Consider the following 40951-nt stretch of genomic DNA (forward strand, 5'->3'; position numbering starts at 1 on the left):
CTCGGCGCCGCGCAGTGCGGCGAAGGCCGCGTACGGCTGGGCGCAGTGCTGTTCCAGGTGGGCGAGCGTGTCGGCGTGGCGCAGTGCGGTGTGGGCGTCGGGCACCGGGCCGCCGGCCAGATCGGGGTCGAACAGCACGTCCTCGGCGAGCAGGGCCGCCAGCGTCCGGCGGAGCAGTGCGGCGGCGGGGGCCCCGGCGGAGTCGGCCAGGGTGTCGGTGTCGACGCCGTCGGTGAGTTCGCCGAGCCGGTCGTCCAGCAGCCGGGCCACCGCGGGCGGCACGGCGAGGACGAACGCGCGCTCGCCCCGGGCGCAGTGCAGGCCGCGCGCGGTGGGCACGAAGTGGGTGCCCGGCCGCAGCTTCACCCTCATGCGGCGCCTCCGAGGTCGGTGCCTCCGAGGTCGGTGCCTCCGGGTTCCGTGCGTCCGGGTTCCGTGCGTCCGGGCTCCGTGCCTCCGAGGCGGAAGCCGCCGTCCGGGGTTCGGCCGTACTCGACCAGCCAGTGCAGGTCGCGGACGCCGTCCTGGACACCGGTCGGCAGCTCCTCCAGGTGGCCGCCGTCGGGCAGGGCCCGGACGGTGTCGGCGAGCAGCGCACTGGAGAGGTCGGCGTAGCGGGGGCGGAAGTCGGCGGTGGCCGGTCCGTAGACGCCGTCCGGGTCGTCACCGGGCAGCGCGGGGCCGGCCAGCAGCACCTGCTCCGGGACGCCGTGGACGGACCGCCAGCGGGTGAGCGCCCCGATCAGTTCGGCGCCGTGGCCGGCGGGCAGCCCGGCGCCGGGGTACCAGCGGCGGCCCTGGAGGAGCACCCGCCCGGCCCGCAGCCGGGGCAGCGCAATGGTGTCGCGGGCGAGGGCGGCGGCGTCGCCCAGCGGGTCGGGCCGCAGGCGGCCGGTGCCGCCGAGCCACCAGGCGATCCGCAGCGGCGCGGCGAGCAGGCCGGGCCGGGCGGGCGCGGGCCGGTGGGCGGCGACCGCGGCGCCGTCCTCGTCGAGCAGAGCCAGTTCGTCGCGGTCGGGGTCGTGGGCGAGGACCAGCCGCAGCCACCCGGACGGGTCGATCAGGCCGGTCGGGCCGGGCTGGTCGGGGGCCGACGGGCGGGGGAGCCGGTCGGCGAGCACCCCGCCGCCCGGGTGGAAGCCGCGGACCGCCAGCCCGTCGCCGAGCGGTTCGACGGCGACCGCGTAGCGGCCCGGGCGGCTGCGGAACCGCTCGGGGAGGCCGTCGACGAGGGCGGCCAGCCAGGCCGGGTCCACCTGTACCTCCTCCACCTCCTCGCGGCGCCCGGCTGCGCGCCCGGCTGCGCGCCCGGCGCCGATCCGTTCCGCGAGGCGGTGGCGGGCGGCGCTGCGCAGGCGCAGCAAGCCGGTCAGCGAGCCGTCGGCCGGGCCGAAGTCGGCGGCGGTGGCCCCGGTCAGCAGCTGGGCTCGGCGGGCGACCATGGTGACCAGGTCCTCGGCGTGGACGTGCAGCCGCACCCGTGCGCCGCGGCCGAACCGCTCGGTGAAGGCCGCGGTGAGCAGGGCCCGGGCCTCGTGGGTCGGGTCGAAGGCGGCGGCGTACTCCAGGACCGGGCCGAGGTCGTCGAGCGCCGACCGGTGGCGGCCCGCGGCGACGGCGACCGGCGCCGACACGCTCTCCTCGGCGACGGGCAGCGGGACGGGGTAGGGCAGCAGGCGGTTGAGCGCGGCCCGGTCCTCGGCGAGGCCCGTGAGCGCCCGGGTGCGCTCCTGCGGGCCCGCACCGGTGGCGGCGTCGAGCCGGTCCTGGACGGCGGCCAGCACCTTGGCCGCCTCGGGGCGCGGACCGGCCAGCAGCGCCGCGGCGGCGCCGGCCGTCTCGGGTGCGCCGAACGCGGCGGCCGGCAGCAGGAGTTGGAGTCGGACGGCCTCCTCGGTGAACGCCTCGGCGGCCGACTCCTCGACCTCCAGGGCCGTCGCCAGTTCACGGACGAGGGCGGCCCGCGGCAGCGGACCGAGCTCCAGCAGTCGCAGCAGAGTGCGCACCCGGCGGGTCAACGGGGTGCCGATCAGGCGCAGTTGGTCGCCGTCCCGGCGGTGGAAGCGGGCCTGGGCGGGGGTGCTCCGCAGGGTCGGGTTGACCCGCAGAGCCGCCGGACCAGCCGCCGGGCCGACGGCCGGGCCGGCCGGTGCCGGGGCCTCGGCGAGCAGCAGGTCGACGACGGTGGCCAGCATCGCCCGGTCCACCGCCAGGGTGGTCCGGGCGGCGGGCGGGTCGAGCCGGGTCCGGTCCATCGCCGCGCCCTCCTCGGCCCAGTGGACGGCGGCCACGGTGGTGTGGGCACCGGGCGGGCCGCTGGGGACCGTCGCCCGGAGCAGCTGGTCGAGTGCGGCGGCCTCGTCCTCGCCGGTGGACAGGAAGCGCTCCACGGCGCGGTCCGCCCGCCCCGCCGCCGCGATCAGCGGGGCGCGGAGGGCCGGGTCCGCCAGCGCCGCCCGCAGCGCGGCGCGCTCCTCCCGCAGGGCCTGCGGGTGGGCGGCGGCCACCGCCCGCCCGGCCGTGGCGGCCGCTGCGCCGTCCCCGGCCGCCGCGAGCGCGGCCAGCGCGGCGTGCAGCGCGGGTGAGGTGAGGCGCCGGCCGGGGACCAGGCCGAGCAGGGCGAGGGGCGGGGCGGCCACGGCGGACCCGGAGGCGGCGGCTTCGGTGGGCCGAGGGGCGGGGGCGGTCATGCCGCACCTTCCCCGGTGGTGGTGAAGCGCGGCCGTACCTGCTCGGCGAACAGCTCGACCGAGCGCACGGCGTCGGCGCCGCCGAAGCCGCCGAAGTCGACCTGCCAGAGGATGCCGTCCGCGCCGACCCGCTCCTGGAACCGGCCGATCTGGTCGGTGACGTGCTCCGGCGAACCGACGAACGCGGTGCCGGTGGCGCGCAGGTCCCGGGCGGTCATCGTCCGGACGACCCGGCCCAGGCCGGTGTACTGCGCGTAGTCGGTGGAGACGGTCTCGTCCCAGCCGTCCAGGGCCGAGGCCCAGACCCGCAGGTACGCGTCGAGGTGGGGGTCGGCCAGCTCGCGCGCCTTCTGGTCGGTGTCGGCCACCAGCAGCGGCAGGCTCGCCATCACCCGGGGTGTGCCGTCCGGGTGGTGGGCGGCGAAGGACTCGCGGTAGCGGGTGGTCAGCGCGGTGTCGAACTCCCGGCCGGTGGGCGTGATCAGCAGGCCGTGGCCGAACCGGCCGATCCGCTCAAAGCTGTCCGGGGTCTGCACGGCGGCGACCCAGAACGGCGGTCGGGGCGACTGGGTGGGGCGCGGCAGCACGGTGGCGTCGCGGAAGGAGAAGTACGGGGTGTCCTCGTCGACCCGCTCCTCGGTCAGCAGCCGGTGGACGGCCGCGATCGTCGCCTCGAAGCGCCCGCGGCTGCCGTCCATCGGCACCTGGAAGGTCTGGAACTCGTGCGGCAGGTAGGCGCGGGCGAAGCCGACCTCCAGCCGGCCCGCGCTGATCGCGTCGACCATGGCGATGTAGGACGCGAGCTTCACCGGGTGGTGGAACACCGGCAGGGTGCACCCGGTGATCAGCCGGATCGAGCGGGTCCGGGCGGCGACGGCGGCCAGGAAGGTCAGCGGGCTGGGACAGTAGCCGCCGTAGGGGTGCAGGTAGTGCTCGGTCATCTTGACGTAGTCCAGCCCGGACTCGTCCGCGAGCCGGCACAGGTCGAGCACCTCGCGGTAGTAGTCGACGGGTGACTTGGTCTCCGGGGAGGCGTCGGGGAGGAACGAAACGCCGAAACGCATGGTGGCTCCTGGGAAAGTCGGGTGGGTCTGTGGGTCTGTGGGTCTGGCGGTCGGCAGGCCTGTCGGCCTGTCGGCCTGTCGGCCGGTGGGCCTTGGAGCAGGTCAGCCGGCGCCCGGCTCCGGCGGGCCGAGCAGGACGGCCGTGTACGACTCGGGCCGCAGGTGGCGGGCGGCGGCCTCGCGCACCTCCTCGTCGGGGACGGCCCGCAGCCGGGCGGCCAGTTGGTCCGGCCAGTCGGCGGGCAGCCCGGCCGCCACCGGCCCGTACAGCGCGTCGGCCAGGCCCTTCTGGGTGGAGCGGGCGAGCGCGTGGTGGCCCAGGGCGTGGCCGCGGGCCGCGGCGATCTCCCCGGCGGTGGGCGGGTGCGCGCCGGAGACCGCGGCCAGCTCGGCGAGGGCGCCGTCGAGGGCGGCCCGGGCGTGCCGGGGCGCGGCGGCGAACTCCACGGTGGCGAGGGCCGCGCCGGTGCGCTGCTCGACGCCGGAGCGGCCGGTGTAGATCCAGCCGCGGCGTTCGCGCAGTTCCTGGACCAGCCGGGCGGAGAAGAAGCCGCCGAGGACCTGGTCGGCCAGGTACAGGGCCGGGTGGTCCGGATCGGAGCGCACCGGGGCGGGGGCGGCGAGCCGGATCTCGCACTGGCGGGCACCGGGCGAGGGGACTTCCGCCGCGGGCTCGCCGCGGTGGGCGGGGGCCGGCAGCGGGGCCATCCGCACGGCGGGCCGGGGGTCGGACCAGCCGCCGAGCAGGGCCGCCGCATGGTCGGCCGAGCGCGCCGGGTCCAGGTCGCCGACGAGTACCAGGGCGGAGCCGCGGGGCAGCAGCCGGTCGCGGTGCAGCGCCGTCACCTCGGCGGGGCCGACGCCGGCCACCTCGGCCGCGTCCGGGGTCTCCCGGGTGGCCGGGTGGTCGCCGAAGCACCGGTGCAGCAGGGCCGCCCTGGCGGCCCGGGCGGGCAGCGACCGGGTCAGGCCGATCCGGTGCAGCAGCCGCTCCCGCTCGCTCTCCACCACGGGCGCGGGGTAGGCGGCGCCGGTCAGGCAGTCGGCGAGCACGGTGAGCAGCCGGGGCAGCCCTTCGGCCAGGACCGCGCCGGTGACCAGCAGGTTCTCAGGGCCGACGACGGCCTTCAGGGTGCCGCCGGCGGCCGCCAGTTCGTCCTCCAGGACGGTACGCGGCCGGGTGGCGGTGCCGCCGAGCAGGGTGCAGGCGAGCAGTTCGGCGACCGCCGCGTGCCGGGGGTCGGTGCCGCCGAACGGCACGCCCAGGCGCAGCTGGACCACCGGGGCGGTGGCCCGCCGGGCGGCGACCACCCGCAGGCCGGTGTCCAGGAGGGTGTCGACGCTCTCCGGGGGGGCGGTCGGACGCGGCGGGGCGAGTGGCGGCGTCGTCCGGGTGGCGCTCATCGGGGCTCCTTCCGACCCGGTACCACGTGCAGCAGCGCCGGGTGCTGGGCGGCCAGGACGGACGCGGCCGAGCGGACCTCGGCGGCGGTGACGGTGGCGAACCTGCTCGCCGCGTCCAGAGCCAACCCGCCGTCGTCCAGCAGCAGTTCGTAGCCGGCCAGCCGTCGGGCGCGGACCCCGACCGGGTCGGTGGCGGCGTACCAGGAGGTCTGCAACCGGCGGACGGTGCGGTGGAGTTCGGCCTCTTCGGGGCCGTAGCCGGCGAGCGAGCCGAGCTCGGCGGTGATCGCGTCGACGGTGTCCTGGGCAGCGGCGCCGGGCGGCAGGACGGCGCTCACCACGAAGGCGTCGGGGTCGCGCGCGTCGAACGGCCCGCCCAGGCCGGCCGTCGCGGTCGCCTGCGTGGCGAGGCCCAGCCCGCGGACCAGCGAGCGGCGCAGCCGACCGGTCTCGCCGTCGCCGAGCAGCGCGGCGGCGACCACGGCGGCCAGGTGGGGGCGGGAGCCCGCCGGCGGCATCCGCAGACCCAGCGCCAGGGCGGGCAGCGGCGCCAGCGGGTCGGGGTGCTCGACGGCGCGGGGCGCGGCGAGCGGCGGCTCGTCGAGGTCGGGGCCCGCGACGGTCGGCCGGGCCGGGATCGGTCCGAAGTACCGTTCGGCGAGGCCTACGGCCTGCTCGGGCCGGACGCCGCCGCAGAGGGCGAGCACCGCGTTGCCCGGGGTGTAGTGGCGGTCGAAGAAGGCGGTGCACTCCTCGACGGTGGCTTCACCGAGGGCGGCGTGGTCGCCGTACCCGTTGTGGGTGTTGGCCCAGCCCTGGAAGAGCACCGGCGGCAGCAGGAAGGTCGGGAACCCGCCGTACGGGCGGTTGAGCACGCTGCGGTGGATCTCCTCGGCGACCACCGAGGCCTGGGTGGCGATCGCCTGCGCGGTGATCCGGGGTGCCCGCATCCGGTCGGCCTCCAGGAACAGGCCGAGCTCCAGGGCCTCGGCGGGCAGCGCCTGGAAGTAGTCGGTGTGGTCGCGGTGGGTGGTGCCGTTGAAGGCGCCGCCGTTGGCCTGGACGAGGCGGGCGTGCTCCTGGGCGGCGAGGGTGGCGCCGCCCTGGAACATCAGGTGCTCGAAGAGGTGGGCGAAACCGGAGCGGGACTCGGAGCGGTAGCCCACGCCGTAGGCCACCGCGATGCCCACCGCCGGGCAGTCCAGGTCGGGGGCGACCAGCACGCGGAGCCCGTTGCCGAGCCGGTGCCGGTGCAGCCGGGAGGCGGCGTGCTCCGGTGCGGTCGCGGGGGGCGCGGTCACGAGCCGCTGCGGATCGCTCGGGCGGCGAACCAGGTGGTGAACGCCGCGAGGCCGGCCGCCACCGCCACCCCGACCAGGGTGTGGGTGCTGGTGAACTCGCCTGCGAACAGCGACCGTTCGGCGTCGACGATGTGCGACAGTGGATTTGCCTTGGCCAGCCCGGCCAGCCAGCCCGGGGCGAGCGCGAGCGGCAGCAGGACGCCGGAGAGCAGCAGGGTGGGCAGCATCAGCGCGTTCAGCAGCTGGCCGTACACCTCCTCGTTGCCGACCAGCAAGGCCAGTCCGTAGGCGAATCCGGCCATGGCCAGGCCGACCACGGTGACCAGGGCGAACGCCGCCAGTACCCCGCCGGCCGGCGCGCGCAGGCCGGCCACGAAGGCGCCACCGGTCAGCAGGACGGCCTGGGCGGTGAGCACCACGGCGTCCCGGAGCATCCGGCCGAGCAGCAGGCCGACCTCGCCGGCGGCCGAGACCTTCATCCGGTCGAGCACCCCGGAGCGGCGCTCGGAGATGATGCCGAAGCCGACGAAGACGGCTGAGAACACGCCCTGTTGGACGAGCAGGCCGGGGACGAAGACCTGCCAGGTGTTGCCGCCGTCGAAGCCCGGGGCCTCGCCGATCCGGTTCAGCAGCGGTCCGAACAGGACCAGGTAGAGCAGTGGTTGGACGAGTCCGAAGACGACCCAGGCGGGGTTGCGCAGGGTGTAGCGCATCGAGCGCTGGAAGATGACCCAGCTGGTCGCGGCGGTGGTCACTTGGTCACCTCGGTGGGCAGGTTCGCGGCGGGCAGGCCTTGAGCGGGATCCGGTGCCGTCGGGTCGGCGGTGGCGGGGGGCCGGGCGGGCAGCCCGTCCTCGCGCAGCGAGCGGCCGGTCAGCCGGAGGAACACGTCGTCCAGCGTGGGCCGTTTGACCGCCACCGACGACAGGTCGACGCCGGCCTGGTCGAGCGCCCGCAGCAGCTCCGGGAGCAGCCGCTGGGCGTGGGCGACGTGGAAGCGCACGCAGTCCGGCGCGGTGTCCAGGTCGCAGCCGGGCACGACCCGCGCGACCACGGTGGCCGCGTCGCTGATCCGGCTGGTCTCCAGCGTCACCACGTCGCCGCCGATCCGGTTCTTCAGTGCCTCCGCGGTGTCGGAGGCGATCACCCGGCCGCCGTCGATCACGATGATCCGGTCGCTGAGCAGGTCGGCCTCGTCGAGGTAGTGGGTGGTGAGGAACACCGTGGTGCCGTGCCGGGCGCGCAGGCTCCGCAGGTGGTCCCAGAGGTTGGCGCGGCTCTGCGGGTCGAGCCCGGCGCTCGGCTCGTCCAGGAAGAGCACGGCGGGGTCGTTCACCAGCCCCAACGCGAGGTCCACCCGGCGGCGCTGGCCGCCCGAGAGCCGGGCCACCGGACGATCGGCGAAGCCGCCCAGGTCGAAGCGGTCCACCAACTCCGATGCTCTGACGGCGGACTGACTGGCGGACAGGCCGTGCAGCCGGGCCTGGGTGCGCAGTTCGTCCAGCACCCGGTGCTCGGAGCCGCCGGATGACTGGCTGACGTAGCCGATGGCCCGCCGTACCGCCGCCCGTTCGCGGACCACGTCGTGGCCCGCCACGGTGGCGGTCCCGCCGGTGGGCCGCTGCAGCGTGGTGAGCATCCGCACCGTGGTGGTCTTGCCGGCGCCGTTCGGGCCGAGGAAGGCCACCGTCTCTCCCGCGGCCACCTCCAGGTCGATGCCCTGGACGGCGTGCACGGTGCCGTTGCGGACGGCTTCGGCCGTCCCCACGCGGGTCCGGTAGGTGTAGGTGAGGTCTTGCGCGCTGATCACGGGTGTTCCTCCGCTTCTGAGCCGGGCAGGCTGCGGCGCACCGGTGTGGACGGGGGGTCGCAGAGCTGCGGGGCGCCCCGCCGGCTGCGGGCCGCGGCGGCGTTCGGGTGCTGCCGGGCCACTGTGACCACGGCGGAGGCGGCCAGTCCAGCTCCGGCGGCCGGTGGGCGGGAGCGTTGACACCTATGTGCCAGCACACCCGAGCGGTAGGGGTGCGAATGTCCGATCTTGTCTGCGGGCGCACCCGTCGGCTCTTTCATGGGCACATCAACTCCCTTGCAACAGCGGCACGTTGGTGCCGCCGCAAGCCCTTGCCCGGCCCGCCCGGCAGCGGGTTAGCTCGTTGCCAAGCCGCCGGCAGCCCGCCGGCCGAAACCCGAAAGGGGTCAACTCATGAGCACCGCTGTGGACTTCGCCGCGTTCGACGTCAACGAGCTCGGCGTGCTGGACGCCAACGACGCCGTCGCGCTGCCCGACATGGGCGCGTCCATCATCATCCTCATCCCGTTCACCGAGGACGGCGAGGAGATCCTCACCGAGGACGCGCTGAACGGCAGCGGCTCCGCCAGCACCTCCTCCTCCTGCTGCTGACCTCCCGCAGCTGACCACCCCCGGCTTCTCCTAGCCGGGCACCGGCACAGCCGGTAACACCCGCCAACGGCCGTCAGCGATCACGACGCCGGTCTCGCGCCGGCCGACCGATTCGTGCACCACCTGGAGTCGTCATGAGAACCATCGATCCGGGCCTGGCCATCAGGGTCTTCGACTACTCGGACAACCCGCGGGAGCTGCTGCGGGAGATCGCGGTGCCACTGGCGCACCTCAAGAACTCGCAGCAGCTTCCCGTGGTCCACCTGCGCAGGGGCTGGCTGCACGGCTCCCACGTCCTGATCACCCTCCGCCCCTACGGCGAACGGCCCGTCGACGCGGCCGAGTTCGCCGCCACCGCGGAACGGCTCGCCACCGCCCGACCGGCCACCGCGCCGGACCGGGACCGCTACCTCGCCCGCGCCGCCGAACTGGCCCGCTGGGAGAACGTCCAGGACGAACTCCTGCCCTGCCACCCGCAGGGCCGGGTCCTCGTCGAACCGCACCACCCGCGCACCGGCTCGCCCGCCCTCGCCCAGGCCGTCGACCAGATCACCGGCCGCTTCCTCGAACCGGTCCTCGCCTCCCTCGCCGTACCCGAGGACCGGCTCCTGCCGCACCTCGCAGGCGTCCTGGCCGTCCTCGCCCGCTCCCACCCGCGCGGCATCAGCGCCGGAGCCCTGCCCTACCGCTCCCACGCCGAGGGCGCCGCCTCCGCGACCGGCCGGCACACCGACATCCGCTCCGCCTTCGCCGCCCGGTACGCCAAGGACCGCGAGACCTTCCTCGACGCGCTGCGCGCCCCGCTGCCGGACGACGCCCTGCGCAGCTGGGAACGCGCCGTGCAGTACTCCTGGGGCGTCGCCGAGGCGCTCACCGCCTCCGCGACCGTCGACGAACGGGTCCTCCAGGCCGCCGTCGGCGCGCACTGGCAGCACCCCCTCGGCGAACCCGTCCGCAGCGACTTCATCGGCGAGGTCCTCGACGGCGGCATGCTGCGCAACCCCTCCTACCGCCACATCGCACACCGGATCGTCCTCAACGCCCTCTACACCGCCCTCACCTGCTTCGGCATCACCCCGATGCAGCGGTACTACCTCTGCTACGGACTCGGCGAGGGCACCGACGAACTGACCGGGCAGTCCTCCATCGACCGGGTGCGCGCCTTCAGCAGGGAGCTGGCCTGACCATGACGCCGACCCACCGCACCGGCCGCCACCCCATCGCACCGCCGCGGACCTGGACCCCCGCCGACACCCCCGTCCTGCGCGTCAACCCGACCGCGGGCCTGCGCCTCGGCGGCGACCGCCTGCACACCGCCGTCCGCGCCCTGTTCGCCGCCCAACGGCAGTGCGACGCACTCGCCGACGAGGCCTGCGACCGGCTCTACTCGCTGGCCGGCCGCGCAACCGGCCGGGAACGCCACCGACTGCTCCGGCTCAAACGGGACGTCTTCAACCACCGGGACCCACTGCCCGCCGACCTCGACGACGGCTGGCACACCCCGCTGCCACCCGCCGTCACCGACTGGCTGGCCGCCCACGAACGCGGCCGACTCGCCCGGACCGCCCTGGAGACCGGCCACGCCGCCCTCCTCGCCGAGGAGCGCGAGCGATTCGCCCACGCCCTCGGCTCCGAACCCTTCCAGCTCTCGCTGGCCCTCAACTCGCCCCAGGTCCTCGACGCCGTCCAGCGCTACCGCGCCGCCGCAGGCCGACCGACCGCCCGGCTGCGCAAGTCCGAGCGCGGACTCGTCCAGCACCTGGCCCGCGCCGTCCTCCGGGTCAGCCCGCTCACCCGCCTCACCGCCGTCGGCTTCGCCACCTGGGCGCCGACCGGCCCGCGCCTGGACCAGACCGGCTTCGACCGGCGCCGCGCCCACCACCGGCTCACGCCCGACCGCGCACTGCTCTCCGGCCTGGTCAACGGCATCCTCGCCGCACCACACGCCGGCGAACTGCCGGACACCCTGCAGCGCAACCCGATGCTCCGCCGCGAGGGCGACCGGATCCGCTTCCAGCACGCCGCCGACGGCCGCCGCCGCACCCTCGCCGCCGAACTCAACGAACAGCTGACCGCCCTGCTGCGGCTCACCGCCCTGGGCCCGCTGCCCGCCGAACGACTCGCCGGCGAACTCGCCCGCCGCTTCGCCGTGCCGCCGGCCGACGCCGACCGCCTGGTCGCCGCCGCCGCCGACGCCCAGATCCTGGTCGCCGGCCCGCTCCTCGACGAACAGGCCGCCGACCCGCTGCCCGCCGCCGAGAAGCTCCTCGCGGACGACCACCCCGAGGCGGCCGCCCTCGTCGCCGCGATCCGCGCCGACCTCGACCTGATGGCCCGCGACTCGGTCGGCGGCCGCCGCGCCGCCCTCACCCGCATCCGCACCGCCGAGACGGCGCTCAACGCACTGAGCACCTGCCCCGCGAGGTTCCAGGTCAACGAGGACTGCCTGCTCGAACCCGCCACCGTCTCACCCGAGGGCTACCGGCGGGCCCTCGCCGACCTCGGCCGGGTCGCCGCCTTCCAGAGCCTCTTCGACCGCCACCACGAGATCCGCGCCCTGCTCACCCGCGCGTTCACCGGCCGCTTCGGGCCCGGCGCCCAGGTCGACCTGGTCGACCACGCCGAGGACCTGGTCGACCTCGTCCGCACCCGCGAGCCCGCGCTCACCCCGGACCGCGCCACCGGGTGGGGCCCCGCCGACGGCTCCCTCGCGGAGCTCCTCCGGCACCGGGCGGCCGCCACCGCCGCGCTCGCCGCCGCCCTGCGCGAAGCCGGCGACGGCGCCGAGGCCCACGTCGACCCCGCCCTGCTCGCCGAGGCCGCCGACCGGCTCCCCGAGCGCTTCCGGCTCCCCGCAGCCTCGTACGGCCTGCTGGTGCAGCCGCTCGCCGGCCGCCTGGTGCTCAACGCCTGCTACACCGGCCACGGCCAGCTCGTCACCCGCTTCCTCGGAGCCCAGGCCGCACTCGGCGGCGACGCCGCCGAGCGGATCGCCCGACGCATCGCCCGCCGCCACGCGGCCGACGGCGTGCGCCTGCGCGAGGACCACGGGCTCCACCGGGCCAACATCAACCACCGCCTCCGGCTCCTCGACGAGGAGATCACCCCCGGGCAGTGGCTCGGCGTCCGCCTCGCACACGACCCCGACACCGACCGGCTCGGCCTGCTCGACGCCGACGGACGGCCGCTGCGGGTGATGGCCCTCGGCATGAAGTGGATCGAACTCCAGCCGGCCCCGCTCACCATCGCCGTCTGGCTGCACGACACCGGACGGGTCGCCTTCGACCCGATCGGCGCCCTGCACGCGCGGCGCCCCCGCCCGGCCACGGCCGCCACCGTCCGCTACCCGCGGCTGGTCGCCGGAGACGTCGTGCTGCAACGCCGCCGCTGGTACCCGGGCGAGGACCTCCCGCACGGCACCGAGCCGGAGGACGAGGCCGCCCACCTGATCGCCCTGACCCGCTGGCGCGCCGCCCACGACGTCCCCGAGGAGATCGTGCTGAAGACCCCGCTGGCGATGCCGACCGGCGCCGGACCGGACGGCGAGAGCGCCGCCGACCGGCTCACCCGCTACCTCCGGGCCCGCAGCCGGGAGAAGCCCCAGTACCTCGACCTCGGCAGCGCCCTGATGGCCCGGGTCCTGCCGAAGTTCCTGGAACGCCGTGGCGCCGGGTACTTCGAGGAGGCCCTGCCGGGAGTGCGCAACGGCGTCCACGCCGCCGAGTGGCTGCTGGAGTACGACCAGGAGCCGGAGGCCGCCGAATGAGGGTCAAACTGCGCCCCGGGACCCACCTCGCCTCCGTCCGGCAGGGCGTGTACGTCTCCCGCGCGGGCCGGTCCTTCGTCCTCGCCGGACCGCCCGCGCTCTACGGCGTCCTCGACAGCCGACTGGCGGAGCTGACCGACGGCACCGACCTGGAGGCCCTGGTGGCCGCCTTCGGCGACGAGGCGGCGCGGCCGGTCCTCGACCGGGTGGTCCGCGCCCTGCTCGACCACGACGTGCTGCTCGACCTCGACGCGCTCACCACCCCGCCGCCCGACCGGGCCACCGCCGCGCGCTACGCCGAGGTGCTCGCCTACCTGGAGGCCCACAGCGGCGACCCGTACCGGGACTTCGCCCGGCTGCGGGCCGCCCGGGTACGGGTGCTGGGGGAGGGGCCGGCGGCCGTCACCGCGGTCCGCTCGCTGGCCCGGCACGGGATCGGCGCGGTCACTGATCCGGTGGCCGGGCCTGACGTGCCGGACGACGGCGCGCCGGGCGCCCCCGCGTGGGCGGTGCTGATCGACGACCACGACCACCCCGCCGACCTCGCGGTCCTGGCCTCCGACCTGCCGCCGGGCACCCGCGCGGTCACCGTCCGGGCGGGCGAGCGGATCGCCCTCGTCGGCGAGCCGGCCCCCGGCTCCCCGGCGGCGCTCCGGGCCGCGGCCCGCCGCGCCGAGGCATGGGCCGCCGACGACCCGGAGGCCTGCGCAGCGCGCCCGCTGAGCGCCGTCCTGGCCGGCGCCCTCGCGGCCCGCCAGGTCCTCGCAGGTCTGACCGGACTGGCGGGACTCGCCGACCCCACGGGCGCGGACCCGGAGCCGAAGCTGACGGGCCCGGGAACGGACGCGGCGCACGGGGTCGCCACGGTCGTCCACGGCCGCCTGCTGCGCACCTCCCGGATCGCCCTCGCCCCGGGCTCCGCCGTCCCGGGCGCCGCCGTCCCCGCCCCGGAGGAGCCGCCCGCCCCGGAGGAGCGCCCCGACGCCGAGGCGCTGCTGGCCGCCTGGTCCGGGCTCACCGCCCGGTGGACGGGGCCGCTGCGGCGCGGACGCGACCTCGACCTCGACCAGCTGCCCTTCGCGCTGGAGACCGTCGAGGCCGTGGACGCCGACGGCGCTTCGCCCGTCGAGCGCCGGGCGGCCGGCTGGGGCGTCGACCGGCCGGCCGCGGGACTGAGCGCCGTCCTGGCCGGTACCCGGCTGCTCGCCGCCCGCGCCGCGTCGGCCACCGGCGTGCCCGCGGCCGGATCCACCCCCGACCGCTGGCTGCTCGACGGCCTGCTGCGCGTCCTCGGCGCCGAGGCGCTCGCCGCACCCCCGGCCCGTGAACTCGGCTGGGACGACCTCGCCGACCTGGAGGCCCGGACCCTGCTCGGCCTCCTGGAGACGTACTTCGGACGGTCCGTCACCCTGACCGAGCGGCGACCGGACGGACCGGGGTGGTCCCTGGTGACGGTGACCGACCGGCACGGCGCGGCGACCACGACGGCGACCACGTCTGCGACCGTAAGCGCGACCGCAGGCGGGACCGCAGGCGCGACCGAGTGGGGGCCGACCACGGCCGCCGCCGCCCGCACCGCCCTCGGCGCGGCCGTCGCGCGGGCACAGGCCGACGACCCGGAGGTCCGGGCGCTGCTGGCCGCGCAGCCGGTCGGCACCGCCGTGCTGGAACGCTGCCCCGAGCAGAGCGTCCGGGAGGCCCTGCACCGGACGACCGCCGCGTTGTCCGCCCGCGGCCGCACACCGTCCGCCCACCGGTGCGGCCCAGACCCGGTGGCCGCCGGACCGGCCCCCTTCCACGGGACGGTGACCCTGTGACCGGCCACCCGGTGACCGCCACCGGCACCCCTGCCACCGGTACCCCTGCCACCGGTACCCCTGCCACCGGTACCCCTGCCACCGGTACCCCTGCCACCGGTACCCCCGCCACCGGCACCCGGATCGGCCCGGGCGCACCGGCCGACTGGGACTGGTCGCGCTGGGCCGCCGCCCTCGGCGACTGCCTGCTCACCGCCCACGGCGACCTCGACCTCGACTGGGAGCGCGAGGCGATGTCCGCCGCCCGCACCGCCGGGCACGACCTGCTGTCGGTCCGGGTCGGCGCCGGGGAGGTCCAGCTCGGACCGCGCTGGACCCCGGACGGCCGCCACGCCTGCGCCGGGTGCGCCGGAGCCGCCGACGCGCAGCGCCGCTGGCCGCCCGCCGACCGCCCGGAACGCGACCGGCGGGCGCGCGAACTGCTCACCGCCGCGCCCCTGCCCGCCCCCGCCCCCGTGCCCGTCCCGACCGCCGCCGTCGCCCCCGGGCTGGCGGAGATCGTCGGCGCGGTGCTGGCGCCCGGCGCCGCCCCGGGCCCCGGCGAACTGGTCACCGTCTCGTACCACGGCACGGTCACCCGGCACCGCGTCACCCGCACCTTCCGCTGCCGGCTCTGCGGCACGCCCCCCGCCCTGCTGGCGACCGCCGCCGACGGCCCGCCCCCCATGCCGACCGCCACCGCGCGCCCCACCACCGCGGCCGTGCCGACCCGCCAGGACGCCGCGCCGTTCGGCCAGGACCCGGACCGGATGCGGGCGGCCTTCGCTGACCCCCGCTTCGGCCCGGTCGTGCAGATCACCCGCAACTCCTCCGGCAGCCTCCCGATGACCGAGGTCGGCGTCCTGGCCGGCACGCCCGCGGGCCTGGGCCGCGGCGTGCGCTTCCGCGAGTCCGAGGCGATCGGCATCTACGAGGCGATGGAACGGCTCGCGGGCTACCCGCACGCCGCGACCGTCGTCCCGGACGCCACCCGCCGCGAACTGGGCGCCCTGGCCCTCGATCCGGCGGGCCTGGGCGGCCACACCGCCGCGCAGCTCGCCCACCCGAGCAGTCGGGTCAAGCCCTACACCGAGGACACCCCGCTCGACTGGGTGTGGGCGGCGCCGCCGCTCGGCGACGGCCCCCCGCGCCTCGTCCCCGCGGAGATCGGCTTCTACCGGTACGGCTACGGCATCCGCCCGGGCCCGTCCGGCGCGCGGCGCCGCGGCTGCTTCCTGGACTCCTCCAGCGGCAGCGCCCTGGGGGCGGGCTTCGAGGAGGCCGCCCTGCACTCGCTGCTCGAACTCGCCGAACGCGACGCCTTCCTCCAGGCCTGGCACCTGGCCCGCCCGCTGCCCGCCATCGACCCGGCCACCGTCCGGGACCAGAGGTCCCGTCTGCTGCTGCGGCTGGCCCGGCGGCACGGCTACGAGGTGCACCTGCTCGACGCCCGGGCCGACATCCCCGTCCCGGTGGTCTGGGCGCTCGCCGTCCGCCGCGACCGCGGCCTTCCGGCGAGCTTCAGCACCGCCGGCTGCCACCCCGACCCGGAGCTCGCCATCCGCGCCGCGCTCTGGGAGCTGGCCCAGCTGGTCACCGCTGGCCTCGCCTGGGATCCGGCGCCGCTGGAACCGCTGATCGACGACCCGTGGCAGGTGGTGGAGCTCGCCCACCACTGGCGCCGCTACACCTTCCCCGAGCTGCTGCCCCGGGTGGAGCGCGTGCTCGGCGGCCCGGTACTGGCGGTGGCCGAGGCCTTCGGCGACTGGCCGCAGCCGCTGGTCCGGGCCGCCGCCGGCGACGTGCGCGGCGCACTGGCCCACCTGACCGAGCTGTACCGCCGGGCCGGACTCGGCACCGTGCTGGCCGTCGACCAGTCGACCCCGGACCACACCGCGCTCGGCCTGTCCGTGGTCAAGTGCGTCGTCCCCGGCATCCTGCCGATGTGCTTCGGCCAGGCGCACCAGCGGCTGACCGGCCTCGACCGGCTGCTCGCCCGGCTCGACGGCGCCCCGACCGATCCGCCCTTCGACCCCCACCCCTTCCCATGACCGATGCCACGACCGACCGCACGACCGATGCCACGACCGATGCCATGACGGACGCCCCCGCGCCGTCCCGCCCGCGGCTGACCCCCGAGGAGGTCCGCCGGTTCGCCTTCCGGCAGGGCCCGGGCAAGGCCCACCTCGGCGAACAGCACCTCGTCGACGACGCGGCCCCGACCACCAGCGCCCTCCCGCCCCGCCACGCCCGCTCGGCGACGGGACGGCCACTGCCCCTGGGCACCTGCGACCTGCTCGCCGCCACCCCCTACCCGCAACCCTGCGACCGGGCGGCCGTCGCCGGCCTCGGCCCGGACGCCCGGCTCGGCCACCTGCTGGTCGGCGCCCTCGGACTGCAGCGGCGCGAGCCCTCCCACCGGTACGCCGACCACCGGGCCGTCCCCTCCGGCCGGGCCAAGTTCCCGGTGCACGCCTTCACCGCCCAGGGACCGGTCCTGCGGTACCTGGACGTCCACCGGCACGCCCTGGTCGACGTCCACGCCCACAGCGGCAGTGACGCACCGGATGCACTGAACGCCGTGGCCGGCGAGGGCGGCTCGGTCCTGCTCGCCGCCCGCTACAGCGACCTGCCCGCCGCCTACGGCCGGATGCGCTACGCCGTGAGCGAGGCCGAACTCGGCGTCAGTCTAAGGTCGTTGTGCGTCACGGCCGACCTGCTCGGCATCCCGGCCCGGCTCGCCCTGGACGGATCCGCCACCGCGCGGGCCGAGTCGGCGATCCGCTCGGCCGGCCCCGGCACCTGGTCGGCGCCGCTCACGCTCCGACTCGGCGACCCAGGCGACCCCGATGGGCCAGCGCCGTCCGTCCCGCTGCCGGGCCCGCCCGGTCCGGAGCACGACGCACGCGACCCGCTGCTCGCCGCGGCCGCCCTCGACCCCTCGGTACGGGACGCCGCCGCGGTCAGCGCCCAGCGCCACGCCCTGCCCGCAGCCGATCCGCCCACCGCCCACGGCCTGCCCGCCGCGGCCGCCGCCCCCGCCCACCGGCCCGACTGGGCCAGGGTGTTGTGGGACCGCAGCGCCGGCCGCGCCGCCGACCGGCACTACGGGTTCAGCCTGCGACCCGCCGCGCTGCCCGGTACCTGCCTGACCGACCTGCTCGCCTGGGCCCGGCAGCCGCCACCGGACCGGCTCCTCGCCGAGGTCGCCCGCAGGCTGCGGCTGACCGTCGCCCTGCACCGCGTCGGCGGCCGCCCGGACGGCCTGCACCGCGTCGAGGAGGACGGGCTGACCCTCCACCGCCGACACCCGCGGATCATGGCCGTCCTCCAGGCCGGCTTCGCCCAGCCGCCCTCCCACAACACCGACAACGGCGTGCGCCACGCCGCGATGGTGTGGATCCACTCGATCGACGTCGACGCCCTCGTCGACGACCTGGGCCCGGCCGCACTCGGCCTGCTCCAGCTCTGCCTCGGCTGGAGCGTCCACGGCCTCTGCCTCGGCGCGGCCGCGCACGGGCTGGTGGCCCGCCCGGCCCGCTCCTTCGTCGAGTACCGCGTCCAACCCCTGCTCGGCCTCGCCCGCCAGGAGACCCCGGTGTTCATGACCATCTGCGGGACGTCCCGCTTCACCGAACCGATGCTGGACCTGCGCACATGACCCAGCCGACCCCGCCTACCCCGCCGACCTCACCACCCCTCGAGGGCGCGCCCACGGCGCCCGGGAGCTGGCGCAGCTGGCACCTGCACGTCGACTCGCTGCGCCCCGAGGCCCTGGAGACGCTCCTGCTGGAGGCCCTGCTCCCGGCCGTCGACCTGCTGGCGCCCGCACCCGACGGCACACCGACACCGTGGTTCTTCCTCCGCTACTGGCAGGGCGGCCCGCACCTGCGGCTGCGGATCGCCGGCCTCGACGGCGCCGCGGCCGACCGGACGACCGCCGAACTGGAGCGGCGCACCGCCGCCGTCAACGCGGCGCTGCCACCCGGCGACCGGCTCACCCCGCAGGCCTACCGGCAGGCGGTCGGGCCGCTGGCCGCGCTCGGCGAGGGCGGCCGCGCCCTGCCTCCGGAGGAGCTGCGCCCGCCCGGCGTCCACCCGGCCGGGTACCAGCCCGAGGAACTCCGGTACGGCGGCGCCGACCTGATGGCGCTCAGCGAGCAGCTGTTCTTCGCGTCCAGCGTGGTGACGGCGCGCGCCTGCCGGTCCCGGCCCGGGCACGGGCGCAGCCTGCTGGACGGCCTGGAGGCGATGGCCGCCACCCTCGCCGCCTGGCCGGGGGACCAGGCCGTCCTGCTCCGCGCGGTGCGCGACGGCTGGAGCGGCCTGGCCGCGACCGCGGGCGGCGCCGACACCGTGTCCGCCCAGGCCGACCGGCTGCGTCCGGCGGCCGGCGCGCTGCGGGCGCTCGCGGACGGCGCCCCCTCCCGCTGGACCGCGTGGACGGCGCGGCTGCGCCCCGCCGCGCGGCTCTGGTCGCAGCGCCACGGGCTGCCGGGCGCGGGCCGCATCCTCGGCTCCCATCTGCACATGACCCAGAACCGGCTGGGTGTGGGCGCCGGACGCGAGGGGCTGCTGGCCGCGCTCCTGCTCGACCTCCTCGGGCTGCCCGACCCTCCCGGCCCCAGCCCCTTCAGCCCTTCCGGTCCGGCCGGCGGGCGACCGTGAGTCGCCGCCGGGTCAGCGCCGGAAGATCCCGGTCAGGACGCTCCACCAGCCGCGCCGCTGCCGGGGGACGGCGGCGGCCGGGTACCCGGGCGGGGCCGGCGGCGCGGCGGGCGGGGAGGGCACAGTCGGCGGGGCAGTCGGCGGGGCAGCCGACGCCGCCGGTACGGCACCCCTGGCGATCGCCTCCTCCTCGGTCTCCGTCCGCGGCGTGAAACTCACCGGGAGCCCGGCCAGGTGCCGGGAGATCCACGCCGAGGTCCACGTCAACTCCTCCTCCGGGACGGCGAGTCGGATGTCCGGAAGCCGGGTCAGCAGGATGTCGATACCGGTCTCCGCGATGGCCCGGCCGATGTCCTGGCCGGGGCACTCGTGCGGGCCGCCGCCGAAGGACAGGTGGGAGCGGTTGCCGTAGAGCGGCTTGGCGAGGTCGGGGCGGACGACCGGGTCGACGTTGCCGGCCGCGAGGCCGAGCAGCAGCATGTCGCCGGTCCTGATCTCCTGGCCGCCGAGCTGGGTGTCGCCGGTGGCCCAGCGGCCCGCGACCAGCGACATCGGCGCGGAGTCCCAGAGGACCTGGTCCAGGGCGTCGGGCAGGGTCATGTGGCCGCCGGACAGGTGGGCGCGGAACCGCACGTCGGTGAGCACCAGCTTCAGGGTGTCCGCGATCAGGTTCACGGTGGTCTCGTTCGCGGCGAGCAGCACCACCCGCAGGTGCTCCAGCACCTCGTCGTCGGTCAGCCCGGCCTCGTGCTGCATCAGCCACGACACCAGGTCGGGGCCGGGCGCGACCCGCTTGCGCTCCATCATCCGGCGCAGCGTCGCCACGACGTAGTCGTTGCTCGCGATGGCCGTCTCGGTGCCCTTCATCAAGTCCCGGGCGGCCTCGACCAGTCGGGGCCCGTACTCCTCGGGCATACCGACCAGCTGGGTCATCACCAGCATCGGCAGGTGCTCGGCGAACTGGGCCACCAGCTCGGCCTGGCCGGTCGGGCCGAACTCCTGGATCAGCTGGTCGGCGAACCGGGTGACGTAGCGGCGGGTCCCGCGTCCGTCGAAGCGGTTCAGGCTGTCGGTGACCGCGCCGCGCAGGCGCCGGTGCTCCTCGCCGTCCGCGAACACGCACAGCGGCTGCCAGGCGATCACCGGCATCAGCGGGGAGTCCGGGGTGACCAGGCCCTCCTGGAAGGCCGACCAGCGGCGGGAGTCCCGGGAGAACCGGGAGGGCGTGCGCATCGCGGTGAGGTTCGCGGAGTGGCCGAGGATCAGCCAGGCCGGGAGGTCGCCGTGCAGCAGCACGGGTGCCACCTCGCCGTGCTCGGCGCGCAGCTTCTCGTACAGGCCTGCGGGGTCGGCCTCGGCCTCGGGTCCGTAGATCCGCCGGAGGCCCTCGGCGGCGAGCCCTTCGCCGCCCGGCGCGTGGGCGGGGCAGCCGGGCGGCGGGGTGGGAACGGGATCGTCACGGAACGGGGTGGTCACGGGTGTCTCCGGGGTCGGGGCGGCGTCGCGGACTGGGTCGGCGGCGGGATCGGGGCAGGGCGGCGCGGGGCGGGATCAGGCAGGGGCGGCCGTGCGGTCACCGCGCAGGCGGGGCCGAGAGGTTGTACAGGTAGTGCATCAGCGCCAGCAGGACGTCCCGGCTGGACTCGCGGGTCCGGGCGTCGCAGGCGACGATCGGCACCTCGGGCGGCAGGTCCAGCGCGGACCGCAGCTCCTCCACCGGGTAACCCGGCGACTCGGGAAAGGTGTTGGCCGCGACGACGAACGGCACGCCGCGGTCCTCAAGCCGCCCGATCACGTCGAAGCTGACCTCCAGCCGCCGGGTGTCGACCAGCACGACCGCGCCGAGCGCCCCCTCGAACAGGCCGTTCCAGAGGAACCAGAACCGCTCCTGCCCGGGGGTGCCGAACACGTACAGCACCAGTTCCTCGCTGATGCTGATCCGCCCGAAGTCCATCGCGACCGTGGTGCAGGTCTTGCGCTCGACCCCGGCGGTGTCGTCGACGTCCGCCCCGGCCTGGGTCATCGTCTCCTCGGTGGTCAGCGGGCGGATCTCGCTCACCGAGCCGACCAGGGTCGTCTTGCCGACGCCGAAGCCGCCCACGATCACCACCTTGACCGCCATGGCGGCCGTGGCCGGGAGCAGGTCCGCGCTCGGCGGTCCCACCACCGTCTCAGAGCCTCTGAAGTCCATGCATCACCGCCTCCAACAGGGCGCGCTCGGGAAGGATCGCCTGCGGGACGGCGGATCGGGCCTCGATCTGCTCCTCGGCGAGGAGGTCCGCAAGCAGCACGGTGACCACGCTCATCGGCAGCCGCAGGTAGGCGGAGATCTCGGCCACGGACAGCGGCGAGCCGCAGATCCGCAGGATCGCCGCGTGCTCCGGCTGCATCGTGGGCGTCGGCTCCGCGCGGGAGACGATCAGGGTGACCAGGTCGAACGTGGTCTGCTCGGCCAGCCCGCTGCGGCCGCGCGTGATCACGTAGAGACGTTCGGGTTCACCGCCGTCCCAGCCCTGGTCGGAGGTGCTCATGTCCCCACCTCGCCGCACTCGGGAGGCACCTTGCCAGGCACGCACCCCTCGACGGCGGGCCCGCCCCGCCTCCTCACGCGACCTGCCCGCCGTTGCGCGGAGGCGTGCTGAGATGCTCGCCGATCCGTGCGACCAGGTCCCGCATCCGCTGGCCCATCAGCCCGGCGTCGACGCTCTCGTCGGCCAGCACCGCGAGGTAGGCCCGGGCGCCGGCCGCCATCAGGTAGAAGAACCCGCCGCCCATCTCGATCACGACCAGCCGCATCCGGCCGTCCCCGTGCGGGAACTCGTTGCCCACCGCGGCGGCCAGGCTCTGCAGTCCGGCGCAGGCGGCGGCGAGCCGGTCGGCGGTGTCGGTGTCGGTGCCGTGCTGGGCCATCCGCAGTCCGTCGGCGGAGAGCACGACGACATGGCGGGTGTGCGGGACACCGTCCGCCAGCTCCTTGAGCATCCAGTCCATGTTGGTCCGCTGCTGAATCACTGCTCGCCCTTCCCTGCCTCGTCACTGGTGTGGCCGACCTCGCCGGTGGACGGCGCGTGGCCGTTCACCCCCTCGTGGAACGCGGCCAGCCACAAGCCGGGCTGGACCGGCGCCTGGGCCGGCTCGGGGGCCTTGGCGGCCTCGGGAACGCCCGCCCGGAAGGGCGCGGCGTGGCGGCGGCGCTGGGGCAGGCCGTTCGCGGCCCGCTCGGTCACCACCGGGATCCCGTCGTCGGCCAGGGCCGACCCCGGAGCGGCCCCCGGTACGGCCCTCGGGACGGACCCGAAGGACGACCTGGCGGAGGAGACGGACGCCGTCCGGGACCCCCACGGCCGCGGTCCGCCCACCGGCCGGCGGGCGCCCGACGAGGCCGTCCGCGGTCCGGAGGACGCGCCGATGCCGTGCGCCCGGCCGGTGGCGGGCGCCGTGGTGATGAGGTCCTGCGGCACGATCAGCACGGCCCGCACCCCGCCGTACGCGGACGGTCGGAGCGAGACCTGGAAGCCGTACGCCCGGGCGAGACGGCCGACCACGGCCAGGCCGAGCCGGGGGGACTCGCCGAGGTCGTTGAGGTCGATGCCGGCCTGCGCCTCCAGGAGCATCCGCTCGGCGCGCGCCCGCCCCTCCTCGCTCAGGCTGAGGCCGCCGTCCTCGATCTCGATCGCTATACCGGTCTGCACCTCGACGGCGGTCAGGTGCACGCTGGTGTGCGGCGGGGAGTAGCGGGTGGCGTTGTCCAGCAGCTCGGCGACCGCGTGGATGAGCGGTTCGACGGCCGGTCCGACCACGGCCACCTCGGACACCGGGTGCAGCTCCACCCGCTGGTAGTCGAGGATGCGCGACATGCCGCCGCGCAGCACGCTGTACAGCGGCACGGCCCTGCTCCACTGCCGGCCGGGGCGGGCGCCGCCGAGGACGGCGATGCTGTCCGCGAGGCGGCCGATCAGCGCGTTGCCGTGGTCCAGCTTCAGCAGGTCGTCGAAGACCGCCGGGTCGTTGCCGTGCCGGTCCTCCATCTCGCGCAGGTCCTGGGCCTGCCGGTGGATGATCGCCTGAACGCGGCGGGCGATGTTGACGAAGGCCCGCTGGGCGGACTCGCGCATCGACTCCTCGTTGTCGACGGCCTCCAGGACGGCGTGCAGGACGGCGTGCCGGGCGGCGTCGAAGTCCGTGCCGACGACGGGGTCGGGGGACTCGTAGGTTCTCAGCACGTCCGCGGGGAACTCGCCGCGCTGGAGCCGGGCGATGGCCTCGGGCAGCGAGACCTTCGCCAGGTGGACCGTCTCGGCCTCCTGCCGGGCCAGCCGGCGGCGCAGCTCGCGCTCCTGCTGGGCGTGCCGCTCGCGCAGTCGCACCAGTGCGCGTCCCCGGCGGGCCGCCTCGACGGCGACCACGGCCACCGCGGCGGTGCCCACCACCCCGCACCAGACGGCGCCCGTACGGGCGCCGGCGGAGGCCAGCGACGCGGCGAGGGCAGCGGCGGCGGCCGTCACGACCGTGGGCAGGAGCCACACCAGAACGGGAGCGGAGCGCCGACCTCCGGGTGACGATCCAGCACGAAGCATCAGCATCCTCAAACGATCGAAAGGGTTACGAACGGGCGGGTGGGGGCCGGCTCCGGCGGCGTGGGGGCTGCGTCTCGCCTGCAGTCCGGCGCCCGCGCAGGTCCTCGCGGACCTGGTGCGACGGGGGTGCAGCGGGCCGGGCCGGAAGTAGCATAGCCGGTTTCGGAACATTTCTGACTAAGCCTCAAAAAGCCTGTGCAATAGACGATTTACTGCCTTCCTGTCGGACATGTCAGGTATCTCGCACACCTGTCGGACCGGCTCCCGGTCGGCCGCCGATCCGTCGGTCTGGCCGCGGTGTTGGCACCAGGTTTGCCCCGTCCGGGCGTGTCGTACCGGCGTCCGGGGTCCGGTTCGCTCAAGAGAGGGGTCTGCGTGCCAACTTGCCGCGCGGCAGTGGCGATCCGTGGTACCGCCGTCCCCGCCGCCCGGCCCGGCTGTCGCGCAGGAGGCCCAGGGAGGACGATGGAGTGGGCCCGTGCCGGTCGGTAGGCCGGGCGGCGGCCGTCGCCGCCCCGAACAGGGCCGCCGGGCCGAGCGGAGCTGTCAAGCCGAGCGGAGCCGCCGGGCCGGGTGCAGTCGTCACCTCACGTCGGGAGAGGCGATGGGACAGGCGATGGGACAGGCAGCCATCAGCGTCGTCGGCCTCAGCAAGCGGTTCGGGTCGGTGACCGCCCTGGAGGAGGTGGACTTCGAGGTCCGGTCGGGGACGGTCTTCGGCCTGCTCGGGCCGAACGGCGCGGGAAAGACGACCGCGATCCGGATCCTGACGACGATCCTGCGCCCGAGCGGCGGTCGCGCCACCGTCCTCGGGCACGACGTGGTCCACGAGGCCCCCGTGGTCCGGCGGTTGATCGGGCTGGCCGGGCAGTACGCCGCCGTGGACCCGAACCTCACCGGCCGCGAGAACCTGCGGCTGATCGGGCGCCTCACCCAGCTGCCCGGCAGGCGGATCCGCCCCCGGGCGGGCGAGCTGCTGGAGCGGTTCGAGCTGGCGTCGGCCGGGGACCGCCCGGTACGGACGTACTCCGGGGGCATGCGGCGGCGGCTTGACGTGGCCGCGGCCCTCGTCCCGGAGCCGCCGGTGCTCTTCCTCGACGAGCCGACCACGGGCCTGGACCCGCAGAGCCGCACCGCCCTGTGGGAGCTGATCCGCGAGCTGGTGAAGGACGGCACGACCGTGCTGCTCACCACCCAGTACCTGGAGGAGGCGGACCGGCTGGCGTCCCGGGTGGTGGTGGTCAACGAGGGCCGGATCATCGCCGACGACACCCCGGCCGTCCTCAAGGCGCGCCTGGGCAACACCGTGATCGAGCTGGGCATGGGCGACGAGGCGCGCGCCGAGCGGGCGGCCGCCGTGATCGCGGACCGGGTCGCCGAGTCCCCCGAACGGGAGGGCGACCTGCTCAGACTGGCCTCCCAGGACGGCTCCCGGCTGCTGATCGACGTCCTGCACGCGCTGGAGGCGGGCGCGCTGGTGCCGCGTACGGTCACCGTCCGGGAGTCCAGCCTCGACGATGTCTTCCTTGCGCTGACGGGGCACCGCACCCGGACCGGCGGCACCGCGGGTGCCGGTGCTGATGCTCATGCCGGTGCTGCTGATGCCGGTTCCGACGGCGTGGACCGTGCGCCGGGCGACGGGTCCGAGGGCTCCGCACCCCGCGGGGACGCGCCGTGAGCGCCGTCGACGCCGGGCGGCTCGGCAACCGGATCGCCGCACCGGTCCGGGACGGCCTCGCGGTGGCCTGGCGCAACCTGATCGCGCTGCGCCGGGTGCCGCGCCTGCTGGTCTTCTCGACCATCCAGCCGCTGGTCTTCGTGCTGATGTTCCGCTACGTGTTCGGCGGGGTGGTCGGTCCGGCGCTGCCGCCCGGGGTCTCCTACGTCGACTTCCTGATCCCGGGCATCTTCGTGCAGACCGCCGTCTTCGGCTCGATGAACACCGCGATCGGCCTGGCCACCGACATGCAGACCGGTCTGATGGAGCGGTTCCGCTCGCTGCCGATGGCGCGCTCGGCCGTGCTCTCCGGCCGGACGATGGCCGACCTCGCGCGGAACGTCTTCGTGGTGGCGCTGATGACGGCGGTCGGCTTCGCGCTCGGGTTCCGGATCCACGCGGGTGTGCTGTCGTTCCTGGGCGGGGTCCTGCTGGTGCTGGCGTTCGGCTTCGCGATGTCGTGGATCTTCGCGGTGGTGGGGATGGCGGTCGGCGACCCGGAGACCGCGCAGGCCGCCACCTTCCCCATCCTGGCGCCGCTGGTCTTCGCCTCCGCGGCCTTCGTCCCGGTGGCGACCATGCCCGGGTGGCTGCAGGCCTTCGCCAACCACCAGCCGGTCTCCAAGACCGCAGAGGCCGTCCGGGTCCTGGTGCTCGGCGGGCCGGCCACCACCGCGGTCTGGGAGGCGCTGGCCTGGGACATCGGGATCGTCGCGGTCTTCGCGCCGCTCGGCGTCTGGTTCTACCGCCGGGCGGTGTAGCGCCGGGCGCGGGTGGCCCGCAGGCCCGGTGTGAACGCGGAGGGCCGGTACCCCGACGGGGCACCGGCCCTCCGCGCGCCGGCCTTCGGCGCGCCGGCGTTCCGTGCACCGGCGTTCCGTGCACCGGCTTTCCGCGTGCCGGTCAGATGACGAGTTCGGGACCGTCGGCGGGGGCCTTGGCCGGCCCGTCAGCCGGGGCCGCCGCGCGCCCGGGCCGGCTGTCGCGCATCACCAGGGTGGCCAGCAGGGCGGCGGCGAGGACGCCGATCGCGCCGATGGTGAAGGTGGTCGACATCGAGGTGGTGAAGGCCTCGCGGGCGGCCTTGACCAGGCCGGCGTCACCCTGGGCGGCGGCCAGCGCGCCGCCGATGGAGTGCTTCGCCTGCTCGGGTGCGTCGGAGGGCATCTCGTCCGCGAAGCCGCTGGTGAGCAGCGAGCCGAGGATCGCGATGCCGAGCGCGGTGCCGGCCTGCTGGATGGTGTCGTTGAGGGCCGAGCCGACGCCGGCCTTCTCCGCCGGGATGGTGCCCATCAGCGCGCCGACCGCGGCCGGCATCGCGAGGCCCGCACCGAGGCCGAGCAGGCCCAGCGCGACGGCCGGGACGGTGAAGCCGGTGGTGGCGGAGACGGTGGCCAGCAGTGCGAAGGCCGCGGCCATGACGAGCATGCCGGCCAGCACCAGGAGGCGGTGTCCGATCCGGGCCGTGAGTCCGGCGCCGGCGGCGTTGCCGATCAGCGCGGCGACGGCCAGCGGGACGAACGCGAGGCCCGCCTTGACCGGCGAGTAGTCGAGGACGAACTGCAGGTACTGGGTGAGGACCAGCAGCAGACCGCCGTTGCCGATCTGCACCAGGGTCAGCGAGAGCGACCCGCCGCTGAAGTTGCGGTGCCGGAACAGGGCCAGCGGCACCATCGGCGCGGAGGTGGTGTTCTCCCAGACCACGAACCCGCCGAGGGCGACGACCGCGACGACCAGGGTGATCGTCGACCGGCCGCCGAAGGCCCCGTGCTGCGGGAGCTCGATGATCCACCAGATCAGGGCGGTCATCCCGGCGGCGGAGAGCACCGCGCCCAGCGGGTCGGGCTTCTGCCACGGGCCCTTCGACTCCGGCATGAGGGTGAGGGCCGCAAGGACGGCCAGGACGACCACCGGGACGTTGATGAAGAAGATCGAGTGCCAGGAGAAGTGGTCGATCAGGACGCCGCCGAGCACCGGGCTGCCGACCAGCCCGAGCATCGACACCGAGCCCCAGGCCGCCATCGCCTTGCCGCGCTCCTCCTCGTCGAAGACGGTGATCAGGATCGACAGGGTCGAGGGCATGATCAGCGCTCCGCCGACGCCCATCGCGATGCGTACGGCGATCACCTCGCCGGGGTTGGTGCAGAAGGTCGCGGCCAGCGAGGCCGCCCCGAAGAGCAGGAGGCCGATGACCATGATCCTTCGTCGGCCGAACCGGTCACCCAGGCTGCCGGAGGTGAGCAGCAGCCCGGCGAAGACCAGGATGTAGGAGTCGAGGATCCACTGGATGTCCTGGGCGGTCGCGTCGATGTCCTCGGTCATCGACGGCACCGCCACCGTCAGGGCCATGCTGTCGACCACCAGTACCAGCGTGCTGAGGCAGAGCACGAGGAGGATCCACCAGCGGCGTGGATTGCGGGTTTCCATGGGGTCGTCCCCTTCGGGTGCAGACACTGTTCCGTTGATGCGCACACTGTACTCATCTGTGAACAGTGTGCGCAATCCCCTCCTCCTGTACGCTCGACGCGAACGGCGTACGCAGCGAAGGAGGACCCCGTGGCCGCCAAGACCAACCCGATCCCGTCCGTGTGGGCCCGGCAGCAGCGCGAGGCCGAGCAGCCCGCGCTCAGCCGGGCCGCGATCGTCCGGGAGGCGGTCGCCATGCTCGACGCGGAGGGCGCCGAGGCGCTCAGCATGCGAAAGCTCGGCGGCCGCCTCAACGCCGGCGCGACCTCCCTCTACCGGCACGTCGCGACCAAGGACGAGCTGATGGAGCTCGCGCTGGACGAGGTCTTCGGCGAGATAGACGTCCCGCCCGCGGACGGCCCCGAGTGGCGCGCCGCCGTCGCCGAGGCGGCCCGGTCCTTCCGGGCGACCGTCCTGCGCCACCCCTGGCTGCCCGCGCTGCTCGGCCAGGCGGGCCTCGCCTACCTGGGCCCCAACCTGATCTCCTACTCCGAGCGGCTGGCCGCGCTGTTCACCGCCGCCGGGTTCCCCGAGCCGAGCCGCGCGATCGACACGCTGCTGTCCTACACGGTCGGAATGAGCAGCGCGGAGGCGGCCTGGCTCACCACCGTCGCCCGCTCCGGCGAGACCGAGGCCGCCTTCATCGCCCGCCTGATGCCCGCCGCCCAGCAGGTCGCGGCCGACCACGAGCACCTGGTCGCCGCCTACGCCGCCGCGGCCGTGGCCCCCGATCCGGTCGAACTCCGGAACGCCAAGTTCGACTACGGCCTGGAGGTCTTCCTCGACGGCCTGGCGCTGCGCCTGCCGGGCTGAGCAGCGTCGAGCAGGCAGAACGGCGTCGGGCAGGCAGAACGGCGCCCCACCCCGAAGGGCGAGGCGCCGCGAGTGCCTTCCCCACCCGGCCGTTCACCGGCCGGGGGCCGGTCGCGTCAGCCGTGGGAGCCCCCCGTGGGCGGCGACGCCGTCCCGGTCTGCGCGGTCGGCCACTTGAACTCGATCTCCAGCTCGATCTCCCCGTCGCCGACCTCGACCTCGATCTCGCTGCGGAGCTCCTCGGGGATCCGCAGGGTCAGCCGCCCCGGGCCGAGGGCCAGTTCGGCGCTGCCGCCGTGCCTCAGCGCGTCCGCGAGCGCGCTGAGCTGGTCAGCGGCCTCAAGTCGTGACAGTGAGGCCTTCTGCTCGAAACTGAGGTCCTTCACGGATGTCTCCAATCCGGTGGGCGCGGAGGCCGACGGGCAGGGCGGGCGGCCGCTCGTCCTTCCAGCCTGCGCGTCCGCGCAGGCTCCTGCACCTCGGACCGGCGGAGCGCGGGGCCGCCGCCCCGGACCGGTGCCTGTCCGCTGCTCAACCCCGTGTGCCCGGGCCGGACCGGGACTGGGTGAAGGCCAGCGTCACCACCGCGTGCCAGTCCATCGGCGGCCGCACCACCGGAGGTCCCGGCCGGTGCCTGGGGACGCGCACCCGCAGGGCGCCCGGGCGGATGCCGCAGGTCACCGGGGCGGGCAGGGACAGGGCCTCGCCGTCCACCGCGACCGGGATGCTCCCGCTGTCCGGGCCGATGGTGATCCGGTGGGCGGTCAGCACCTGGAGGCCCGTCGCCCGCGTCCCGCGGAGCGCGAGCTCGGCCGCCTGGGCCGCGTTGCCCACCCGGATCCCGACGACACCCAGCACCCCGAGGTCCAGCCGCGGCCGGCGGCCGCCCGCCGCCATCGGCCCGGGCGCGGCGTACGGGTTGTTGCTGATCAGGAGCGCCTGCTGGGCTTCCAGCCGGGCGCCGTCGCTCTGCGCGTCGAGCGGCCGGCCGGCGTACCCGAGCAGCAGGTCGGGCAGCGCGTCCAGGGCCGAGCCCGCCTTGGCGTCGCGGTACTCCGGACGCTGCACGATCTCCGCGTACACCCCGAACGAGGCGGTGTTGACGAAGGTGAGGCCGCCGACCGTCCCGAGGTCGACGCGCAGCTCCTCGCCGTCCGTCAGCGCGTCCAGACAGCGGGCCGGGTCCTCCCGGTCCAGCCCGAGATCCATCGCGAAGTGGTTGCGGGTGCCCGCGGACACCACCAGGAACGGCAGGCCGTGCTCGGCCGCCACCTCGGCCACCAGGGCCTGGGTGCCGTCGCCGCCCGCCACTCCCAGCAGGTCCGCGCCCTCGGCCACCGCCCGGCGGGCGATCGCGGCGACGTCCACGCTGGTCGAGGTGTCCAGCAGTACGACCCGGGCGCCCAGTGCCTCGGCCTTCCCGACCAGCCCGAACCGGCCGACCTTGCCGCCGCCGGACTTCGGGTTCATGATCAGCACCGGCTGCCGGGGAGGGGCGCAGGCCACCGCCCGCATGCCGCCGGGCCGGCGTAGCCGGTACAGCGCCGCCCGCGCGCTCAGCACGGCCGCTCCCCACAGCAGGATCGCGGCCAGCGCCGCGGGCCACACGTCGGCCCGGGCGTAGAGCACCAGGACGGCCACCGGGGCCACCACCGCGAGCATCACCCCGGCCGCCCGCACGAGCCCCCGATGGGACAGCACCCACCAGGTGCCGGCCGCCGTGCCGACCGCACCGGCCAGCCCGACGACGAGCACGAACAGCCCGCCGGGCCCGCTCGCCGCCACCAGCGCCGCCACCGCGCCCAGCGTGCAGGCCAGCGCCAGCCGGGCCAGCCGCCGGGCCGTGCGCCAGGCGGGCGACCGCCGAGCCGACGACCGGGAGCGTGTGGGTGCGCCGGAATGGGACGACATCGGCCTCACGTCCTCTGCCCGGCCTTGACGACGGTTCTGTTCTCTCGCGCGGTACCCCCGTCTACCGACCTTAGGAACATTCCACCCCGTCTGCATCCGGATCCGGCTGCGCCGCCCGGCCCGCGCGGGCGGCCTAGCCCGACGGGCGCCCGGGCCGCCGGACTGGTCCAGTGGATGCCGACGACCCCGCCGCCTCCCCGACCGCCCGAAGGAGCCGCTCCGTGCCCGACCCCGCACCGTCCTACCGCGACCTGCGCGCCCTGGTGATCAACTGCACTCTCAAGAGATCCCCCGAGCGCAGCCACACCCAGGGCCTGATCGACGTCAGCACCGGCATCCTGGAGCGCCAGGGCGTCCAGGTCGACGTCATCAGGGCGGTGGACATCGACATCGCCACCGGCGTCTGGCCCGACATGACGGAACACGGCTGGGAGACCGACGAATGGCCGGTCATCTACTCCCAGGTGATGTCCGCCGACATCCTGACCCTCGCCGGCCCGGTGTGGCTGGGGGACAACTCCTCCGTGATGAAGAAGGTCGTCGAGCGCCTGTACGCCTGCTCCTCGATCCTCAACGCCGAGGGCCAGTACGCCTACTACGGCCGGGTCGGCGGCTGCCTGATCACCGGCAACGAGGACGGTGCCAAGCACTGCGCGATGAACGTCCTCTACAGCCTCCAGCACCTCGGCTACACCATCCCCCCGCAGGCCGACGCCGGCTGGGTCGGTGAGGCGGGGCCCGGTCCCTCCTACCTCGACCCCGGTTCCGGCGGCCCGGAGAACGACTTCACCAACCGCAACGCCACCTTCATGACCTGGAACCAGCTCCACCTCGCCCGCATGCTCAAGGACGCCGGCGGCATCCCCGCCCACGGCAACCAGCGCTCCCAGTGGGACGCAGGCTGCCGCTTCGACTTCGAGAACCCCGAGCACCGCTGACCTGCCCGAACGGAGGCGCAAGCCCCTCGTGGCGATCGAGTTTCGGAGGGTTCTGCAGCTCGGACCGCTGCGCTGATCGGCGGCTTGCTCGCTGCGATCACTGGATCCCGAATGGACGACCAGCGCAGAACTGACCCAGCGTCGAGCTGGGCCGGCACCCGCTCGACCTTCCAGCCGAGATGCGGGCCATCGCGCGTTCGACCACTTCGGGTCCCGCGTCCAGCAGAGCATGCTCAACTTTGGGGTCCGCGACCTGGATGCGGTGCTCGCGTAACTGCGCGCCAAGGGATGATTCACCGAGTCAGGAGGATTCGATGCCGACGGCGCGTCAGTGCGCCCGGTCAGGTCGGTGGGATGGTGGTGGTGCGGGCGACTTGGTTGAGTGGTCGCATGGCGCCGTACGGCCGTATCCGGCGGCTCGGCGTGAGGGGGCGCCGAGTTGTCGGCCCCCGGGAGGCGTCATGTACGACCTCGGATTGCCTCGACGCACCGGGCCGGGCTTCTGAGAGCAGCGGAGACAGGATGTGAACCTGCGAACCGGCCGCCACCACACTCACCACCGCGGTGTGGCATCGGCTTTCGTGGCCTCCGCGGGCCGGTGCGAACGCCGAGCAGGTCAGGAAGCACGGTAGAGCCAGGCCGCGATGCCTGAGAAGGCGCGGTGCGAGGTCCTTCGAACGCACGAGGGCCTGGCGGCCGCGGCCGCCAGGCCCTCGTGGTTCACCCGTTCAGGTTCAGCCGGTCTGGATGGCGGTGTCGTCGATCACGAAGCTGGTCTGGAGGGAGGAGTCTTCCACGCCGTTGAACTTCAGCGTGACGCTCTGGCCCGCGTAGGACGACAGGTCGACCGACTTCTGGGCGTAGCCGGTGTTCTTGTCGAGGTTGCTGTACGAGGCGACCGTGGTGCCGTTGACGCTGACGGTCAGCTTGTCGTATTGGGTCGTGGTGGTGGTCTCCGCGGTGTCGATGTGCAGCCAGTAGCTCAGCGTCGCCCGGCAGCCGGTCGGGATGGTGACGGTCTGCGAGGCGCTGTCGGTGTGGGCGGAGCCGTAGCCGTTCAGCCACGCCTTCCACAATCCGCTGTGCGCCGCCTCGGAGGCTGAGTTGTCGACCACTCCACTGGTGGTGGTCCAGGGCGCTGCGGAGCCGGTCTCGAAGCCCGCGTTGCCAAGCAACTGCGCCGGGGTGCAGACGCCGGTGCCGTTGACGGTCAGCGAGAAGGCGGCCGTGTGGGTGGTCGACGTCCCGGCGCCGGTGAGGGTGACCGAGTAGGTGCCGGGCGGCGTCGAGGCGGCCGTGCTGACGGTCAGCTGGGAGGTGCCGCCGGTCGACACGGAGGCCGGGCTGAACGACGCGGTGGCGCCCGCGGGCAGGCCGGACGCGGACAGGTTCACCGTCTGCGCCGAGCCATTGGTGAGCGTGGTGGAGACGGTGGCGGTCAGCGAGCTGCCCGGGTTGACCGAACCGGTGCTCGGCGAGACCGCCATCGAGAAGTCGTTGCCGGTGACCGCGCAGGTCGGGTCGCCGGACTGGGCGGGGACGCTGACGGCGTCCCAGGCGGCCTTCACGGTGTTGAACTGGCCGCAGGACGGGTCGAGGCTCTTGGCCGCCTGCAGCGTCCAGGTGCGGTACTTCAGGTACGAGCTGGCGGTGGTCTTCATCAGCTGGGCGTTGTACACGATCTTGAGGGCGTTCTGCACGCCGACGCCGCCGGTGACGGTGGAGCCGTTGCAGGTGGGGCTGGTCGGGCCGCCCGGCGGGTTGGAGCCCTGCGCGAGCAGGTAGAACCAGTGGTTTCCGGGGCCGGCCGCGGCGTGCACCTCGGCGCTCGGGATGCTGCTGGAGTAGCAGTTGGGGTTGCTTTTGATCAGCGACGGGTTGTACATGTTGCGGATCGGGCCGGTGCCCACCAGGTTGACCTGGTTGCCGACCAGGAAGTCCGGGACGGCGTACGGCGCGGGCTCGTTCATGAAGGCCTCGGTCGACGCGCCGTACACGTCGGCGATGAACTCCTGGGTGCCGCTGCCAGAGATGCCGCCGGGGGTGTGGTCGTCGATGCCGTGGCCCATCTCGTGGGCGAGGACGTCGGCCGCGCTGATCCACTGGTTGGCGTTGTTGTGGCCGATCTGGACCTGCGAGCCGTCGTAGTAGGCGTTGACGTCGGCCAGGCCGACCCGGATCGGCCAGGCGCCGCCGCTGCCGTCCATGCCGTTGCGGCCCAGCCACTGCGCGAGCATCTTGAACTCGGCCTGCGCCACGTACTCGGCGTCGACGCAGCCGGTCTCCTTGCTGGTGGCGTCGCCGTTGCCCCAGGTGTCGGTGGTCTTGCTGAACGTCGTGTTGTTCGCGGCGTCCTGGCACGGCATGTTCGTGATGTTGGTGGGGTTCATCGTGAACTTGCCACCGGAGGAAGTGGTGTTGATGGTGAGCGGCGCGGGGCCGTTCCAGGCGCCGGTGCCGCTGCCGTGCAGCACGTGCTCCTGGGTGTGCAGCACGGCACCGGTGCGCGCGTCGACGTCCACGCTCAGCCGGCTGTAGCCGTCGTCGCCGACGCCGTTCACCGTGGACTCCCAGGCCAGGGCGGCCGGTGCGTCGCCCAGCGCGTACACCACCAGCCGGGTGCCCTCGATCTTGGACACCGACTTCAGCTGATCCGACGCCACCTTCTCGGCCTGGGCGCGGCTCAGGCTCGGGCTGGTCGACAGCGTGCCGATCGCGTGCTGCTGGGCGACCGAGTTGTACGTGACCTGCCCTGCGCTGTTGGTCACCACGACGAAGTCGCCGCCGACCACCGGAACGCCCGAGTAGGTGCGCTCGTAGGGCACGTACTGCGACCCGTTCGAGGAAGCGACCTGACCTCGGACGAACTGCTCCTGCGGGCCGGCGAGCAGGAAGGCCGGACGGCTGGCCACCAACGCGTCGGCGCTGCTGGCGGCCAACTGCTGGGAGGACTCGGGCGCGGGCGGCGTCGGCGCCGCCACGGCCGCCGCCCCGGCGGCGGTCAGACCGGCGATCACGAGCCCGGCGGCGGCGAGCACCGCCGTGCCGGAGCGGACTGTGCCGCGGCGTCGGGCGTTTCTGACATGGGTGTGCAACTGGCGGCCCTCCCTGGGGATGGGGGACGGCACGCAGGAACGGCCTCATGAGTCGCCCTGGCGTAGGTGCCGGCCCGGGAACGGGAAACTCGCGCACGTGCAGGGGGACCGCGGCAGGTCACCTGCTCCCTGGGCGTCACCAGATCAGGGTGAACGGGCGCAGTGTGGCCGGGGGTTGCCGCAGCCGTGGGGGTGCGGGGCGGGGGTGCCGCCCAGCGGCAGAACGGTAGCGAAGGTGACGGATCGTCAACAGTGTGCAACCGTGGCGGGAACATGCCAGTGGCTGATCTCGGCCAGATCGGCGGGAGTCGGCTGGGCCGCAGTCGGACGCAGGCGGCATCCCCGCCCACGGCAACCAGCGCTCCCAGTGGGACGTCGGCTGCCGCTTCGACTTCGAGAACCCCGAGCACCGCTGAACCCTCGTGACGGCCCGCCGGTTCACCCGGCGGGCCGTTCCGGCTGTCCGAGCCGCTTGTGCAGGGTGGAGCCCGAGCGCATCCGGTGGGTGGGCACCCCCCGGAGTGTGGAGCCCGCCTCAGCGGCGCCGGTCAGCCGGCCAGGCCCAGCGGGTCCGGGGCGGTGACGAGCAGGTCGGAGGTGCCGGTGGGGCGTTCGCCCGCCGTGGCTACCCGCCGGGCGACGCGTCCCCACGTACGCTCCCCTGGCGGCCGCCCGTCGTCGGGCGCGCGGCCGCGGGTCCGTCATCCACCGACGCCGATGAGAAGGTACCTGCCGTGACCTACACCGTGGATTTCGTCACCGTCTCGACCGTGGGTCTGGAGTCGTCGCCCGTCGCGCACGCGCTCGCCGGTCTGAGGGCGAACGAGGCGCGTTACTTCAAGAACAAGTACGACCACGTCTTCACGGTGGAGCCGGCGGGCGACGCGAAGCCGGCGGTCGACTGGGTGCACCGGATCCTCAAGGAGGAACGGGACATCGTCATCTCCTCCCGGCCGTTGGAGGCCACGGCCTTCCAGGTCGAGAACATCCGGATGGCGTACGTCTTCTACGAGAGCGGACTGTCGATCAACGTGATGTACACCGTCGACGACGCCAAGAAGCGGGCGGTCGGGTTCAAGCTCTCCGAAGGGATGGAGGTTCCGGAGGAGCTCGCGTCCCGGTTCAAGTTCGCCCGGCAGAAGTCGAAGCTCGCCGGCACGATCCGCGGTTCCTTCTTCGTCGTCAAGAACGAGTACTGACAGTGATGACGAACGTGGTGACGCTGCCAGCGGGTCTGCCCCTTGTACCGACTGACGTTTCGACTGTCCTGTTTCGGATTTGTCGACCCGTCGGTGGCGTCACCGCGCACGCGGAACGCCCGGCCGGGAGATCCCGGCCGGGCGTTCGGTGCGGACCTGTCCCGGTGGGGTCGGTCCAGGTCAGAACTGGGTGCTGACCGTGACGCCGCTGAAGTCGGTGACGGCGTAGAGGCTGAGGTAGCGGTAGCCGGCGGTGGGGTTGGTGACGGTGAGGGACTGGGTGGTGCCGGTGCCGGTGGAGGAGGCGGTGAAGGCGCTCGGCGAGGCCCAGGTGCCCGGGTTGTAGTACAGGTGCGCGGTGCCGGTGCCGCCCGAGGTGGTGACCTTCAGCGTCGTGGTGCCGGCCGGCAGGTAGACGTACAGGTAGTCGGAGTTCCCTGCGGTCGCGGCGCGGCCGGTCCGCGAGCAGTTGCGGCCCATCGCGTCGGTGCGCTGCTCGGTGCAGTTCGGCAGGGCGACCGGGGCGGCGGTCACGGTGACCGAGGCCGGGGTGGTGGCGGTCCTGCCGGTGTTGTCGGTGGTGGTCAGGGCGACGGTGTAGGTGCCGGCCGCCGCGTAGGTGTGGCTCGGGGTGCGCTCGTCCGAGGAGGTGCCGTCGCCGAAGGTCCAGCGCCAGGAGGTGATCTGGCCCGGGCCGGTCTGCACGGACCGCTCGGTCACGCTGACGGTCGCGCCGTTCACCGAGGTGTCGAACAGGGAGGTCGGGCCGGCCGCGTAGCAGGCGCCGGCGGCGCAGGCGGTGAGCCAGGCGTCGAAGTCGGCGTCGTAGGAGGTGCCGAGCTTGTTGTAGACCGCGTAGCCGCCGGTGTAGTCGCCGACGCGGAAGCGGGCCAGCATGGCCTGGACGTCGGCCGGGTGCTTCTCCAGCATGTACCGGACGGCCAGGTAGCCCCACGGGTAGACGCGGGTCGAGTCCGAGTTGCCGTAGGTGTTCTGGAAGATCGTGCTGAGCTTGTAGGTGTGCTTGGCGGCCTGGGCCATCGCGTCGGTGTCGGTGGTGGCGCGGTAGCTGTAGGAGACGTACTCGGCGAGGCCCTCGACCCACCAGATGTCCGGGACGGACATCTGGGCGTTGAAGGTGCCCTTCATGTCGTAGATGCCGTCGAGGTAGTGGGCGTACTCGTGGTTGAGGTTCCACACCCGGGCCGGGTCGGTGTTGTTCCAGGCCTTCTGGTACATCACGTTCGCGGCCCGGTTGTTCGGGTCGGTCGGGTCCATGACGGTCTGGCCGCCGTTGTCGGTCGAGTTGCCGAAGATCGCCCACGAGTACGTGGTGTAGTCGGTCTTGTTGGCGAAGATCCCCTGGGTGACGGTCTTGTTGTACTGGTTGGGGATCGGCCCGTTGTCCTTGACCACGTTGTGGAAGAACGCGTCCTCGTTGCGCAGGCTGGCGCAGACGGTGGCCAGTTCGGCGGCCGACAGGGCCTGGGCCTGGATGGTCCGGTTGTCGCACACCAGCTGGTTCGGCAGGACGACCGAGGTGAGCTTGGCGGGCAGGTTGCAGATGTCGTAGTACGAGCACTGCTTGTTGTCGTAGACGGTGGCCTGGAAGGCCGTGTGCACGTACAGCGAGGCGTCGGCCGTGAGGAGCGGCGCGGCGTTCAGCACCTGCTTGACCAGCGGCTTGGCCACGGCCTCGACGGTGGTGCTGCTCCCGGCCATCCGGGCCAGGTCGTTGCCCGCGTTGGTGTCGAGGACGGCGTTCGGCCCGCTGAGCAGGTCCTTGTGGTTGATCGCGAAGTTGGCGAGCGACGTGACGAGGCTCGGGTCGGCGCCGAGCGCGTTGACGAAGTTCGGGTTGGTGTTGCCCCGCCAGAGCGGGAACCTCAGCACCGAGTTGACCGCGTTGACCATCTGCGGGAAGGCGTTGTACGCGTTGGTGTAGTCGTCCAGCACCCGCTTGTAGACGCCCAGGTAGTCGGCCTGGATGTTGGCGCTGTCGGTGAGCGTCAGGACCTCCTTGAGCACGCCGCCGTTAATGTCGGTGACGTCGTGCCAGCGGGCGCCGGCGAAGAACGCGTCCAGGCCGGCCTTGACGGCGGTGGTGAGCTCGGCGGTGTACGGGCCGGCCGCGTCGGGGTAGTAGGACTGGATGTAGTAGCCCACCCGCAGGTAGAGCACCAGCTGCAGGATGCCGGTGGAGTTGTCGCCGGTGTAGGAGGCCGCCAGGTCCTTGAAGGCGGCCGCGACGGGCAGCATCCGGGACTGCTTGAAGATGCCCGGGTCGGCGCCGCCGTTGTTGAACAGCGCGGAGACGCAGTCCGTGGTCGAGCTCTTGAGGAACGCGACCAGGTCGGCACCGGTGTGCCCGGCGAAGTCGGCCGGGGTGCAGACCTGCGCGGCGGCTTCCGCGGCCGCGCCCGACTGGGCCTGCGCGGTAAGGGACTTGGGCTGGGCGGGGGTGCTCGGTGCGGCTGTGGCAGCGGGCTCGCCCATCAGGGTCTCGCTGAGCAGCGCCGCGGGCAGCGGTGCGGCGGGTGCGGCGAGGTGCTCGGACCCGGTCGCCCGGTCGGCGGCGGACAGGCCCGCCGGCTTCGCGGCGGCGGCCAGGATGGCGGCGGGGGAGGGGGCCGCCGGGGCGGTCGCGACCGCGGCGGACGGGGGCGGTCCGGTGGTGACGGCGGCGGGCGCCGCGAAGGCCTGGGCCGGCAGCACGGCGGTGGCCGTGGCGCAACAGGCGACGACGCCGGCTGCGAGCGTGGAGAGTCGTATGCGCAGGTGCACGCCAAGTCCTTCTTCGAGTGGGGGCAGCCTGACGTGGGATCAGGCTGAATGAAGGAGATTGGCGTGGATCCTGTCATCGAACGGGAGTGAGAACAATGTCACAGGTCATATGGCATGAGAGTTTCAGCCACCTCGCCGTTCACGGTGCCGTGTCATGCGCCTGACCTGCGGTAATGCGGGCCGAAACCGTTCGGTGCACGGGCGCCGGACGACCGTCGAACGTACGGCCCGGGAGGTCGCCCCCGTTTCCGCCGGGCCGCCGGGCCGCGCGGACTGGCCGATCTGCACCCGCCCGCGCGGGCGCCTACCGCTTCGACCGCCTCATTGGTCAGTACACCTGGGGATTCCCGGCGGCCGCGGTGTGCGCCAGGATCGCGCGGGCGATCGTCTCCCAGTCGGCTCGGCCGATCCCGTGGCCGGCGCCCTGCAGGGCCAACAGCCCTGCGGCGGGGATCTCCTGGGCGAGGGCTCGGCCGTGCCCGAACGGGAACATCGGATCCGCGGTCCCGTGGATCACCAGGGTGGGAGCGGTGATCGACGACAGCGGCTCCCGCGAGTGCTCACCCTCCGGAAGGGAGTCGTGGTTCTGCACGGCGGGGAAGTCGTGCGCGCGCTCGACGTCCCGGCGGACGAGCTCGCGGGCGGCGGTCTCGTCGAACGGGCGTCGGCCTCCCGCGAGCACACGCTCGTACCCGACCAGGTACTCGATCACCGAGGCGTCCTGCGACCAGTCGACCTGCGCGGTCGATACGAACCGCATGAACTCCTCGGTAGGTGGAGGAAGTTCGAGACCGCACGGCACCGCAGGCGAGGTGCTGACCAGGACGAGCGAAAGGACGCGATCGGCGTGGCCGAGCGCGAGCAGCTGCGCGAGCCCCCCTCCGGCCGAGACGCCCACCACGTGCGCGGCCGGAATCCCATAGGCGTCGAGTACGCCGACGGCGTCGCCGACCAGATCCGCGCCGGTGTAGCCGGGCCGGCCCGGCTGGTAGGTGACCGATCGACCGGTGTCGCGGTGGTCGTAACGGATCACGAACCGCCCGCCCTCGGCGAGCAGCCGGCAGAAACCCTCCTCCCACCAGAGCATCGAGGCCCCGGTGCCCATGACGAGCAGCACCGGAGGGTCGGCCGGATCGCCGAAGTGCTCGGTGCACAGCTCGACGCCGGCCGTGTAGATCATCCGCTCGGACATCGCCACACCTCCCTCACCTCGCCCATTGTGCGGCTGCACACGGCGCGGACGGCGCCGGCAGCCCGCCCGCCCCGCGCGCTGAACACCGCGGCGGGCCGGGTCAGGGGGTGGGGCGGCGGCGGGCGGCGGCGCGTCGGCGGTCGGCGAGGGTGAGGAAGAGGGAGAGGTTCGGGATCCTGCTCACCCCGGCGGTGCCCGGTCCTCGGCCCCTGCCGGCGGCCTTGATCCTGACGATGCCGTTGGCCGCCCTGATCTCCTCGACCTCGTGCCAGGGGACCGAACCCCGCGCGGACCCGATCTCGTCCCGGGTGATCCAGAGGGGGCCGAAGTCGAGGCGCCCGCCCGAGGCCAGCGCGGCTGCGGCGCCGGGGAGTTGTGCCCGGGTCACCGCGTGCTGGATGGCCGGCCCCCAGTCCTGAGGCCTGCTGAACCTGCCCTTCTCCGCGACCTCGCCCATCCGGTCCGCCCTTCCGCGCAGGACGACCTTCTCGCCCTCGGTGTCGGTGAGCGTGTACTCGTACGCGGTGTAACCGCCGGCTCCCGTGTGCCGGACGATGTACTGGAGGACGGAGGTGCTCTCGTAGCGGACGGCGCGGACCCGGCCCTGCACCACGGCGGTGAGACCCTGGTCGAAGAGGTCGATCCGCAGGCCCTGGTTCCTCCTCGTCGTGGACCGCTCGTGCCGGATGGCGAACGGGACCACCAGCAGCAGTCCGAGCGGGATGACCGCCAGGACCGCCGCCTCGGTCCAGGACAGGGCGAGCGCGATCCCGCCGAGGACCACGACCCCCGTCACGGCGCAGCCAAGGGTGCCGCTCTGCGACTGGGTCCCGGGGTACACCGCGCGCCGGGTGCCCAGCCGTTCGCGCGCCGCGGCCTCGTCGATCAGCGGCAGGAACCGCTCGGCGCCGTCCCCGGCGCCCCCGGCGTGCCCGCCGTTCTCCGGCCGGCCGTTCACCCGGCTCTCCTGCTCGGTCATGCTCTTCCTCCTGCGTTCCGGAACCGCGCACACCGGCGGAGCTGAGCCGGTGTGCGTGACTGCGTACCTGCGTACCTGTCGTCGCCGTGCGGCGGGGGGGGGGGGGGCGGGGGGGCCCCCCCCCCCCCCCCCCCCCCCCCCCCCGCCGGGGCGGGCCCCCCGCGCGCCCCCGCCCCCCCCCCCCCCCGCC

Annotated in this window: 31 protein-coding genes and 1 pseudogene (1 of these 32 only partly in view); 13 read left to right on the forward strand and 19 right to left on the reverse strand. The window is 74.5% G+C overall.

What is annotated here, in order from left to right:
- The 7 genes from ACGFZP_RS16560 to ACGFZP_RS16590 all read right to left on the reverse strand — a co-directional run.
- On the reverse strand, window positions 1-372 hold the beginning of the coding sequence (locus ACGFZP_RS16560) for a hypothetical protein (RefSeq protein WP_392932986.1). 1260 nt of this gene lie to the left of the window's left edge; the window shows 372 of its 1632 coding nt (coding positions 1-372); its start codon is at window positions 370-372; its stop codon lies beyond the left edge, outside the window.
- A complete protein-coding gene (locus ACGFZP_RS16565; RefSeq protein ID WP_392932989.1) occupies window positions 369-2690 on the reverse strand; it encodes a hypothetical protein in 2322 nt (773 codons plus the stop codon). Before ACGFZP_RS16565 ends, ACGFZP_RS16560 begins: the two co-directional genes overlap by 4 nt.
- Window positions 2687-3754: an LLM class flavin-dependent oxidoreductase gene (locus ACGFZP_RS16570; protein ID WP_392932992.1), complete on the reverse strand. Its 1068-nt coding sequence runs from the start codon at window positions 3752-3754 to the stop codon at window positions 2687-2689. Before ACGFZP_RS16570 ends, ACGFZP_RS16565 begins: the two co-directional genes overlap by 4 nt.
- Before the next feature lie 102 nt (window positions 3755-3856).
- The gene (locus ACGFZP_RS16575) at window positions 3857-5158 is read right to left on the reverse strand and encodes a M16 family metallopeptidase (protein WP_392932995.1); all 1302 of its coding nucleotides are present in this window, start codon (window positions 5156-5158) and stop codon (window positions 3857-3859) included.
- A complete protein-coding gene (locus ACGFZP_RS16580) occupies window positions 5155-6459 on the reverse strand; it encodes a M16 family metallopeptidase (protein WP_392932997.1) in 1305 nt (434 codons plus the stop codon). Before ACGFZP_RS16580 ends, ACGFZP_RS16575 begins: the two co-directional genes overlap by 4 nt.
- Window positions 6456-7214: an ABC transporter permease gene (locus ACGFZP_RS16585; protein ID WP_392932999.1), complete on the reverse strand. Its 759-nt coding sequence runs from the start codon at window positions 7212-7214 to the stop codon at window positions 6456-6458. The genes ACGFZP_RS16580 and ACGFZP_RS16585 overlap by 4 nt, the downstream gene beginning before the upstream one ends.
- Window positions 7211-8269: an ATP-binding cassette domain-containing protein gene (locus tag ACGFZP_RS16590; RefSeq protein ID WP_392933000.1), complete on the reverse strand. Its 1059-nt coding sequence runs from the start codon at window positions 8267-8269 to the stop codon at window positions 7211-7213. The genes ACGFZP_RS16585 and ACGFZP_RS16590 overlap by 4 nt, the downstream gene beginning before the upstream one ends.
- A gap of 393 nt (window positions 8270-8662) precedes the next feature.
- Here ACGFZP_RS16590 and ACGFZP_RS16595 point away from each other — a divergent pair, with 393 nt between their 5' ends.
- From ACGFZP_RS16595 to ACGFZP_RS16625, 7 genes are all read left to right on the forward strand, one after another.
- On the forward strand, window positions 8663-8860 hold the full coding sequence (locus ACGFZP_RS16595; RefSeq protein ID WP_392933002.1) for a hypothetical protein: 198 nt from the start codon (window positions 8663-8665) through the stop codon (window positions 8858-8860).
- A gap of 134 nt (window positions 8861-8994) precedes the next feature.
- A complete protein-coding gene (locus ACGFZP_RS16600) occupies window positions 8995-10044 on the forward strand; it encodes a hypothetical protein (protein ID WP_392933004.1) in 1050 nt (349 codons plus the stop codon).
- 2 nt (window positions 10045-10046) lie between these two features.
- Complete coding sequence (locus tag ACGFZP_RS16605) at window positions 10047-12626, forward strand: lantibiotic dehydratase (protein ID WP_392933006.1); 2580 nt, start codon at window positions 10047-10049, stop codon at window positions 12624-12626.
- Entirely contained in the window at window positions 12623-14443 is a 1821-nt protein-coding gene (locus tag ACGFZP_RS16610) for a hypothetical protein (RefSeq protein ID WP_392933007.1), read from the forward strand. The genes ACGFZP_RS16605 and ACGFZP_RS16610 overlap by 4 nt, the downstream gene beginning before the upstream one ends.
- Window positions 14440-16473, forward strand: coding sequence for a YcaO-like family protein (locus tag ACGFZP_RS16615; protein WP_392933010.1), 2034 nt, complete (start codon window positions 14440-14442; stop codon window positions 16471-16473). The genes ACGFZP_RS16610 and ACGFZP_RS16615 overlap by 4 nt, the downstream gene beginning before the upstream one ends.
- A complete protein-coding gene (locus tag ACGFZP_RS16620) occupies window positions 16470-18083 on the forward strand; it encodes a hypothetical protein (protein ID WP_392933013.1) in 1614 nt (537 codons plus the stop codon). The genes ACGFZP_RS16615 and ACGFZP_RS16620 overlap by 4 nt, the downstream gene beginning before the upstream one ends.
- Entirely contained in the window at window positions 18080-19090 is a 1011-nt protein-coding gene (locus tag ACGFZP_RS16625; RefSeq protein WP_392933016.1) for a thiopeptide-type bacteriocin biosynthesis protein, read from the forward strand. The genes ACGFZP_RS16620 and ACGFZP_RS16625 overlap by 4 nt, the downstream gene beginning before the upstream one ends.
- 12 nt (window positions 19091-19102) lie before the next feature.
- Here ACGFZP_RS16625 and ACGFZP_RS16630 read toward each other — a convergent pair whose 3' ends face one another.
- The 5 genes from ACGFZP_RS16630 to ACGFZP_RS16650 form a co-directional block, all read right to left on the reverse strand.
- Window positions 19103-20566, reverse strand: a complete 1464-nt coding sequence (locus ACGFZP_RS16630; RefSeq protein WP_392933017.1) for a cytochrome P450 — start codon at window positions 20564-20566, stop codon at window positions 19103-19105.
- Window positions 20567-20663: 97 nt separating this feature from the next.
- The gene (locus tag ACGFZP_RS16635; RefSeq protein ID WP_392933019.1) at window positions 20664-21281 is read right to left on the reverse strand and encodes an ATP/GTP-binding protein; all 618 of its coding nucleotides are present in this window, start codon (window positions 21279-21281) and stop codon (window positions 20664-20666) included.
- Window positions 21262-21621 carry a DUF742 domain-containing protein gene (locus ACGFZP_RS16640; RefSeq protein ID WP_392933021.1) on the reverse strand — a complete coding sequence of 120 codons (360 nt, stop codon included), beginning with the start codon at window positions 21619-21621 and terminating at the stop codon, window positions 21262-21264. Before ACGFZP_RS16640 ends, ACGFZP_RS16635 begins: the two co-directional genes overlap by 20 nt.
- 73 nt (window positions 21622-21694) lie before the next feature.
- Complete coding sequence (locus tag ACGFZP_RS16645; protein WP_392933022.1) at window positions 21695-22102, reverse strand: roadblock/LC7 domain-containing protein; 408 nt, start codon at window positions 22100-22102, stop codon at window positions 21695-21697.
- Window positions 22099-23667 carry an ATP-binding protein gene (locus tag ACGFZP_RS16650; RefSeq protein ID WP_392933494.1) on the reverse strand — a complete coding sequence of 523 codons (1569 nt, stop codon included), beginning with the start codon at window positions 23665-23667 and terminating at the stop codon, window positions 22099-22101. Before ACGFZP_RS16650 ends, ACGFZP_RS16645 begins: the two co-directional genes overlap by 4 nt.
- 616 nt (window positions 23668-24283) lie before the next feature.
- Between ACGFZP_RS16650 and ACGFZP_RS16655 the strand changes: the two genes are divergently transcribed.
- Together ACGFZP_RS16655 and ACGFZP_RS16660 are read left to right on the forward strand one after the other, a co-directional pair.
- Entirely contained in the window at window positions 24284-25345 is a 1062-nt protein-coding gene (locus tag ACGFZP_RS16655) for an ATP-binding cassette domain-containing protein (RefSeq protein ID WP_392933025.1), read from the forward strand.
- The gene (locus tag ACGFZP_RS16660; protein ID WP_392933028.1) at window positions 25342-26145 is read left to right on the forward strand and encodes an ABC transporter permease; all 804 of its coding nucleotides are present in this window, start codon (window positions 25342-25344) and stop codon (window positions 26143-26145) included. The genes ACGFZP_RS16655 and ACGFZP_RS16660 overlap by 4 nt, the downstream gene beginning before the upstream one ends.
- Window positions 26146-26287: 142 nt before the next feature.
- Here ACGFZP_RS16660 and ACGFZP_RS16665 read toward each other — a convergent pair whose 3' ends face one another.
- On the reverse strand, window positions 26288-27811 hold the full coding sequence (locus tag ACGFZP_RS16665; protein WP_392933029.1) for an MFS transporter: 1524 nt from the start codon (window positions 27809-27811) through the stop codon (window positions 26288-26290).
- Between the two features lie 129 nt (window positions 27812-27940).
- On the opposite strand from ACGFZP_RS16665, the gene ACGFZP_RS16670 reads away from it, so the two are divergent.
- The gene (locus tag ACGFZP_RS16670; RefSeq protein WP_392933031.1) at window positions 27941-28663 is read left to right on the forward strand and encodes a TetR/AcrR family transcriptional regulator; all 723 of its coding nucleotides are present in this window, start codon (window positions 27941-27943) and stop codon (window positions 28661-28663) included.
- A gap of 116 nt (window positions 28664-28779) precedes the next feature.
- On the opposite strand, the gene ACGFZP_RS16675 is transcribed toward ACGFZP_RS16670, so the two are convergent.
- Both ACGFZP_RS16675 and ACGFZP_RS16680 read right to left on the reverse strand, forming a co-directional pair.
- On the reverse strand, window positions 28780-29049 hold the full coding sequence (locus ACGFZP_RS16675) for an amphi-Trp domain-containing protein (protein ID WP_392933034.1): 270 nt from the start codon (window positions 29047-29049) through the stop codon (window positions 28780-28782).
- Between the two features lie 145 nt (window positions 29050-29194).
- On the reverse strand, window positions 29195-30574 hold the full coding sequence (locus ACGFZP_RS16680; protein ID WP_392933036.1) for a diacylglycerol/lipid kinase family protein: 1380 nt from the start codon (window positions 30572-30574) through the stop codon (window positions 29195-29197).
- Between the two features lie 221 nt (window positions 30575-30795).
- On the opposite strand from ACGFZP_RS16680, the gene ACGFZP_RS16685 reads away from it, so the two are divergent.
- Window positions 30796-31512: a flavodoxin family protein gene (locus tag ACGFZP_RS16685; RefSeq protein WP_392933038.1), complete on the forward strand. Its 717-nt coding sequence runs from the start codon at window positions 30796-30798 to the stop codon at window positions 31510-31512.
- 734 nt (window positions 31513-32246) lie between these two features.
- On the opposite strand, the gene ACGFZP_RS16690 is transcribed toward ACGFZP_RS16685, so the two are convergent.
- Entirely contained in the window at window positions 32247-34607 is a 2361-nt protein-coding gene (locus ACGFZP_RS16690) for a M4 family metallopeptidase (protein ID WP_392933040.1), read from the reverse strand.
- Window positions 34608-34936: 329 nt separating this feature from the next.
- Here ACGFZP_RS16690 and ACGFZP_RS16695 point away from each other — a divergent pair.
- Window positions 34937-35023: pseudogene (locus ACGFZP_RS16695) on the forward strand (flavodoxin family protein); the annotation flags it as partial.
- A 318-nt stretch (window positions 35024-35341) separates the two neighbouring features.
- Complete coding sequence (locus tag ACGFZP_RS16700; RefSeq protein ID WP_392933043.1) at window positions 35342-35806, forward strand: phage tail protein; 465 nt, start codon at window positions 35342-35344, stop codon at window positions 35804-35806.
- A 180-nt stretch (window positions 35807-35986) separates the two neighbouring features.
- On the opposite strand, the gene ACGFZP_RS16705 is transcribed toward ACGFZP_RS16700, so the two are convergent.
- The 3 genes from ACGFZP_RS16705 to ACGFZP_RS16715 all read right to left on the reverse strand — a co-directional run bounded on the left by ACGFZP_RS16705 (window position 35987) and on the right by ACGFZP_RS16715 (window position 40761).
- Window positions 35987-38590 carry a collagenase gene (locus ACGFZP_RS16705; protein ID WP_392933045.1) on the reverse strand — a complete coding sequence of 868 codons (2604 nt, stop codon included), beginning with the start codon at window positions 38588-38590 and terminating at the stop codon, window positions 35987-35989.
- 328 nt (window positions 38591-38918) lie between these two features.
- Complete coding sequence (locus ACGFZP_RS16710; RefSeq protein WP_392933047.1) at window positions 38919-39782, reverse strand: alpha/beta fold hydrolase; 864 nt, start codon at window positions 39780-39782, stop codon at window positions 38919-38921.
- Between the two features lie 100 nt (window positions 39783-39882).
- On the reverse strand, window positions 39883-40761 hold the full coding sequence (locus ACGFZP_RS16715; protein WP_392933049.1) for a DUF6585 family protein: 879 nt from the start codon (window positions 40759-40761) through the stop codon (window positions 39883-39885).
- Window positions 40762-40951 lie beyond the last annotated feature (190 nt).

The organism is Kitasatospora sp. NPDC048239 (genome assembly GCF_043202015.1).
Classification (GTDB): Bacteria; Actinomycetota; Actinomycetes; order Streptomycetales; family Streptomycetaceae; genus Kitasatospora.

Excerpts from the sequence above, each read along its gene's own strand:
- ACGFZP_RS16565 (WP_392932989.1), bottom strand. The coding sequence starts at position 2,690 with ATGACCGCCCCCGCCCCTCGGCCCACCGAAGCCGCCGCCTCCGGGTCC.
- ACGFZP_RS16570 (WP_392932992.1), bottom strand. The coding sequence starts at position 3,754 with ATGCGTTTCGGCGTTTCGTTCCTCCCCGACGCCTCCCCGGAGACCAAG.
- ACGFZP_RS16575 (WP_392932995.1), bottom strand. The coding sequence starts at position 5,158 with ATGAGCGCCACCCGGACGACGCCGCCACTCGCCCCGCCGCGTCCGACC.
- ACGFZP_RS16595 (WP_392933002.1), top strand. The coding sequence starts at position 8,663 with ATGAGCACCGCTGTGGACTTCGCCGCGTTCGACGTCAACGAGCTCGGC.
- ACGFZP_RS16600 (WP_392933004.1), top strand. The coding sequence starts at position 8,995 with ATGAGAACCATCGATCCGGGCCTGGCCATCAGGGTCTTCGACTACTCG.
- ACGFZP_RS16605 (WP_392933006.1), top strand. The coding sequence starts at position 10,047 with ATGACGCCGACCCACCGCACCGGCCGCCACCCCATCGCACCGCCGCGG.
- ACGFZP_RS16610 (WP_392933007.1), top strand. The coding sequence starts at position 12,623 with ATGAGGGTCAAACTGCGCCCCGGGACCCACCTCGCCTCCGTCCGGCAG.
- ACGFZP_RS16620 (WP_392933013.1), top strand. The coding sequence starts at position 16,470 with ATGACCGATGCCACGACCGACCGCACGACCGATGCCACGACCGATGCC.
- ACGFZP_RS16625 (WP_392933016.1), top strand. The coding sequence starts at position 18,080 with ATGACCCAGCCGACCCCGCCTACCCCGCCGACCTCACCACCCCTCGAG.
- ACGFZP_RS16635 (WP_392933019.1), bottom strand. The coding sequence starts at position 21,281 with ATGGACTTCAGAGGCTCTGAGACGGTGGTGGGACCGCCGAGCGCGGAC.
- ACGFZP_RS16640 (WP_392933021.1), bottom strand. The coding sequence starts at position 21,621 with ATGAGCACCTCCGACCAGGGCTGGGACGGCGGTGAACCCGAACGTCTC.
- ACGFZP_RS16650 (WP_392933494.1), bottom strand. The coding sequence starts at position 23,667 with ATGCTTCGTGCTGGATCGTCACCCGGAGGTCGGCGCTCCGCTCCCGTT.
- ACGFZP_RS16655 (WP_392933025.1), top strand. The coding sequence starts at position 24,284 with ATGGGACAGGCAGCCATCAGCGTCGTCGGCCTCAGCAAGCGGTTCGGG.
- ACGFZP_RS16665 (WP_392933029.1), bottom strand. The coding sequence starts at position 27,811 with ATGGAAACCCGCAATCCACGCCGCTGGTGGATCCTCCTCGTGCTCTGC.
- ACGFZP_RS16680 (WP_392933036.1), bottom strand. The coding sequence starts at position 30,574 with ATGTCGTCCCATTCCGGCGCACCCACACGCTCCCGGTCGTCGGCTCGG.
- ACGFZP_RS16710 (WP_392933047.1), bottom strand. The coding sequence starts at position 39,782 with ATGTCCGAGCGGATGATCTACACGGCCGGCGTCGAGCTGTGCACCGAG.
- ACGFZP_RS16715 (WP_392933049.1), bottom strand. The coding sequence starts at position 40,761 with ATGACCGAGCAGGAGAGCCGGGTGAACGGCCGGCCGGAGAACGGCGGG.